Consider the following 57671-nt stretch of genomic DNA (forward strand, 5'->3'; position numbering starts at 1 on the left):
GGTCAAAAGATAAAAGGCAGAACCCGGTGACACCTTCGGCTTCCCGTCCGTTCCGGCCGGGTCGTCAGCCACACTCCGCCAGACGACGAAAATACTGTCGTCAGTCTCCGCCGAACCCCACGAGTGGGTTTCGGGCTACGCTAGTGCCTGATGTCTACGTCAAGGTCAACCCCCGCAGCTGGCCACAGGCCAGCGCATTCACTGCGGGCGGTAGAGCTGCCCGCGCTGAGGTCGCCCCGTCGTTCCGCCGTGTCGGGTGTGTTCATTCTCATGTCATCTCTGGTGTGCCATCTCGTGTTCCTTCCCGGGCGGAGGGCGTGTCGTAGCACCGCCGGGTTCTCACACAAGGGGTAAATACACGCCGCCAAAAACTTTTTGCATAAGGCGGCAAAAACTTTGTGTCTGCGCCCCTTGTCCTCGCCCTTCCGTCGTTGCTCCTTTGCCCTCTGCCGCCAGGGAACTCAACGAGAGATGGATTAACCACCAGATAAGAGGAAAAGCAGAATGAACACACAGAACGTCAACGTCAAAACCGCCACCCAAGAATCTAACGAAAGATGGGTTAAAGACCTGACTGTCTTAATGGCAGAGAGTGAGAAAGGCTCAGATGTGGAAAACCACGAAGTGTATGAGTTTAACTCCCTGAAAGCACTGAAAGACTTCCGCAAAGCATTCCCTGAAAAAATGAAATCAACATACAGCTACATCATCAGCGCCGGAACGAAGCCGTCTGGAGAGCATATCTGTTTGTTGTCTGCTGCCCACTGTAAACAATTTATCAAACAAGCGGAGGCGGCTGGTTTTGATTTTTAACCTCACTGGCGACAGACGAAAAATGCCGTGAAGCAAAACTGAATATATCCAGAGTGGCAACATGGTGTTGTCACTCCTTAACCAGAAGGAAAAGACGATGTACAGCAACCTGAACCAATCATTAAACGCGCTAGATATGCAAGCCACCGCCGAAGCAGAGCGAGCGTATTGGCTGAGCCGCGAGAAAACAGCCGTGAGAGCACCGACGGAAATTGATGTTCACGCATTTCATGATGCGCTGGGCGTGATGTATCCGATGAACTGGCGCAGCAGTGAAAACGGTGAATGTGAAACCTTCATGCTGGCGGAAATGGTGTGCGGGAATGTGACCGAGATTTATGCGCGGATCGGGATCAGTTATTACCGGATGCGCGATTACAGCAACCTTGACCACGCTGAGATTCTGGCTCGCGTTAAGGAGGTAACAGAGTCCCAGAAATGAAAAAAGCAGACTTTCGTCTGCTCCCTCATGCCAGTTTAGCCCGTCGAAAAGTTGAACTGGCTTTCAATAAACAACATGGAGTTCACGCCATGAATATTGAGTTATCAATCATTGCACCCTCTGCGCTGTATGTAAAGCAGTTATCCGCGCAAGGTGAGCCGCAGAAAAAACAGGTTCGAATTCTGCGCGGTGATATTGCCGCCGCTGATATTGACCCGGAAATGCGCGCATTAGGCAGACATATCGCCCGGTGCCGTCATAAAGGCCAGTCAGTAAGAGTACCTGCGATGTCCTGTAGCGACTGGGGACACGTTCTGCGGGCGTTAGAGCTTAAACGGGCGTTAGCCTGATAAAACAGGCCGTCCCTTCGGGGGCGGCTTTTTTCTTTAAGGTTCTCCGTAGCGGTTCTGTATATCCGGGCTGACACTGAAGCTGGTCTGCCAGTGCGCCGAAAACATCTCGCGTGCCTGGGGCACTGAAAAAAACAGGTCGCGCTGACGCGCAACCTGTCTTCTCTCTCCGCGTGGTCATGATTCATCACTGGAAAGTTGTTTGTCTTCTCTGAATGGTCTGTCAGGTATTCATCATCGATGTTGTGTTAATGCCTGGTTTGCTCTGTTCTCTCTACGGTCAAAAGATAAAAGGCTGAACCCGGTGACCCCTTCGGCTCCCCGTCCGTTCCGGCCGGGTCGTCAGCCACACTCCGCCAGACGACGAAAATACCGTCGTCAGTCTCCGCCGAACCCCACGAGTGGGTTTCGGGCTACGCTAGTGCCTGATGTCTACGTCAAGGTCAACCCCCGCAGCTGGCCGCAGGCCAGCGCATTCACTGCGGGCGGTAGAGCTGCCCGCGCTGAGGACGCCCCGTCGTTCCGCCGTGTCGGGTGTGTTCATTCTCATGCGATTCCTGATGTGCCATCTCGTGTTCCTTCCCCGGCGGAGGGCGTGTCGTAGCACCGCCGGGTTCTCACACAAGGGGTAAATACACGCCGCCAAAGAATCTAACGAAAGATGGGTTAAAAACCTGTCCATTTTAATGGCTGAGATGGAGAAGGGATCTGATGGCGAAAACAACGAAGTGTATGAGTTTAGCTCCCTGATGGCGCTGAAAGATTTCCGCAGAGCATTCCCTGAAAAAATGAAATCAACATACAGCTACATCATCAGCGCCGGAACGAAGCCGTCTGGAGAGCATATCTGTTTGCTGTCTGCTGCCCACTGTAAACAATTTATCAAACAAGCGGAGGCGGCTGGTTTTGATTTTTAACCTCACTGGTGACAGACGAAAAATGCCGTGAAGCAAAACTGAATATATCCAGAGTGGCAATATGGTGTTGTCACTTCTTCGGTGGCCTTTTTTCTTTCTGACTCCCCGCAGCGGTTCTGTATATCGCGGCTGATAAGGTCAACCCCGCAGCTCGCGATATAACTGCCAGTACTAAGAACGTGAAAAAAACAGCGATATTTGTGTGTTTTATGCCTCTCAGATCATTCCATTAACAAAATAAACCATTTTAATTAACTCGCTTCATGGGTTAAGTCATATTTTTTTAATTATTTTTTTGTTTTATTTTTGCCTGGTGTTTTTGTGTCGAGAGTTGTCTTTTTTAAGGAGTGCAATGGCTGTGAAAAGCAGAGCCAGCAAGCTACCTGGCTTCTATTCCGCCTTCAGTGTCTTATGCTTTAAGCTTCTCTGGCAGGCTGCATCACTTTATAAAATGATGAAATAATCACCAGGGTATTAAAATAAACAATCAATTCGATAAGGCGTGAATACTGTCTTCTGAGTCCCATTCTTTTTGTTTCAGTACCATCATGCTTACGATATCAGTTCACCTTTTATCCCGGTTAAAAATATCCGGTACATTAAAAGACTGGAATGCCTATGAATGGTATCTGGCGACGGATTATAGCGTGCATATTATAACGCATCGTGACTCCATTGATTCACTACACCTGCTCTGAATAGTTTGAGTTATTGTGCATAATCTCCTTTTGAGAGGGATTAACAGCAATGTATAAAAGGGATTTAAAACATCTGATTTAAACATCTCGATACCATAATGAAAGTTAATATCACTCGAATCTGAATATGACCGGGTAAACGTGAATTCATCGCTGTTTGAAGGGGCGTGCGGGTATATGACGGAGATATAAATATCTGCTTCCAATGAAAAACAGAAATAACTCTCTCTTGTTTTTACAGAACGTCAGTATGGTAGGTTATGTTGTCTGTAAAAAATAAGCATCCTGATACCCTTGGGATTGATAGATGTGCTGTATCAGAGTTATTTAATCTCAACGGAGACAATTATATTAAACTTTATATTATGTATAGTAAGATATCTCCTATGTGATTCCATACAGGGTTATGATGAATTTTCTTTTGATTTTCTCTTTATGTGCTTTTCATGAAAACAAACACTTTACAATTTGCCAACAAAAAAGATCGGTATAACGTCATGCGGTTTATTATTCAAATATAACGGGTTCCATTTTGTGTCTGGTTCATCTTTAAATTTGAAATTGAAGAAATGTTTTACTTACTGAGATTCTGCTTTTTTTTCTTCTCCTCTTTTATTGCCTTGTATGTGGCTTCTATTTTTTCTGCATACAGAAATCTTCGGTTTGCCTGTTTTTCAGATAAACGAAATCCTGCGTTATAGGCTCCCACTGATTGCCAGCTCACTCCCCATTTGTGAAATGCCTGAGATAATATAAACGCGCCAGTATAAATGTTCATGCATGCATCCTGCGTCAGGTGTTCCTTTGAAATACCGAGGCTCTGTAGCGTAGAGAAATGCTGCGAGTTGATCTGCATTAAACCGACATCAATGCTGTTGTCTGTGTTTTTACCTACGGCAGATTGTTTGAAACGAGATTCATTCCAGGATATAGCCCGCAGTAAATCAGAATCGATTTGGTAGTCTCTGCCCGCTAAATCAAAACAGTCTTGAGCATAAGTAATATTAGAAAATACCGAATATAGAAATATTCCTACGAAAATTCTCATTTTTTCCCCTTGGGATGATTAACGGGAATACTTTAATCCACTCCAGACCCAGGTACAACTAATATGCACTCCTCACCACCAAAATCACCACACCCCACGCAAAATTAAAATTTTGCAGATTTGTATTATTTGACAGTAAGTTATGTGAAATATAATGTGTTTTCAATTTTTGGTAAACCTCGATCAGACTCTAATCCAACTCGCCAGCGAGTCGGGTTAGAGTCGTCGGCGAGTTGGATTAGAGTCAATCTAATAATATTAGTAAGTTAACTAGACTCGCCTCGCGAGGCGAGTCTAGTTTATTTTTAAAATAACTCTAGAGGCGAGTATAGAGTCGACTCGCGTGGGACTCGCGTGATAGGATTTATTAATTAGAGTTTTTAATGTTAACTAAAAAATAAGGTATTCCTTATGGCAAGAATCCAAACGTATGTCAGTAATGATGTGGTTGAGAAAATAGAAGGCATCGTCGTAAAAAGAAGGGCGGAGGGTGCAAATGAAAAGGATGTTTGTTTTTCAAATGTTGTATCGATGCTGCTTGAATTAGGATTGCGAGTCTATGAGGCTCAGCATGAAAGTAAGGATACAGGTTTTGATCAGATGGCTTTTAATATGGCGTTGTTTGAGCGTGTAGTTAAAACACAGTTCACCGTCAACAAAGTTATGGGTATCGGATGTTTAAGCCCACATGTCAATGATATACCGAAATGGGAATGGCAAAATCTGGTGAAAACTATTAAGGAAGATGTCAGAGAGGTGATGGTTAGTACTTTTCCTAATTTGGAAGATGAAGACGGATAATAAGAAAAATCTTCGGGCTTGTAGTCCGGTGTGACTAAAGTTTTTGGGGTGATGACTGCGATTTTTTATTCTATTCTTCGGTAATATTCAGAATAAAGGGCTGGGGTTATATAATGACATTATAAATATAGGGGGTTATAATTTGTTTGTTCGTAAAATATAGAGAAGTATTGGTGCAGAGAGAATTCACCTCTCTCTACACCAACTATCCATAGACACCTTCAAGGAGGCACCTATGTGTGCATTGGATCGTAGTAGCGATATCTGCATGAGTCAATCGTTAAGGACTCTGATTTGTCATGTAGATGCATTATATGGTCACTCACCTGTTGCCGTCTGCGTAAGAAGTCAGCACAACACCCTCCTTTTTTCAAACATCACTTTCCAACAGTTAAATGAGCACTTTAAAACAGCCAGCGATAAGAATACTTTTCTCAGCTCTTATGAGGGTATTGTTTATATACTTCTACAGATGGAGCTTGATTGCATTGCGTTGGGTGAAGGATGTATTATCAATAAAATATTTCCTTATGGAAATGATAATTTTCAGATTAGCATAGAGTGTATTAAAACTGACTCCGATGAGTTCTGTGTCTTTTGGAAATTGAATCGCATCATCAATATCCCTCTGGAAAGCAGAAAGAAACAAGATCTTAGTTCAGATGATGTTGAGTTAATTGACAAGGTTCTTTTAGGAATGAGTGACCTTAATTTACTTCCTTTATCTTTTTATGTGCTTGGATTTGGTCAGTCAGATATATCCAGCTTTCTTGGGGTCAGTGAAAATATTGTTAAAAAAAGAATAGAACGAGCTAAAGTTAAAATATCTAAAGATTATCCTTCTTTTGAAGTATTTATATTGGACTGTTACAAGACAAGAAAGATATATTTCTTTGTGGAAAGTGCTTACGAATATATCATGTTGCAAAAGTGTTAAATTGGTAGGGGCGGTTTAGCCCCTTTTCTACACCTTTTTTTTATGCAAAGATTATTTGGTGTTTTTTTATAAGGGAATTGTATGGAGAAAGTGCGTTCCCGTCCGGGGAATAAAATTACCGTTTCTATTTATTTGGATAAAGAGACTCATGAGAAGTTGATCAGTTCAAAAAATAGAAGCGGGAGAAACAAATCAAAGGAAATTGTGGTGCGTCTTCAGGATCATCTTAAGAAATTTCCTAACTATTATATGACCCCTCAGTACGAGTAAGGAGGTTTTAACCCAAGAGTCGTGCGCTTAAATAATAATTAACTCGCTAACAATATTTTATTAAAGGAAATAAACATGAATACTGTTTTAAGTGTTCCGGGTACTGCTGTGTCTGAAGAAGCTAAACCGTCTTTTATCTCTCGCGTGTTCAGTAAAACAAAAGCGTTAAAAGTGGCTAAAGCGGTATTACCGGTTGCTGCCCTGGCGTCATTCTTTCCTGATGTTGCGATGGCCACCACAACTGCAACGGATTTAATGAAGTCCGGTGACACCACCGTTAAAGGCACCTTTGGTAAAGGCTCCAGTGTCGTTAAATGGGTTGTTCTGGCGGAAGTCGTCGCGGGTTCAATCATGTATATGATGACCAAGAACGTGAAATTCCTTTTCGGTTTCGCGATTGTTTCCACCTTTATCACCATCGGTATGTCCGTGGCGGGATATTGACAGGAAATAGGTGATGACGGGAGACGAATTAAAAAAATACCGTTTCCCGGAAACACTGACTAATCAGTCCCGCTGGTTTGGCTTACACCTCGATGAACTTATCCCGGCTGTTATTTGTATTGCCTGGGGTTTCTGGTCCAGCAAGTTCATATTTGGAATGGCTGCAGCGGTACTGGTTTTCTGGGGTATCAAGAAACTTAAAAAGGGACGAGGGAGCTCATGGATACGAGATCTTATTTACTGGTATCTGCCCACCTCCCTTCTTAAAGGTTTCTTTCACGATGTTCCGGACTCTTGTTTCCGGCAGTGGATTAAATAAAGCAACGGGGAATGACTTATGGAACATGGCGCCAGACTCAGTACAACGCGAATTATTGCGCTGGGATATATCTGTCTGGGAACCGTCCTGGCTCTCAGTCTGACGACGAATATTATTCAGGCAATTAATAACTATCGTCTTCAGACCGAACAAAAAGTGGCTGTCACGCCGATGCTGTATAGCGCCCCCTTTGCTGTATCGCAGAATCAATCCGATGCCTCTTATATTGAACAAATGGGCCTGAGTTTTATTGCACTGCGTCTGAATGTCACCCCTGAAACGGTGGAGGCGCAGCATGAACAATTACTCCGTTATGTATTACCCGCGTCCCAAAATAACCTGAAGGTTCAGCTGGCTGAGGAAGCCAAACGCATAAAAGACAATAACGTCAACGCCAGTTTTTATATGACGTCTGTTCGTGCCTTTCCGGCCGAGGGGCGTGTCGATATTCGCGGTGAGCTGAAAACCTGGATAGGGGATTCCAAACCCTACTCGGAAATTAAACATTATGTCCTGCAATTAAATCGCGTTGACGGAATTAGCTGGCTGGCACGATTTGGAGAAATAAATAATGAAAATAATTAGGCCGTTATTTATTTCAGGCTGTCTCTTTTTTGTTGCCCCAGCTATATCGGCAACAACGGGTACGCTGGCCCCGACCATTGTCCCTTTGGTCAACGGCGGGCAGGCCAATATCGCCATCAGCAACACCGATCCGAATCTCTTCACCGTGCCGGGTGACCGCATCACGGCCATTAACAGTCTGGACGGCGGGCTGACCAATCAGGAGCAGACGGACAGTGGTGGTGCCATTCTGGCTACGGTCAGTAAAAAGCCCTTCACCTTTATTGTGGAAACCGAGCGGGGACTGAATTTTTCTATCCGTGCGGTGCCGCGCGAAGGGGGCGGCCGGACCATTCAGCTGGTCAGTGAACTGGCTGGCACCCCGAGTCCGGCGAAAGCCTGGGAGGAGTCCAGCCCGTATGAAAGCGTCCTGGTTTCCCTGAATAAGGCCGTCCGGCAGAACCGTGTCCCGGATGAGTATCAGCCTGTCCCGGTTACCTCTGAAACCTTGCGCGTCTCTGGTGGTCTGCGCGCCAGCGCGGAGAAGGTCTGGACAGGACACCATTTAAAAGTAGTGCGTTACCGGTTGGACAATCTGTCCGCCTCATCACAGATGATACGCGAGAGTGATTTCTGGCAACCGGGAACCCGCGCCATCATGCTCAGTAACCCGGCAGGCCCCTTGATTGGCGGTGGCAGCATGCAGGTCTGGGTCACCACGTCAGAGACAGGAGGGGCTCGCTGATGGCGAATTTCAACACACTGATTAAACGTAAACAGTACCTCTGGCTGACACTTATCCTGGTGGGCGGCACGGCGGCGGTGGCAGGCGGTATGTACCTGTCTGACCTGGATTTGAGTTCCGATGATGAGGAGACGTCTGTCCAGGGTGAACCCGCGCCGGATATGACGGGCGTGGTCGACAGCCAGTTCAACAGCAAGGTCGAGCAGCATGCCACCACGGAGATGCAGGTGACAGCGGCGGATTTGAACAAGCGGTTTTCCTCCCTGCAGGGCGAGGTCGATTTACTCAGCAAGGCGCGTAACGCTGACCAGATAAATATCGAAAGACTGACCAATGAGAATGCGGCTATGCAGGAGCAGCTGAAGGTGCTGGGCGTGAAACCTGCCGTTACTGGCGGAGAGCCTGCTCCCGCACCGCCATCGCCTGCACCGGGACCGGAAGGGGAGCCGCAGCCTGCCGATTACTCGCCGTATTCAGGCCGAGGCGTGCCTCCACCCACGGCATTTTATCCGGGTAATGGCGCCACGCCGCCACCCCAGGTGAACTACCAGTCGATACCGGTTCCGAACCAAATCCAGCGTAAAACCTTCAGCTATAACAAGGGAACCAAAACCCGGGAACTGCCCTATATCCCGTCAGGCAGTTTCGCCAAAAGTCTGCTGATTGAAGGGGCTGATGCCAATGCGTCTGTCACCGGCAATGAATCCACGTCCCCGATGCAGGTTCGTCTGATTGGCCAGCTGGAAATGCCCAATAACAAGACCTATGACCTGACAGGTTGTTTTGTCGGGCTGGAGGTCTGGGGGGATGTCTCAAGTGAACGAGGGATAGCCCGTACCCGCAATATCAGCTGTATCAAAGGCAATAAAATCATCGACCAGCCCATTAACGGCCATGTCTCCTTTATGGGCAAAAACGGCGTCAAAGGTGAGGTGGTGATGCGAAATGGAAAAATTCTCGGATGGGCCTGGGGTGCTGGTTTTGTGAACGGTATTGGCCAGGGAGTGGAGCGTGCCTCCCAACCATCTGTGGGTCTGGGTGCCACGGCGATGGTCGGTGCCGGTGATGTGCTGAAGATGGGGATTGGTGGCGGTGCATCCGAGGCAGCACAGACGCTCGGGGAGTATTACATCAAACGTGCCGAGCAGTATCACCCCATCATCCCGATTGGGGCAGGGAATGAAGTCACCGTGGTGTTTCAGGATGGCTTCCAGCTTAAAACGATTGAAGAGCTTGATGCCGAGCAGAACGGTCAGGAGCAGGCACAGAATCAGACGCCTTCCCGGACAGACTCGCATGCCCGGCAGTCAGGCGGCGGAATGAACGGATTTGATACCGATGAGATGCTGAAGAAACTCGGTGATTTAGATCCGCGCAATTTCTCTCCAGGCGCAGGCGATAGCAATAACAACGGATAGCGTTTTCCGGGTCACCCCGACATAACCCATAACATACAGGACACACCATGAAGGAATTAATGCTGTTAATTCCTCTGGGCGGCGCTTTGCTCTTAACCGGGTGCGCAGGCACAGAGACAGAATTCGAATGTAATGCCACGACATCGGATACGTGTATGACGATGCAGCAGGCGAATGAGAAAGCCAAATCACTGGAGGAAAGCGCCTCAGTAAAGCTGGTTGCGGCCGGGTTGCCCGTGCTGGCTGAAGGAAACTTCAGAACGGTGTCTGCGGTATCACTCCCGTTGCCGCCTCAATCAACGATTTCAGGTGGAAAGTCACCCGCCGTTCAGCCGCCAGGCCTGCTAAGTGCCCGGACGACTTCCGTCAATACGACGCCGGTCAGCACGACGATATCCCCGTCACCCGTGACGCTGCCCGGAAACTATCCCCGTCCGCTAAGGAAAGGCGATAAGACGGCCGCGTTATGGATAGCACCGTATATCGATGCCGGAGACGTTTATCACCAGCCCTCAACGGTCTTGTTTGTTGTCAGTCCATCGGCCTGGGGTCAGCCCCGTATTAATTAATCTCGGATGTGATTAATCACGCCCTCAACCCTGTCTATCACTGTGTTTAAAACGAGTGCCCTGTGCGTGAAAAGGGATGGGCGGTAGCGTATTTAAGGAGGCGTTAAGATGATAATTAACGTACTGCTACAAAGAAATGGGTTGAGCACATTTTAACAAACGAATAAAGGTGGAGAATGACTACTGCTTATATGGATGGTCAGGATTTGGGATGGCTTTTGTGCCTGTTTTTTATTTTATTTTGTGCAGGTACTGTCATTGCCCTGGCCATGTTTGTTATCCCGCAAAGATATAACCTGTTTTTTTACAGGGGTAATATATTTATTATCAGTACGCTTATCGCTATTACCGGAATTGGCAGTCTCGCCGTTTTTCGTTTACATACCTTCACTCCAGATGAACTGGAAATCGGCAGGCACTGGGGAAATGACTGCATGCTGATGGAGGTCAATATTCCAACGGGCATCTTCTCAGATGCTGTCAATAAACTGGATTGTGCAGGTGTCATTATCAATGTGCCGACACAGACATTTAATCTCTATACCGCGCAGTGGAAAATGTATCAGGACAAAAATAAATAAATCAGGTGCCTGAAAACAATGTAATTCAATCGACGGGTTTTATTTTTCCTCTCTTATTAAGGACGTCCCATGAGTAATAACCTTATGGATTCCGTCACTCAGGCGGTGAATTCGCTGATGTCTGCGTTTAAACTGCCCGACGAATCCGCAAAAGCCAACGACATGCTGGGAAGTATGAATTTCCCCCAGTTCAGCGGGGTGCTTCCTTATAAGGACTATGACTCTGCGACCGGGCTGTTTATTAATACGAAAACCGTGGGGTTCATCTTTGAAGCCCGGCCGCTGCCGGGCGCCAACAAAGACATGGTCGCCTCACTTGAAAATCTGATAAGAACCAAACTGCCCCGCAATGTACCAGTGACCGTCAATCTGATCTCCAGCAAACTGGTCGGGGACGATATTGAGTACGGGCTGCGGGAATTCAGCTGGAGCGGTAAGCAGGCCCAGAAGTTCAATGACATCACACGGGCCTATTATCTGCGGGCGGCAGAGACACAGTTTTCACTGCCGCCGGGGATGGATTTGCCCCTGACCCTGCGTAATTATCGCGTGTTTATCTCCTGTTGTGTGCCGAGAAAGAAAAGCTCAAAGGCGCAAATCATTGAATTAGAGAACCAAATCAAAATTATCCGGGCCTCGCTTCAGGGGGCGTATATCCCGACGCGGCTTATGAACGATCAGGACCTGGTCGATTTGGTGCGCGAGCTGGTCAATCCTGACCCGGAAGAGATGTACCGCAAGCCGTATAAAATGGACCCGTATCAGGATCTGAATTATCAGTGTGTGGAAGACACCTTTGATATGCAGGTGACGGCGAATCACCTGAAAATTGGTCTGCTTAACCGGCAGGGGAAGGAGAAGGTCACCCGGGTAACGAACTACCATCTCGCGCGTGATCCGGAAATCGCGTTTCTCTGGAGCAGCGCAGATAACTACGCCAACCTGCTCAGCCCGGAACTCTCCATCTCCTGCCCGTTTGTTATCACCCTGACGCTGATGGTCGAGGATCAGGTCAGAACCCAGACGGAAGCGAATCTGAAGTATCTGGATCTGGAGAAAAAGAGTAAGACCTCCTACGCGAAGTATTTTCCCTCCGTGGAAAAAGAGGTGCAGGAGTGGGGCGATATTCGCCAGCGGTTAGCCACAAATCAGTCCTCCCTGGTCTCCTATTTTTTCAATATCACGGCCTATACCGCTGACAATGCCGAGGCTGCGCTTGCCACGGAGCAGCAAATCTTAAACAGCTACCGTAAGGGCGGTTTTGAGCTGATCCCTGCCCGCTATCACCACCTGAGAAACTATCTGGCCATGCTGCCGTTTAAGTCCGGTGAGGGGCTGTTCAAAGAGCTTCAGGCCGCCGGGGTCGTCAAGCGCGCTGAAAGCTTTAATGTCGCCAATCTGTTGCCGGTTGTGGCCGATACCCCACTGGCTCCGGCAGGCCTACTGGCCCCCACGTACCGTAACCAGCTGGCCTTTATTGACCTGTTTTATGAAGGCATGAATAACACCAACTTCAATGTGGCTGTATGCGGTACTTCCGGTGCAGGAAAAACAGGGGCGATACAGCCACTGATCCGCAGTGTGCTGGATTCGGGTGGATTTGCCTGGATCTTCGACATGGGGGACGGGTATAAGTCGCTCTGCGAGAACATGGGCGGGGTGTACCTGAACGGGGACTCGCTGAAATTCAACCCGTTCGCCAATATCCTCGATGACGCTAATTTTGACCTGTCTGCCGAGCGTATCCGTGACCAGATGTCCGTGATGGCCAGCCCGAACGGCAACCTGGATGAGGTGCATGAAGGCCTGCTGTTGCAGGCGGTGCAGTCGGCCTGGCTGAGTAAGCGTAACAAGGCGCGTATTGATGACGTGGTCGATTTTCTTAAAACTGCGAAAGGCAGCGAGGAATACGCCGAGTCACCGACTATCCGCAGCCGCCTGGATGAGATGATTATCCTGCTTGACCAGTACACGGCAGACGGGATTTACGGCCAGTACTTTAATTCTGATGAGCCTTCCCTGCACGATGATGCCCGGATGGTGGTGCTGGAGCTGGGCGGGCTGGAGTCGCGTCCTTCCCTGCTGGTTGCCGTGATGTTCTCCCTCATCATCTATATCGAAAACCGGATGTACCAGTCCCCCCGCAGCCTGAAAAAACTGAACGTCATTGATGAGGGCTGGCGGCTGCTGGACTTCAAAAATGAGAAGGTCGGCACCTTTATTGAGAAGGGATACCGCACCGCACGTCGACATCTCGGAGCGTACATCACCATCACCCAGAACATCGTTGATTTTGATTCTCCTACCGCATCCAGTGCCGCACGGGCCGCATGGGGGAACTCCTCTTACAAAATTATCCTCAAGCAGTCTGCGAAGGAGTTTGCCAAATATAACCAGCTGTACCCGGATCAGTTTACTCCGATGCAGCGGGACATGATTAACAGTTTTGGCGCTGCGAAAGACCAGTGGTTCTCCTCCTTTATGCTCCAGGTGGAGGCACACACCTCCTGGCACCGCCTGTTTGTCGATCCGCTGAGTCGTGCCATGTACTCCTCAAGCGGGGCCGATTTTGAGTACATCAAAGGCCGGAAAGAGCAGGGTATTGATATTCACGACGCGGTGTATGAGCTGGCCTGCCGGAATTTTACTGAAGAGATGCAAGAATTGGAAACCCGCATAACCCGCGATAACGTAAGGAGTCCTGCCTGATGGAAAAGCATACCTCACAACAGACCCCATCAAGGTCTTTCACACTTCGCCAGAGTCTGATTATTACGGGCCTTGTTGTTACTGTTCTGGCTGCCAGTGCAGGCATCACGCGATTGATGCTGGCACAGCATTCTCCCCAGGTGGTGGCCTTTGATATGAAAAAGACGCTGGACAGTTTTATGGAGAGCGTCAGCCAGAAAGCCTTGTCGGAAGCCCAGTCCAAAGCGTTGTCTGAGCGGTTTAACACCGCGCTCGAGCAAAGCCTGACGGACTATCAGCAACAGCATCATGTGCTGATCCTAGTCTCTCCCGCCGTGGTGCAGGGTGCGCCCGATGTGACCCTGAAAATCCAGACAGAGATAGCCCGCCGGATGAAAGGGGAGCCGAATTGAGGGGGTTGCGGCGTTATATCCTCATCGGCTGTCTGATATCCCCGGTTGTCTCTGCCGCTGACTTTGGTACCTGGGGCGATTTATGGCCGATACAGGAGCGTGACATGCTGGAGCTCATCACCCGGCGTCTTCAGGGGCTGGAGAAATCCGGGCAGATGGGTCAGCTGATGAGCGAGTTTAAAGAGCGGGTGACGGAGAACAGCCAGCGCCCTCCACCGGTGGAAGGGATTCGGCGGGCGGAGAAGTACGAACAGCGCTGGTTCGATCCGAGTATCCAGCTTGCCGAGGACATCAGGGACAACGAAGGCCGGGTTTTTGCCCGAAAGGGCCAGATACTCAATCCCCTGAAAACAGTGCCCTTTATGCAGACGCTGTATTTTATTGACGGGGATGATCCTGAACAGGTGGCCTGGATGAAACGTCAGGTGCCTGAAACGCTGATGAGCAAAATTATCCTCATCAAAGGCAGTGTGCCGGATACCTCAGCGGCGCTGGACAGCCGGATTTATTTTGACCAGAACGGCGTGCTCTCTGAGCGGTTTGGTCTGACGACGGTACCGGCACGCATTACCCCCGCGCCCTCCGGTGAACGACTGAATATCGAAATCTTTCCGCCCCGCCTTTAGCGTCAGGGAGATATAACCCATGAAAGCTGCGTTTTTGTTCTTTACCTGCATCGTGCTGTCGACCTTCAGTAGCCGTGCGGCCGCCGATCCTGCCTGTGAGGGGCGATTTGTAAACCCCATCACCGACGTGTGCTGGCGCTGCATCTTCCCGCTGTCGCTCGGCAGTGTGCAGGTCGGTAAAGGTGACCTGCCTGATACCGCCAACCCTGGCAGCCCGCTGCAGTTCTGTCCGGCACCGCCCCCGCTGTTTATTCGCCCGGGTCTGGCTATCGGGTACTGGGAGCCAATGGCCATGACGGACGTCACTCGCTCTCCGGGATGCATGGTCAATCTGGGGGGATTTAATGTCAACCTCGGCAAGACCGGAATGGGGACGGCAAAAAAGGATTCTAAAGATGTGAACGGGGCCTTCTACCATGTTCACTGGTACAAATATCCCCTGACGTACTGGCTGAATATCATCACCTCAGTGGGGTGTTTAGAGGGCGGGGATATGGATATCGCTTATCTGTCAGAAATCGACCCGACCTGGACGGACAGCAGTCTGACCACGCTGCTCAATCCAGAAGCCGTCCTGTTTGCCAATCCCATTGCACAGGGTGCCTGTGCCGCCGATGCGATAGCCAGTGCCGTGCATATGCCGCTGGATGTCCTGTTCTGGTGTGCCGGTTCACAAGGCTCGATGTACCCCTTTAACGGCTGGGTCAGCAATGAATCCAGTCCACTGCAGTCATCGCTTCTGGTGAGTGAACGGATGGCATTCAAGCTCCATCGTCAGGGCATGATTATGGAAAGTATCGGGAGAGACAAAGCGGTCTGCTACGAATACCCGTCCCCGATTATACCGAAAGAGCGCTGGCGCTATCAGATGGTCAATATGCACCCGGACAGCAGTCAGTGCCACCCGATGGGCCGCAGCGTGATGGCCTGGGAAACAGGGCGTAACCCGCCGAATACGCGCAAGAATTACGGCTATCTGATGTGGAGGAAAAGAAACTGTGTATTCCTTTAGAAAAACAATCCCCTTAACGATCTCGCTTGTCCTGTTTTCTCTGTCCGTCAACGCTCAGTCCCGAACATTGCAGGAAGAGCAGCAGTGGTTAAAACAACAGGAGAATTTCAGTGAGTCGCTCAGGCAGCAGGATTTCTCAGGCATGGAGCGGGATTTATTATCCCAAATAAAAAACAATCCCTTATCCGCTACCGATAACGATTTTATTGCCGAGATTAAAGAGAAAAACAGGCGGAAAGAGCGCGAGGGAAATCAAGACCGGCTGCTCTACTTTGTGTCCTTCTCGATACCCGAAGACACCTTATCGAACATGCTGAACGATGCCCGTCGACACCAGGCTGAACCGGTGATGAGGGGGTTAATTAATGATGATATGAAGTTTACCGCCGCCGCCATTCTTAACCTGGTGAATAAAGGCAGCACGGACGGTGTGCAAATCGATCCCACTCTGTTTACAGACTACAGCATCAAAGCCGTTCCTGCCCTGGTGGTGACCTGTGAGAGAGGGTTCGATGTGATTTACGGGAACTTAAAAATCCGTCAGGCACTGGAGAAAATAGAGAAGGAGGGCGATTGTCGTGAAGAAGCTAAAAAAATCATCCGTCATTAGCGTTCTGTCGGTGGCCTTCATGCTCCTGATTGCTTTTCTTATTACCCACTCGAAAGACACCCGTGCAGAGACTGCGAATAATTACCAGGAAAGCGCTGACTATGCGCGGCAGATCCAGGGTTCAGGGATGAATACTTTAAAGAATTTTAAGGGGGACGATATTATACCGAATTATAATCCGAACCCTGACGCCACGCAGTATTACGGCGGGGTCACCTCAAGCGGCGACAGTTCATTTAAAACCGATGCCAGCACGGAATGGAATAAAAATGATGTGGCATCCTCTATAACGGAATCATTTTCAAACAGACCCGCAGATATTATCTCACCCGATGCCCCTTTCATTCAGGCCGGGAAGGATGTTGAGAGCCGGGCAGATGAAATCACCGGTGATACCGGTGCGCAGTGTTCCGCCCAGGTGGTTAACCGAAGTGAATTTAAAAACCACACCTGTGAACGTGATGTTCAGGTCGAGAGTTTTTGTACCCGGGAAGCCACGCTGAAAGACAATGCCCGGGTCGAGAAAATCAAAAAAACCGTCAAGAAAACGGTGACGCTGGTCTACAACAGGGACAAGAGACAGTGGGTCGCGTCATTTAATATTGCAGAAGACGGTCATATTGTCCGCGTGGCGGTGGACAGCGATACTATTGTTATTGACCCGACCTATCAGTGTGCAAGAGAACCGGACACGAGTTGTAAAAATGCGGTGGCACAGACGATTAAGGTGTTTGATAAAACCTTTCCCGTCACGGTTGTGACCTATCCGAGCATTTATGACAAATGTATCGGCGGGAAAAATGAACACTGTACAACCGTGCATCAGTCAGGAAAGGGGAAGATACACGAACAGGCGGATGTTGATATTGATGTCACCCGGGGCCAAACCATCACGGTATCAAAAGCCATTAATTACGCCTTTGGAAGCATAGAGAGTCAGTCAGCGGTCACGGTTTCCTATGAGATAGAGGAAGAGGTCATCGCCAATAATCCGGAAGTTGTCTGGGTAGAAAATTGTCCTTTTAATAAAGAGGAAGGCACGAAAATAGCCAGTGAATGTACGAGCCCGGGCGGCACGAAAAGCATCATCGTGGACGGCAAGGCATTCTCCTTCACCGAACCCTGCTGGGGTTACAAGGATACCTGGATTTTGCAACCGGCGGACTCGGGAAGCTGCTCCAGTTTGATGAACGACAAGAGCTGCACGCTGTCCAGTCGTCAGTGTGCGTTCTTTGATGAAGACAGCGCCGCCTGCTTACATGAATATGCCACGTTCTCGTGTGAAACCCGGACGTCAGGCAAGCAGATGATATGTGGGGGAGAGGTCTTTTGCCTGGACGGTGAATGTGAAATGACCGAGACGCATTCTAATAATGGTTTTGGTCATGCGGTCTCTGAGCTGGCCGCATTAGCCGCCGCCGGAAAGGATGTCGCAGAGATTGATAATGTTGACGTCAGGGCGTTCACGGGCGTGCCCCGGTACTGCAAGAAGTTCGCTGTCGGGTTCAGTAACTGCTGCGCAGACAGCGGCTGGGGAAATAACATGGGGCTGGCCAGCTGCAGCAGCGATGAGAAAGCGCTGGGCAAAGCAAAAGAGAAAAAGCTGATTATCAGTATCGGTGAGTTCTGTTCTAAAAAAGTGCTGGGCGTGTGCCTCGAGAAAAAACGCAGCTACTGCCAGTTTGACTCAAAGCTGGCGCAAATTGTTCAGCAACAGGGCCGGGATGGCCAGCTGCATATCGGATTTGGCGGGGCGAAAAGTCCGGACTGCCGCGGTATCAGCGTTGATGAGCTTCAGGCGATCGATTTTGACCGGCTGGACTTCACGCCTTTTATGGAAGACCTGATGAACAATCAAAATCTTCCGGGTAACGAGGAACTGGCCGACAAAGCCGCACAGCGAATTAAAGCGCTGTTAATACAATCAGCCAAATAATTTTCAATATAGCTATTTATCTTACAGCGAATAATAGCGGTGAGTCATTGATATATTTCACCTGAGAATGGGGTGAATGAATTGGGTTTGCTTTTCCAGAAGTTTTATTTTTATTGATATTGTGGACAGGGTTTGGTTTGTGTTGTATATATTTATTTCAGTTTTTAATTAATGGTCGTGAGAAATAAAATGTAATGCCTGCTCCATCCTGTCTTGAAAAGAAAGCTGTATATTAAATAATAATAGCTTTATGAAATCGGCAACGAATTCACCCGATCCTGTTCGTCTGGTCGTTATGGCCTATTTAACCAATTTCGATGGAGCGTGTATGAAGGTGATTTTTAACAATAATAAGGTCGTTGATTTTGTTCTGCGATTGCTGCTGGTTATCGTGATTATTTCGCCGGTTATTTACTACACGTGGGATGGCATCATTGGAACCACCGTCAGTGATTATATCGCGAGTGTTATTTTTATTCTTGTCACGGGCTTTATATGGATGATGAGTTATCTGTTTTTTTCTGTCCTGTCGGGGAACGGTGGAAAAATAACGAAGGAGTGAGGAATGGAGGAGAAGAATACAGCCAGACTCGTCATGTTATTTGTTGCGGTATTTGTCACGTTCCTGGTCAGCATCATGTCTTACAGCCTGTGGCGGGATAAACAAATCAATGCGTTCCTTGCCACCAACAGCGCCTGGGGCGTCCAGTGTGACAGAAATTCCCGGACGGCCTGGGTTATCAGGGACGGCGAACGCGTGACCCTGACGGTGGATAATCTGACGCTGTACTGCAGCGGTTACCGGTTTGTCGCCCGTGACGAGAGCGGAAAGGAGATACGCCGCCTCGATAAGAACATGGCCTACCAGAGCCTGTTACGCCCGCCGCTTTAATTCAGAAAAACAGGTAGCCGCTATGCGAAAAATACATGCCGTCCTCCTGGCGGGGTGCCTTTGCTGCACCCAGATACCGGCCTTTGCAAAGGATGCAGGCTGGCAGTGGTACAACGAAAAACGTCCCGTTCGTGAACCGGAAAAAAAGCCAGCATCTGCGCCATCCCCGGCCCCGATGGACATTATGGATAAGCTTTCAGCACTGCAAGGTGCCACGAAACGCTCGATGTATGAGGCCATTCTGTACCCCTCTTCAGAGAACTTCGTGAAGTATTTCCGCCTGCAGAACTACTGGACGCAGCAGGCGGGTCTGTTCTCGATGAGTGCGAAGCGCGCCATGCTGGAAAACCCGGAGCTCGATTACAACCTGCAATACAGCCACTACAACGGCACAGTGAAGAATCAGCTGGCTGCCGATTATGCCGAACAACGCCAGGCCATCTCGACCCTGGCACAGCACTACGGGGTGATGTTCTTCTACCGGGGCAGTGACGCCATCGACAGCCAGTTCGTCCAGGTGATAAAAAACTTCCGGGAAACCTACGGACTGAGCGTGATACCCGTGTCGGTTGATGGCGTTATCAACCCGTTGCTGCCTGACAGCCGGACAGACCAGGGGCAGGCCGCACAGCTGGGTGTGAAGTTTTTCCCTGCCATGATGCTGGTTAACCCGACAAGTGGTCAGGTAAAACCCCTGAGTTACGGATTTATCAGCCAGGATGACCTGGCAAAACAATTCCTTTATGTCTCCAGTGATTTTAAACCTAATTTTTAAGAGTCCAGGATTGTTTATCAGTCATGGTCACTGTTTTTCTTTCATTAATTCTGTTCATTCCGGGAGTAGGAACGATGAGCATATTGGGTATGGTTTTTTCTATTTTAATATTCTATTCCTTTGCTTTTATTAAGTGGCAGTCAACGCGGCGTGTCTCTTTTTTAATTATGATTGCTGTTTCAATTGTCATGGGATGTGCCATTGCCTATCTCATTTATAATGATGCGCCATTCTGGGTCGTCAGCGAACGCAGCGTATACGACGCTGCGTTAATAGGATTTGGCTCCTCCTCTTTTATCTGCATTTTATTGTACGGCTTTAATTTAATGGTCAATTCCATAGCCGTAAGTGCTGTAAAAACAAAATAATAATTTTTACTGGGAAGTTTGACTGTTTATATGAACGCAATTCAGCGGTAAAGATTTATAGCCTGATTGATGAGGTTATTATTTTTTTCCGGAAAAGGATGAATATACATGAGAAAAATTCGTTTTCCCGATTTAGATATTACCGGGATGTGGGTGCTGGCGGTGGGCGTGTTTTTCCACCTGATAGCCCGGTTGGTCAGGCAGCATCCTGACCTGGCGGTGCAGGCTGGAGAAATTATCGGGCTGGGCATGGTGATTTTTGGCGGCTACCGCATCATCAACGCCCTGATTGCAGAAGCTGAACGACAGGAGAAAGACCGTGAAAAACAGCCTGAAGAACATCACTAAAGCCGGTATCGCTGTCACGGGCTTACTCCTGGCCATGTCAGGGATGGTTCGGGGCGGCACGCTCGATGACGTGAAGTCGCTCTGGAACCCTCAGGGCATTTCCGGAACGCCATCAGTCTCCTCCACAGATACGGTTCCCCGGGCAGTGGAACCTGTCCCGCAGCCCCGCTGGTTTAAGCTGAGTAACGGTAAGCAGGTGAATTTACGCGACTGGAAAGTGGTGCTGTTTATGCAGGCGCAGTGCCCCTACTGCCAAAAATTTGATCCGGTGCTGAAGCAGCTGTCCGCGCAGTTCGGGTTCTCTGTTTTCCCCTACACCCTCGACGGGCAGGGTGATGAGGCGTATCCGGATGCGCTGACGGTGCCCCCCGAGGTGATGCAGACCTTTTTCCCGAATATCCCGGTGGCCACGCCCACCACGTTTCTGGTCAACGTGCATACCCTGGCGGCCTATCCCCTTTTACAGGGTGCCACGGATGCACCGGGCTTCATGGCCAGGGTGGACACGGTTTTTCAGATGATGGAGGCACCGACACATGGGCAGTATTAAAAAAGCCGTACTGATGAGTGTTTTTCTCCTGAACACAGCCTTTCCCGCTGTGGCCGATGTGAACAGTGACATGAACCACTTCTTCAACAATCTGGGCTTTGCCTCCAATACCAGCAAGCCCCAGGTCTGGCAGGGACAGGCTGCGGGCTACGTCTCTGGTGGTTCACTGTATGCCAGAACCCAGGTGAAAACAGTCCAGATGGTCAGTATGACCCTGCCGGACATCAATGCGGGCTGCGGCGGTATTGATGCGTACCTGGGCTCGTTCTCATTCATTAACAGCGAACAGTTACAGCGTTTCGCAAAACAAATTATGTCCAATTCGCAGGGCTATTTTTTTGACCTCGCTTTGCAGACCACCGTACCTGAAATCAAGACCGCAAAAGACTTCCTGCAAAAGATGGCATCCGACGTCAACAGCATGAACCTCAGCTCCTGTCAGGCGGCGCAGGGCATTGTCGGCGGCCTCTTTCCCCGTACCCAGGTGGCACAGCAGAAGGTCTGCCAGGACATTGCCGGTGAGAGCAACATTTTCTCAGACTGGGCAGCTTCCCGACAAGGGTGCTCAGTAGGCGGGCAGATGAACAACGTGCAGGACAAGGCCAGCGACAAGGACAAGGAGCGCGTGATGAAGAACATCAATATCATGTGGAGTGCGTTGTCGAAAAATCAGTTCTTTAAAGACAATAAGGAGCTGAAGGAGTTTGTGATGACGCTGACCGGCACCATTATTTTTGGCGAGAACAGTGAAATTACCCCCTTATCTGCCCGGACAACGGATCAGGACATTATCAAAGCGCTGATGGAGGGCGGAACGGCCAAAATTTACCACTGTAATGATGCGGATAAATGTCTCAAGGTGGTGGCCGATGCATCCGTGACTATCGCCGCCAACAAGGCGCTGAAAAACCAGATTTCCGCGTTACTGAGCAGTATTCAGAGCAAGGCTGTGGCCGATGAAAAACTGACAGAGCAGGAAAGGGGGTTTATCAGCAGTACCACTATTCCGGTCTTCAAATACATTGTTGACCCCCAAATGCTCGGAATGACCGACTCTCTTATCTATCAGCTGACGGACTACATCGGCTACGACATTCTGCTGCAGTACATCCAGGAGCTGGTTCAGCAGGCCAGAGTGATGGTCGCGACCGGAAACTACCCGCAATCCACGATGGATATCATCCTCGCGAATCTCAATCAGGCGAGCGTACAGATTGCTGATTTTCAGGCACGTGTGCAGGTGCAGTACGACGCCCTGCTGATAGTTGACCGGCAGATGAGCTACATGCGTCAGCAGGTGTCTGCCCGCATGATGACCCGTTACCAGGATAATTACCATTTTGGAGGAAGTCTCTGATGCTGGAAATCTATGTGACTGCCGGAGGAGACTGGCTGCGGGGGTGCTTTAATGCCATCGCCGCCTTTATGCAAACCGGGACCTGGCGCTCCATTGAGGCCATGTGCATTGCCTTTTCGGTGCTGATTGTCGCTGTTAGCTGGATACGCACACACAATGTGATGAACCTTATCGGCTGGGTCTTCTCCCTGACCCTGGTCTCGATGCTGGTCGCAGTCCGTACCCCTGTCCAGATAATCGACTACAGCAATGTGGCCCAGGTGTATAAAGTCGATAATGTCCCGGTGGGACTGGCCATTCCGTTCTCCCTGACCACGCGCATCGGCAATGCCCTGGTGCAGAGCTATGAGATGATTTTTTCTCTGCCCGACAGTGTGACCTACAGTAAAACGGGGATGCTGTTTGGCGGCAATCTGGTCGCGAAAAGTACGGATTTTATCTCGCAGAATCCGGAGATCACGACCCTGTTCTCCGACTACGTGCAGAACTGCGTTATGGGCGATATTTTTCTCAATCATAAGTACACGTTTGAGGAACTGCTGAACTCACCCGATCCTTATACGATTATTTTCTCGCGCCCCAGTCCGCTGCGGGGCGTGTTCGATAAGAATAAGTTCAAAACCTGCCAGGAAGCCTCCGTTGAGCTGAAGAAAGCCCTGGCGCTGGATTCACAGACCGGGGGGAAAACCTGGAGCTACTATGTACGTCAGCTGTTTGGCGGGAAACCGAACCCTGATCTGCTGTTCAGCCAGATGATCGGTGACAGCTATAACTATTTTTATCAGTCCAGTCAGAGTGCGGGTCAGATTATTCGCCAGAACGTCACGATGAATGCCCTGCGGGGTGGTATTCAAAGCTATGCCGCACGCAGTGGGGACACGTCCAGCCTGGTGAATATCGCCAACACCTCCTCGCTGGAGAAACAGCGTCTGGCACAGGCCACGATGGGGCATCAGGCCATGCGCTCCCTGCCGATGATGCAGACGGTTATTCTGGGGATCATGATTGGCATGTTCCCGATTATGGTGATGGCCGCAATGTTCAATATGATGACCCTGCAGGTCGTGAAAGGATATGTCTTTGCCCTGATATGGTTGCAGTCGTGGCCGCTGCTGTTTGCCATTCTGAACAGTGCGATGGCGTACTATGCGAAACAAAACGGCGTCCCGGTGGTGTTGTCCGAACTCTCGCAGGTGCAGCTGAAGAACTCGGACATTGCGACAACAGCGGGCTATATCGCCATGATGATCCCACCCCTCAGTTGGGCCATCGTGAAAAGCATGGGGGCGGGGTTCTCCAGCGCCTACAGCCACTTTGCGTCTTCCGGACTCAGCTCCACCTCACAGGCCTCCTCCGGTGTGGTGGACGGAAATTACACCTACGCCAATATGCAGATGGAGAATGTCAGCGGTTACAGCTGGGGAACCAACAGTACGACCAGTTTTGGCCAGAAGACCAGCCAGCTGGCGAACGGGGGAATGGTGACGGAGGCTCAGGATGGTACGAAAATCTCGACGGCGAACTTGTCCAAACTGCCGACTGATATCAATTTTACCCGACAGATAGCCAGCGCACAGCAGGAGATGGCCAGAGAGGCGGATGTCCAGGCGCAAAGTGCACTTCAGGGCTATAACGAAAGCGTGGCAAGCGGTTGGACCAGCCTTAAACAATTTGCCTCCAATAAGGGAAATAGCGCCTCAGTGGTGAGCGGCGCCGACAATACTGAATCGTCACAACGATCGGCTGCCATGAGTCAGATGTGGAATTCTGTTGAAACTTATGCCCAGTCAAATAATCTCTCTAGAGAACAAGCTTTTAACGAAATGATGGATAAAGCCTCCCGGGGTGATGTTTCAGGAGAGGTGTATGGGAGTGTTAAAACTAAAGGGGGGCTTGAAGTTTTCGGAACGGGCGCAACCGTAGAAGCTGGGGGTAAACTGGCGATAAGAGGAACGAAAAGTTCTGGCTCCCAAGAGAGTACAAATGAATCAGGCCGTAATGCTAAGAATAATAATCATGATTTAAGTGCACAGGCATTAAAAGATTTCAAAAAATCATCTGATTATCTTACAAGCAATAAAACATCAACATCAGGGAGTATCACGGACAATAACGCCCATTCGGGACTGGATCAGTTCTCGGCATCTCTCACTAGTGCTAAAACCAGCTATGGGCAGTATACCGATAGCAGGACTCGGAGCCATGAACTCAGTCAGATGGCTTCACGTACAGAAAGTGTGAGTGGGGAGGTCAGAGAGAATATGTCACAGCAGTTTGCCAACTTTGTGCGGCAACAATCACCCCATGATGCGGATGAGCTCCTTACCAATGGCAGTTCGCCAGCAATTGCAGAAAAACGTGAGGCGCTGGCGCGTGAATTTGTGAAAACCCAGATACAGCCGAAAGTGGATGGAGCGTATCAGTCCGGGCAGGAACAGATTGGTCAGGGTATGCAGGGTATTTCGCCTGTTGGCGATCGTAGTTCGGTGGTTACTGATTACGGAAATAATGCTGGTCATATAGATACCATGACCCGTGATGCGAAAATTAAGGATAATGTGGAACAGAATGTCGATGTGATGATGGAGAAAAATAAACAAAGTCATCAGGAAGCCCGAAGAAATATAAATCAGCAAGGTACAGTGGTGCAAAATGATCATGAAAACCTGGAAATTTCTCATAAATCAGAAGAAAAGAAAATTGAAACTGAATATAATAAGAGAAACGAGGCGCAGAAGTTAATTCCTGGTGCTGATACGCGAGATGAGTTAACAAAAAAAGCGCTTGAATATCAGGAGAAAAATAAAAAATAAGGGTGGTTTCTGGGAGGTGGTAAAATGAAACTGATATTTACATTGTTTATGGTATACCTGTCATTTACGTTATATGATTATCCACTTGTGGTTAGCCTTTTCTTTATGTCTGTTTCAGCTATATGGCTAGGTGTGTTTAGTTATATTATTTGTCAGGTTCAGAAAGAACATAATACTCCTCCCCTGAATAAGGATGGGGGGTGGGAGTATTTGCTTATCTTCTTTATATTATCTGTAGTTAATCCTGTGCTTTGTCTTGCTTATGTTCTGTTACATCAACCTTATTCCCTCAGTAAGCAACTGAATTTGTTTTCTGGACAGAAATTGAAATTTATCAGGAAGGGCAATAACGTCACGCGTTCAAGAATACATTACTCATCATTTGATTCTGAGGGTATTCAATTGCAATCAACATTGAATAACTCTATTCAAGATGGTTTTTTATTTCATTCCTCTGAGAATACTTCTTTCTTTGATGCTTATCAAAGTGATGACGTTCACGCAGTGAATACTGAATGCTGTTTTGATGTGGATGTTTATTCTCATCAAGATTTTGGTTCAAATGACCATCATTTTGATATTAACCCGGCAAGCGGTTTGCCAATGAGTGGAAGTGTTGATGTTTGTGGAAATCCCTATGGAACAAATGATTATAATAGTTATTAAATGGATAACTGTTAATGTCTCAGGTGTGGTTTAGCATATGAATGGAGTATTTTAATGAAAATTAATCATGTTTTGCTTGGTTTTTTTTTGGTTTTTTTCTTCTTACGTGTTAGTGCGAGTGATGATTATTATAATGAAATTAAAAAAGATGCAGCAGCAGGTAACGCCCATTCCCAATTTAAATTAGGCAGAATGTACATGATTCTATCCGGTGATTATGATAAAGCCGCTATTTGGATAGGGAAATCAGCACGTCAAGGATATCCTGAAGCTCAGGCAGATATGGGTAGTTTATATTATTACGGACAAGGTGTTAAAAAAAATATTAAAAAAGCAGAAGAATGGTTCATCAAAGCATCTAACAATGGTAATCCGAGAGCACAAAATGATTTGGCAATGATATATAAAATCTCAGGTTCAAAATCAAACTCTTTTGATTGTGACAAAATACTGAGTCTTTTGAATAAATCAGCAGAAAAGGATTATGATCTAGCATATTTGAATATGGGGGATTTGTATTCAGAGGGGAACTGTTTGAATCGCAACATGAGCAAGGCTGTGGATTGGTGGGAGAAAGCAGCGACTAAAGGAAATGCTCAAGCTGAATTCAATTTATATATTTCTTATAATAATGGAGAGGGTGTGTACGAGAACCAGTATACAGCAGGTGTATATTTGAGGAAATCTTGTGATCATGGTTATACAAAAGCTTGTGATATCATTAATCATTAGAACTTTTACTATGGTTCTATGTTTGGAAATCTAAGCGTAGAACTAATTAGCTATGATTGGTTTTTGATTGTCATTATCTTATTTAATAGTACATGTTGATTCCGGTTTTTTACTGTTTTTTAATTTAAATGCACGTTTTGCTTTTAAATGATTGTCATTGTTATTTATAAAAACGGTGAGCAGGTGTGCAATTTATTTGTGCACCTGTGAGGCGTTGCCGTCTTCAGACGGAATTCTGTCACGCTTTTATTCAAGGTCAAACACGATGAGTTTTAACGCCAAAGATATGACGCAGGGTGGTCAGATCGCAAATATGCGTTTTCGTATGTTTGGACAGATTGCCAATATTATTTTTTATGTGCTTTTTATTTTATTCTGGGTCTTAAACGGCCTGATATTAATGTACCGCCTCAGCTGGCAGACGTTCGTTAATGGCTTAGTCTATTGGTGGTGTACAACCCTGGCACCCATGCGGGACGTTATTCGCTCTCAGCCGGTCTACACCATCAAGTACTACGGTCAATCCCTGGAATACACGTCAGAACAGATCCTCTCCGACAAATATATTATCTGGTGTGGCGAGCAGCTGTGGACCGGGTTTCTTTTTGCCGCCATTGTCTCGCTTGTCGTCTGTATTGTGACGTTCTTTGTCGCGAGCTGGGTGCTGGGCCGTCAGGGAAAACAGCAGAGTGAGGATGAAAACACCGGAGGCCGACAGCTCTCCGAGAACCCGAAAGAGGTTGCCCGCCAGATGAGGCAGGACGGCATGGCCTCGGATATCAAAATTGGTGACCTGCCGATTTTGAAATACTCAGAAATTCAGAACTTCTGTCTGCATGGCACGGTCGGCTCCGGGAAGTCAGAGGTAATTCGTCGTCTGCTGAACTACGTGCGCACCCGGGGGGACATGGCCATTATCTATGACCGTTCCTGCGAGTTCGTCAAAAGCTACTACGATCCGGCGCTGGACAAAATTCTTAACCCGCTGGACTCGCGCTGTGCGGCCTGGGATTTGTGGAAGGAATGTCTGACGCTGCCCGATTTTGACAACGTGTCGAACACCCTCATCCCGATGGGGACCAAGGAAGACCCGTTCTGGCAGGGATCGGGCCGTACCATTTTTGCTGAAGGCGCGTATCTGATGCGCGACGATAAAGACCGCAGTTACCAGAAGCTGGTTGATACCATGCTCTCCATCAAAATCGACAAACTGCGTGCGTATCTGCAGAGCACGCCTGCAGCCAATCTGGTCGAGGAAAAAATCGAGAAAACAGCGATATCCATCCGTGCTGTACTGACCAACTACGTCAAGGCCATCCGTTATCTGCAGGGCATTGAAAAGAACGGCGAGCCGTTCACCATTCGCGACTGGATGCGTGGGGTACGTGAAGACAAGCCGAATGGCTGGCTGTTTATCTCCTCCAATGCCGGTACGCACGCCTCCCTGAAGCCGGTTATCTCGATGTGGCTGAGTATTGCCATCCGGGGCTTGCTCGACATGGGGGAAAGCCGTGACCGCCGTGTGTGGATTTTTGCCGACGAACTCCCCACGCTGCACAAGTTGCCGGATTTGGTCGAGATTCTGCCGGAGGCCCGTAAGTTCGGGGGCTGTTATGTGTTCGGCATTCAGTCCTATGCCCAGATGGAAGATATCTACGGTGTGAAGCCAGCTGCCACGCTGTTCGACGTGATGAACACCCGGGCTTTCTTCCGTTCACCGAGTAAGGAGATTGCCGAGTTTGCTACCGGGGAAATCGGTGAGAAACAAATTCTCAAAGCCAATGAGCAGTATTCCTACGGGGCCGACCCGGTACGTGATGGTGTGTCGACCGGGAAAGAACAGAAGCGTGAAACGCTGGTCAGTTACTCCGATATTCAGATGCTGCCGGACTTGTCCTGCTATGTCACGTTGCCGGGCCCCTATCCGGCGGTGAAGATGGCGCTGAAATACCAGCCCCGGCCTAAAGTGGCGGAAGGCTTTATTCAGCGCAGTCTTAATAAACGCGCAGATGCGAGGCTTGACGCCTTACTGGCCGCCAGGGAAGAAGAAGGGCGTCATGCTCAGGCGTTGTTTGCACCGGAGGCGTTGATGCCGGAGTCAGACCCGGCGCAAAACAGTCTCCGCCCTGAGACTGAACACCCCATGCCCGCCGCAGGAATACCACCGGCTCCGGAGGTGAAACCTGTACAGGCACCGGTTACTCCTGACGTTCAGGTCACAACAATACCCGCTGTTCGAACCCCAACGCCGATGACGACACCAACGCCAGTGTCTGTGTCAGGCGGGACGGCTGCGTCGTCAGGGGGAACAGAGGCAGAGATTGAACCGCAGGTGACAGAGGCTGATGCAGACGGCTTGCCGCCGGGGGTGAATGACACGGGCGAAATCGACGATATGCAGACCTATGAGGCCTATCTGGCAGAGTCGCATACGCAGCGCGATATGCAACGCCGTGAAGAGGTCAATATCAATCATTCCCGCCAGGATGAACGGGGTGATGCCGAGGTCGGGGAGATATTCTGATGATGACGATAGGCTCCGCAAGGAGCGGTGATTATTACACCGATAAAGATAATTACTACGTGATAGGCAGCATGGATGAACGCTGGCAGGGAAAAGGCGCGGAGGCTCTGGGGCTGGACGGAAAGGTGGACAAAGACGTTTTCACTGACCTGATGAAAGGAAAACTGCCGGATGGCAGCGACCTGACCCGTATGGAAAACGGCGTCAATAAGCACCGGGCTGGATATGACCTGACGTTCTCTGCCCCGAAAAGTGTCTCCATACTGGCGATGCTGGGCGGGGATAAGCGTCTGATTGAGGCCCATAATCAGGCCGTCACCGAAACCGTCAGACAGGTGGAAACCCTCGCCGTGACCCGGGTCATGACGGAGGGAGTGAAAGAAACCGTTATGACCGGCAATCTGATTGTGGCGAAATTCAATCACGATACCAACCGCAATCAGGAGCCACTGATACATACGCATGCGGTTGTGCTCAATGCGACACAGAACGGGGATAAATGGCAGTCTCTCGGCACCGATACCGTGGGCAAAAACGGCTTCATTGAGAACGTGTACGCCAACCAGATTGCGTTTGGCAAAATGTACCGCGAAGCGCTGAAACCGCTGGTTGAAAAACTCGGATATGAAACCGAGGTGGTCGGAAAACACGGGATGTGGGAGATGAAAGGCGTCCCGGTCGAAGCGTTTTCCACTCGTACTCAGGAGGTCAGAGAAGCGGCAGGGCCTGATGCTTCTTTGAAATCCAGGGACATGGCCGCCCTCGATACCCGTAAATCCAAGGTAGTCATCGACCCGGCCGAGAAAATGGTGGAGTGGATGGGCTCGCTGAAGGAAACCGGATTTGATATCCGGGATTACCGTGAAGCTGCCGATACCCGAGCCACAGAGACAGCCGCTATGCCTGCCCGTGCGGTGGCGGCAGGTACCGTCAATATCGACGATGTGGTGATGAAGTCCGTGGCTGGACTCAGCGACAGCAAAATGCAGTTCACGTATGCGGACGTGCTGGCCCGGACGGTCAGTCAGCTGGAGGCGAAGCCGGGGGTGTTTGACCTTGCGCGAGCCGGTATCGATACGGCCATCGAGCGGGAGCAGCTTATCCCGCTCGACCGGGAAAAGGGGCTGTTCACCTCGGCTATCCACGTTCTCGATGAGCTCTCGGTGAAAGCCCTGAGTCAGGAAATTCAGCGCCAGAACAGTGTATCCGTCCGGCCTGATGCCTCCGTTGTGCGGCAGGCGCCCTTCAGTGATGCGGTCAGCGTGCTGGCGCAGGACAAGCCGATGATGGGGATTGTCTCCGGCCAGGGCGGGGCGGCAGGCCAGCGTGACCGGGTGGCCGAGCTGACCCTGATGGCGCGGGAGCAGGGACGGGATGTGATGATTGTCGCCCCCGATAATCGCTCCCGTGATTTTCTTGCCGGTGACAGCCGCCTGTCCGGTGAAACCGTGACCGGGAAAAAAGCCCTTCATGACGGCACCGCCTTTATTCCCGGCGGCACTCTTATCGTCGACCAGGCGGAGAAACTCAGCCTGAAGGAAACCATTTCTCTGCTGGATGGCGCCATGCGAAATAACGTGCAGGTGCTGCTCTCGGACAGCGGAAAGCGCAGCGGCACCGGGAGTGCGCTGACAGTGCTGAAGGACAGCGGGGTGAACACCTATCACTGGCAGGGCGGGCAGCAGACCACGGTAGATATTATCAGCGATCCGGACAAGGATGCGCGGTATCGCCGCCTGGCACAGGAATTTGCCGTCAGCGTGCGGGACGGGCAGGACAGCGTGGCGCAAGTTGCCGGAACGCGTGAACAGCCCGTCCTGAGCGGGATGATACGTGAGTCACTTAAACAGGAGGGGGTGCTGGGCACGCAGGACATGACGGTCGCCACCCTGACCCCGGTCTGGCTGGACAGTAAAAGCCGCGGCGTCCGGGACTCGTACAAGGAAGGGATGGTAATGGAGAGATGGGACCCGGAGACAAAACAGCATGACCGCTATGTGATTGACCGGGTCACGGCGATGAGCAACACGTTAACCCTGAAAGACAGAGAAGGGAGCAGCCTGCAGCTGAAAATCCGGGCAGTGGACAGCCAGTGGTCCCTGTATCGTCCCGGCTCTCTGCCTGTGGCAGAGGGGGAACGTCTGTCTGTCATGGGAAAAATTCCCGACACGCGTCTGAAAGGCGGGGAAGGCGTGACGGTTCTGAAGGCGGAGGACGGTTTGCTGACGGTTCAGCGTCCCGGGCAGAAGGCTGTGCAGACCCTGACGGTGGGCGACAATGTGTTCGACGGCATTAAAATCGGGCATGGCTGGGTGGAGAGTCCCGGCCGGTCGGTGAGCGAGACGGCGACGGTGTATGCCTCCATGACACAGCGCGAAATGGATAACGCCACCCTGAACCAGCTGGCACAGAGCGGAAGCCATATCCGGCTGTACTCCGCACAGGACACAGCCCGGACCACGGAGAAACTGGACAGGCACAGCGCGTTCAGCGTGGTGTCCGGGCAGCTGAAGGCGCGCTCCGGGGAAACTGACCTCGATGCGGCCATCGCCCGGCAAAAAGCCGGGCTGCATACTCCGGCAGAGCAGGCCATTCATCTGTCCATTCCCCTGCTGGAAGGCAACAGTCTGACCTTCACCCGTCCCCAACTGGTGGCCACGGCGCAGGAAATCGGTGACGGAAAAATCCCGATGGCGGATATCGCCCGGACCCTCCAGGCACAAATCAACGCCGGACAGCTGCTGAATGTCGCGGTCGCTGAGGGACACGGTAATGACCTGCTGATTTCCCGCCAGTCCTGGGATGCGGAGAAAAGTATCCTGACGCGGGTGCTGGAAGGAAAAGATGCCGTGAACCCGCTGATGGCGCGTGTTCCCGGCAGCCTGATGGAAGACCTGACCTCCGGCCAGCGTGCGGCAACCCGGATGATACTGCAGACCCCCGACCGCTTCACCCTGGTGCAGGGGTATGCCGGGGTGGGGAAAACCACCCAGTTCCGGGCGGTGATGGGGGCCGTCAGCCTGATACCGGAGGCGTCCCGTCCGAAGGTCATCGGTCTCGGGCCGACGCACCGTGCTGTGGGGGAAATGCAGGAGGCAGGGGTGGATGCACGAACCACTGCCTCATTTTTGCATGACACGCAGCTGCTGCAGCGTAACGGTCAGACGCCGGATTTCAGCAACACGCTGTTTCTGCTGGATGAGAGTTCGATGGTGGGGCTGACGGATACCGCAAAGGCGGTCTCCCTGATAGCGGCCGGTGGCGGGCGGGCGGTGTTCAGCGGGGATACTGACCAGCTGCAGGCCATTGCCCCGGGTCAGCCGTTCAGGCTGATGCAGCAGCGCAGCGCGGCAGATATGGCCATCATGAAGGAAATCGTGCGTCAGACACCGGGATTGCGACCGGCTGTCTACAGCCTGATTGACCGGGACGTGAAAAGTGCCCTGGCAACCATTGAGACCGTCACGCCGGAACAGGTGCCGCGTCAACCGGGGGCATGGGTGCCTGACAACTCTGTTGTGGAGTTCACGCCACAAAAAGAGAAAGAAATAGAGAAGGCGATAACGGAGGCGATGAACAGCGGGCAGTATGTGCCGGATGGTCAGCCGTCCACGCTGTACGGGTCACTGGTGAAGGATTACACCGGGCGAACCCCGGCCGCGCAGGCCCAGACGCTCATCATCACACACCTGAATGATGACCGCCGGGCGCTGAACGGCCTGATCCATGATGCGCGCCGGGAAAACGGCGAGGTCGGAAAAGAAGAGGTATCTCTGCCTGTCCTGGTGACGGCGAATATTCGTGACGGTGAACTGCGCAAACTGTCGACCTGGGCGGAACACCAGGGCGCGGTGGCTCTGGTGGACAACACCTACCACCGTATTGACAGCGTGGACAAGGAGAGCCAGCTCATCACGCTGCAGGACGGGGAAGGAAAAATGCGGTTTATCTCGCCCCGGGAGGCGTCGGCAGAGGGCGTCACCCTCTACCGACAGGACAGCATCACTGTCTCTGCGGGGGACCGCATGCGTTTCAGCAAGAGTGATCCGGAGCGCGGCTATGTGGCCAACAGTGTCTGGACGGTGAGTGCTGTCAGGGGTGACAGTGTCACCCTGTCGGACGGGAAAACGTCCCGGACGGTGAATCCGAAAGCACAGGAGGCGCAAAGGCATATCGACCTGGCCTACGCCATTACCGCCCACGGGGCACAGGGTGCCAGTGAAACCTATGCGATAGCGCTCGAAGGGGTCGCCGGAGGACGGGAACGGATGGCCAGTTTTGAATCGGCCTATGTGGGTCTGTCGCGCATGAAACAGCATGTCCAGGTATACACCGACAGCCGGGAAGGCTGGCTCAAGGCTATCCAGTCCTCCCCGTCGAAGGCGTCGGCGCACGATATCCTTGAACCTCTAAACGATCGTGCGTTAAAAAACGCCACGCAGCTGTACAGCCGGGCACGGGGGCTGGACGAGACGGCTGCGGGCAGGGCCGCCCTGCGGCAGTCCGGTATGGCAGGCGGCGTGTCATCGGGAAAATTCATTGCGCCAGGAAAAAAATATCCGCTGCCACATGTCGCCCTGCCTGCCTTTGATAAGAATGGCAGGAAGGCCGGGATTTGGCTCAGCCCGCTGACCGACCATGACGGTCGCATGACTTCGCTCAGCGGTGAGGGGCGCATCATGGGGAACGAGGCGGCACAATTTGTGGCGCTGCAGAACAGCCGCAACGGCGAGAGCCTGCTGGCTGGCGATATGACGGAAGGTGTCCGGATGGCGAGGAACAATCCGGATACGGGGGTGGTGGTCAGCCTGACCGGGGATGAACGTCCGTGGAATCCGGGTGCCATCACCGGGGGGCGCATCTGGGCAGATCCGACATCAGTTACCCCGCCTGTTCAATTGGTCAATAATATACCGCTCCCGGCAGAAGTGCTGGCGCAGCAAACCGCAGAGGCTGTACAGAAGCGTGAAATAGAGAAACAGGCCGAACAGACTGCCCGGGAAATAACCGGAGAAACCCGGACGTCTGAAGATCGGGTGAAGGCCGTTGTCGGGGACGTTATTCAGGGGCTTGAACGTGATAGTCCGGGCTCCGAGAAAATGGCGGTGCCCGACGACCCGCAGAGTCGACGGCAGGAGACTGCGGTACAACAGGTGGCTTCTGAGAATCTTCAGCAGGATCGCTTGCAGCAAATGGAGCGGGAGATGGTGCGCGATATACAGCGAGAGAAAACACTGAGCGGCGACTGACGCGCCTGTGGCTTGTCTGCCCCGGCTGTCCCCCTGATTTAAATCGGGAGGACAGCCGGGGCCTGATCAAAAGGAAACAACGATGATAACTGTTCCGCTTCACCTCAGCCATGCCAACCGCTGGCTTCAGGCACTGCTGACCTGGACTCCCGGTCAGACGGATATGATAAAAACGGTGGCACTGCTGCTGATGGTGGCTGACCATACCGGGCTGATGCTGGCCGGAAACAATGAGATCCTGCGCCTGCTGGGTCGGGGGTGTTTTCCGCTGTTTGGCCTGGTCTGGGGTATGAACCTGGCCCGGCATGCAGAGATCAGGCAGTCACAGCTCAACAGCCTGTGGTGCTGGGCGGGGGTGGCGCAGGTCTCCTTTATGCTTATTGGTTACCCGTGGTACGAGGGCAATATACTGTTTGCCTTTGCGGTGACGGGGCAGGCGCTGCGGGCGTTCAGTCGCGGGACGCCGCTCCATTGTCTGGCCGGTATTGTCCTGCTGGCTGCCTGGATACCCCTGTCGTCTGCAAGCTACGGTGTCGCCGGTGTGGGCATGCTGATTGCCAGTTGGGCCGTGTGTCGGGCGAAGACCCCGACGGAACGGTGCGGATATGCGGCAGGGTGGGCGGCGATGGTGCTGCTGATGAATCTGAATGCCGTGAGTGAGTCGGTTGCGGGTCTGGCCATTGCCTTACTGGCTCTTCTGGTCTGCTCCTCGAGCGGGCAGCATCTGCGGCGTTTCTGGCCGGGACACTTCTTTGTGGTGTTCTATGCTGCCCATCTGGCCGTACTGGGCATTGTCGCGTCAATGTAAGTCAGCACAGTAAAAGGTATAATCCCCTTCTGTCCGAAGATAAACGCAGGAATGTTATGTCAGAAGATAATCGTCCCGTCCTGACGCTGAAACGCAAAACGCCCGCTGCCGCCAGCGCCCCGGAGCCGGAGAATGTCAGTCAGCCGGTGATGTCCCGGCGAAAAAAAGTGGTGACCGTGGTGGAGCCTCCGGCCTGGAAGGTGAAGAAGGCAAAGCTGGAGCAGGCAAAGCGTGAGGAGGATGCGAAAGCGGCTGCAGACAAGGCTGCCCGTCGTTTGTCTTCACGCCGCGTGAAAGCCGTCAAGCCGCCCCCGCCACCGCGATATCTGAAACTTATCTCGCCTGAGCTGGCCATCCGGACACTGAGGGCGTTCTGGCCACAGCTGTTTGAAGGGGACAGACCTCATCTGCTGGCGCTGGGTACCCGGGACGATCTGTTTGCCGATATCGAACGACAGGCTTTTCCGCTCTCGCACAAGCAGGTCATAAAATGCCTGAAGAGTCTGACCCGGTCAGAGTGTTATCTGTCGCAGATGCAGGCCGGCGCCTCGCGGTATGACCTGAACGGCAACGTGGTGGCGACGGTCACGCAAGAAGAAGAACGCTACGCCAAAGAGCGAATAGTGCAGGAGCGTCTGCGGGCTGAACGTATACAGCGGCACCTTAAGGACAACACATCGCTTTAAACCGTCATTTTCGGGGGACGAAAGTCCCCGTCCTGACCGGGTTATTCATCCTTTTCTCGTAAATGTCCCAACGATACACCTGAGTTATTTGTTCACTGAAGCGTGTCCGTGGCTAATATTGTTCTTCCCGAAGAAGGGTGTTGTGCTGCGGGTATTTATGAAAGCGGGTGTAATTAAATACGATTAGATAAGGAAAATGAAAGATGAGAGAACGTGATATAAGCGATGAAACCTCATTACATGGGAATACGCAGGAAATAAGGGATATTGACCGCATCATCCGGCTGCTGATGAGCCTCGGTACGCTGCACTCCAGGGATGACGTTATACGTTATCTTAAACGGTATGACGGATTTGATATTATCGGCGTAACGGATAGCGGAATGACGATTTGTGCATCGGATAAGAAAGATGACCGGATAACGCTGACGGGATATTTTTATTCCTCGTCTTTCACATTGTCCGGGTGATGATTAAAACAATATTTAAATCGCCTGTTCCTGGCACGGTATTTATTGTACCTCAGCGGGATACGTAATTGATTCAATACAGACTGCACACCTTGCCGCAATATTACCCAGATGTAATTTCCCGGTGGTCATGCGGAGTATTCATTCTCTCTTTCAAAAGGACGACTCTGTGGGAAATATTCTGATTGCAGCAGGAAGCATCGTTATTGCCGCCAGTCTGCTGTATATCCTGGCAATGATGGCCGGAAAGCGAACACCCCGGCAGATATCTCCGATGCTGCAGGCGTTAAAAGCGGCCGGGATTAAGGCCACCGAGACAGAACAGCGTTTGTGTTCGCAGCGTGCCTGGGTGGGAAATGACTCGTTACTGACAAGCCGCGAGCAACAATTCTATCGTGCGCTCCTGAACAGCATAGACAGGCAGCGATGGCTGCTGTGTCCGCAAGTCAGGGTGGCAGATATTGTAACGCTGGCACCTCACATCAAACCTGGCTCAAAAATCTGGTGGCAGCTGTTTCGTATGGTATCGCAATGGCACTGCGACATTGTTGTCGTGGATGCATCGACATTTGCCATTGTGGCCGCAGTTGAACTGGATGATGCCTCGCATCTGAAAAAATCGCGTATACGCCGCGATATTTTGCTGGAGGAAGTACTCAGGCAGGCGGGTATTCCGTTGTTGCGGGACCGAAGCGCCGAGAAACTGGTCAATACCGTGAAGCATTTTTTATTATCGCGGGGAGAAGAGTCCGACACGATACCCTCAAATATAGTCATACTGAGAGAACAACAGGCAACTCCATAGCTATATGACTCACATTTTTAAATGTAGGTTAATAATGTTCCTAAACGTTCTGAATATGACGAATGATGTTCTTTGTATTAAGAATTGTCTTGCACTTTGATTTTAACGTTTGAAAGATTCAGTCAGGAAATAAGGGGGATTGAGTGTCACCTGAGAATTTTCTGTATGTAGTATCAAATTAATTCAATCTATACGAACAAAAGAGTGTCTCTCTATTTTGTTGGTATATCGCTTCGTTATATGAATGTTATTTTTTCTCTGATTACTGATTCTTAAATAACATATTTGACTTATGAGTGGCGCTTTTACAGATAACTGTGCGCCAACACAGTTTGCGTAAATAAGTTAGTCGCTGATTTCATAAATCTGTAGTATCCTCCGAAAAGATACGTGTTTTATCTTTGAGGGAGCAGAGATGCCGCAGCAAGAAAAAACAGAGGCTTCCTCACCAAAAAAAATGCGCACCCGTAGCAAAGCGCCTCCTATGTCCGATTCTGAGAAGCAAATGGCGGCCGTTGCAAGAAAACGGATTGCGCATAAAGAAATAAAGGTTTTTGTTCGTAACCCTTTAAAAGATCTGATGGTAGAGCTCTGTCACGCAGAGGGGATCACGCAGGCTCAGTTTATTGAGCGATTACTCGAAGATGCGTTGAAGGCTCAGGGTTTACTAAAGTAAAGACTTTACTTTGATTTAAAGCGTGCTAGATTACCGAAAGACTAAAATTTGTGGCTGGCCACGCCGCAAGGTGGCAGGGAACTGGTTCTGATGAGGTATCTACCCGGAACCAGAAAAGCAAAAAACCCCGAAAATCTTCGCTAAGTTTGGCGACTGAGAAGATTAACGGGGCCCAACACAAAACTGTATAGAAGCTGTTGCTCTATGCAGGGAGTATAGTTACATGCTCAGAAAAGTTCAATACCTTCTGTGTGCATTACTCCTTCCGCGCAACATAAGTGTGGGAAGGCGTGACTGACACTCAGACACTGCTCTCTCACTACCGCCAAGTCAAAAATCCTCATCCGGAATTTACGCCGCGTGAGGGGAAAAAGACTCTGCCGTTCTGCCGTAAGCTGATGACGAAAGTCGAGGGCTTCACCTCCCGTTTTGACTTCTCCGTTCATGTGGCGTTTGTACGTTCACTGGGCCAGCGTCACCGTATGCCGCCGCTTTTGCGCCGTCGTGCTATCGATGCCTTGCTTCAGGGAATGTGCTTTCATTATGACCCCCTGGCTAATCGTGTTCAGCGCTCTATCACTAATCTTGCTATCGAGTGCGGGCTGGCCACGGAGTCGAAAAACGGTAATCTCTCCATCACCCGTGCCACGCGGGCGCTAAAGTTTATGGCGGAGCTGGGTCTCATCACCTACCAGACGGAATATGACCCGCAGATTGGCTGCAACATCCCGACCGATATCACGTTCACACCGGCACTGTTCTCCGCGATTGATGTCTCTGATGTTGCAGTCCTGGCCGCTCGCCGCAGCCGCGTCGAGTGGGAAAATCAGCAGCGCAAAAAGCAGAGTCTGGAGCCGCTTGGTATCGATGAACTGATAGCCAAATCCTGGCGTTTTGTGCGCGAGCGATTCCGCAGCTACCAGTCCGAACGTAAGGCACACGGCCAGAAGCGCGCTCGCGCCCGGCGTGATAAAGACCGGTTCCGACAGGACATCGTCACTCTGGTGAAGCAGCAGTTGACGCGAGAATGCGCCAGCGGACGTTTTACCGGGGGGCTCGATGCTATGAAGCGCGAACTTCAGCGACGCGTAAAAGAGCGGATGCTGCTGTCGCGCAGCCATAACTACACACGACTGAATATCGTACCTACTTAGCCCTTCATTTTCTGAAAATCTGGTTGGCGCCGGAGGATTTCGCACGCCTGTCATCCGGGAACGTAGATTTCAGACCCGGAGTCCAGGACTATTCTGACAACCTTTTCATATCCTGATGGCTTTTCTGGCCAGAACCACAGCCGCAGCCGCTTCTCTTCTCTGTAGATTTAAGTTACCCACAGTTAACTGCAAGGGAACTTTCCATAAGGCTACAACCGTTATGCAAATAAGCCGCCAGGCGATAAGTTTTTAAGGTGCGTGGTTTCTTTTAAACAGCGAGTAGGTACTTCTTTTAAAGACCTTCTGTTTTATTCATATAAAAAGAAAACCTGTTCGCCGCCTGCCCTGTGGACAGACGCATATAATGCCCGCCCTTGCAGCGAACCCAGGTTCGCGCCGGTTCGGTAACCCCATTGAAGTACCTCCCATCGCAAGCGACGGGCCCCATATCCGAACTAATTAGTTACAGCATTCAAAAATACCCCAGCCCTCTATCCGTGCACAGCGGTAACACCTGTGGTCACCCGACCTCACTAAAGAGCCGCCCCGCCCCGGGCCTCTGGCCCGGAACTGTGTGGCTATATAATGAGTGTTGTAACTAATGGGTTTGTGTTGCTGTGAGAGGTGATGATGGAGGATTTGAGTACACGCTCGTAAGCAGCCCTTACGGCCTGCTAACGCGGAGATACGCCCCGACTACGGCTACGCCTTGTCGTGACCACTCCGATTGCGTAAAGAGGCTGTTGTGACGCTTTTAGGGGGTTGGCTTTAGCAGGGCGGAGGGGTGGATAGGTAAAATCTATCAGAATGGAACCGGCTTCGCCGGGCGACGGCGCCCATTAACGAAAGCGGAATATTCAGCACCGGCTGGCGCCTTTATAGAGGTCAACTACGCTTTTGGTGCAGAATACGTATTCCGGATGTCTGGAAAACTGGATAGCATCAATAAATATATGTAATCCATATATTTATTCTATATTACAATTGGTTAGCACATTTTATGTTACCTGAAATTAGTCCCCATTACATTAATCATAACTGTCTGTTTTTCTTCATTACGTTTAACAAAACAGAACCCAAAAATATTTATACTTTTTTTCTCATTCTATTGACTAACGTCTAGGCCTTATGTGGTATGGGTTTACAGAAACAAGCAATTCCGGACACGATTTTTTCGTTAAAATCAATACTTGTCCTAAACCGATTACTATTTACAATACATATTGACAGCAATAAAGGCAGGTATGACGCGGGCTAGCTCGTGACGCCTTATCTGTCCAGGGCTAAATTCAGACATTAAAAAGCCCAGATTGTGAGTCTGGGCTTTTTGAAACAAGTAAACGAGTTCGCACCTCGTTTACTCAGCCGTAAGTATTCGGCAACTGAAATTAGCTTAACTAAATACGCAGTTTTGTTCAACGCAAATGCGGCGTGTTTTCCTTAGTTCTTGGTTGTGCGAGAACTAGCCTGTCACTAAATTCGCGCCGTAAGTATTCGGCAACTGGTTTACTAAAACTGCAATAGGAAACTGTTGGGTAATTGCAGCGAGGCGCGAAGATAACCAAAAGGGTAGCGATCATGTTTCTTTTGCTTTTGAAACTTGTTCACCCAGTAGCAGTCATCATTATGACTCTGCTGGAGTACTGGAACGACCGGTAAAACTAGCGCCGAAGGACGTCTTTTAAGGCGTCCTTTTTCATTAACTTCGGTGTTACTGGTTTTTGAATGCTAATTTTTCGCATTGCAGACTCATATAAACTTTATTTTATCAATCCATGCTTTGATTCGCCATTGAATTATTCGAAAACTGATATTTAACCTTATATTCTGATGTTGTTAAATATTGCTAATATTAACATTCGTGATAAAATACAATTTAGCATTTTAATTTGGCGAAAATATGATTATATCGACCATATATACTATTCATTAATTTTGTAATGAGGGTGTTTAAATGAATAAGGTTTTATTATATCTCAGTAAGTCTGAATGTGATAAAATTGGCTGTGAATCGCTAAATCTCATTTCATTGGTGGTGTCCAGATATAGAAATATAAACCCGTCTTTTATTCAAGAGAGAAAATCGAAAAGTTCAACTATCGGTTTTTTATTACTATTCCCTCTCATCATATCAATGACATTAGTTTATTTTGCTAGTTTAGTATTCGATGTGCATGAAATGCCTTTTTATCTAGTTTCGTTTTTCATTCTCGTAGGGACCTGTAAATTTGCTATCGATTTATATAAAAAAGATAGATCAGGCAGACTGGGATGGTTCAATACAGATAAAATGTCTAAAGGAGACTATCTGTCGCTTTCTAAAAATGAATGTATAAAAGAATGGATGGAAGAAACCAGTAAAAAATGCGATTCCATTACTTACACCATGATTAATAATCATAGATATCTGATAGCAGAAAGAGAAATCATTAAGGATGATATGAAGTTTAATAAGAGTGTTTTTAAAACATCCTGATCTGTGCATTGGGATATTGCAATGCCATGACCCGGAATCCAGTCTTGCACTGATATCTTTCCCGCAGTTGGATGAATTACATCCGTGCACTGAACCTCGGGCGCTATCCTGGACATGAAACATTAACTATTGCTTAGGTTGCAGTGATGCTGCATCCACGGCTCACTTATCTGCGGTCACGTCACTATTATAACTTCTGATGACTATCGCGCAGCACGGGCATGCCGCCACCAGTATCAGTGTTTTAATGAGTTGTGTAAATTTATTCCACAGAATCATGCAGTCAGGAAGACTGCGTGATTAATTGGACTGTTTAATTCAATATGTGGTTTTTTATATTAATATATAAAAAAATTTCATGGATTTATTACTATCCCTGATCGCACACATACCAGCCAAGTGGTTTTTCCCATCTAATTACGCCATCAACATCATTAATTACTGTTTTTTTATTACCATGATATTCAAATCGTATCAGAATTTTACTTGGCGATTTATTTTCAATAAACCCTGAGTAGAAAATTTTATCTTTAGAATAGACTACTGAAGATTGATCTAGTTTACATATCCTCGTGCCAATATTAGATTTTAATACTTTTTTTGGCTCACCATTCCTATAAAATGCATCCTCTAAAGCCTTTTTCTCTCTACCTTCTCTTAACTCTGCCACCGTTTTCGCTCCATAGATGGCTGAAGTAACTCCTCTCCACTTATCCTCTTTCCCCTTAACTTTCTCAATAATATCGATTGCGTCAGCCGTTCTCACAGAACGAGAATACGTCATAACAAAAAGAATATCATTTTCTGAAGCACACCAGTTTGTAACCCTTCCCCAATGATTATTGGACCCTTCTTCCCAAACACCTCCCAAATCTTTGCATATTCTTGGCATATAATACTTCACTTGATTTAAACAGCTTTCACCTACTATGTGATAGTCGATGTAATCTTTGTACAACTCTTTTTCAGCATAAAAGGCTGTGTTTTTCGAAATGTCGCACCCATTTTTCATAAGATATGTATTTAATAAAAAAGAACTAGAATATTTATAGTTGTTTATATCATCTGAACTTTTATGCTTTTCTGCATTATTACTTTTATCAGCATCTACAACTGCACATCCAGTCAACAAAAGAATAAAAACAATTCCCATTTTCATCGTTCCACACTCCCTACTAATTTATCATTATCGGCAGGCGTAAATCCTTTGCCAATTTTAGTATTGATTTGCTCCAGTAAACGTTCATGACCAGATTGCATATTTTAATCCTCAAAACAGAAAATCTGTTGTCTTCATTTTATCCAGTCTTCCAGCATCAGACTCTGCACCCGCTCAAACTCTCTCGTATTATTCGTCACTAGGATAGCACCGGCGGCGAAGGCATGTCCGGCAATCTCGGTGTCGTTCGGACCAATGGGTGTCCCGGCTGCAGCGAGCGCCGCCTTTATCTCTGTGGTGGCATCCACGGCAGCCCGATCCCAGGACAGCACTGCATCGAGGCGGTCGCAGAACATCTCAACCAGCTGTCGGTGGCGGGGAGAGGCTTTCTTGCCGATGACCCGAAGCGCATCTCTGCGTAGGTGATGGCAGAGACCAACGCAGTACAGTCTGCTCCAGCCGCCTGATGACGGCTTCCGGCTGCTCACGCATGATGAAGAAACGGATATTGGTGTCGAGCATATCGGTTTTGTTCACAGGATAAATCGCCCCTCGTCGCTGACAACATCCTCGCACTCCGCCATAAAATCAGTGTCGGCCTTTTTGGGGGCCGCTTTCTTTGATTCGATAGTGCCCTGGATAAATATTCCATATGAGATCACTCTCATTCAGAGCATTCAAAAATTAACCTTCTCTATACAAGGACACCACTATGAAAGCTCCTTTTAGGACTCATAAGGCTACCAAAATGGTTGCATTGCGTTCCCTTTTAGGGTACATTACTTGCATGTAAAATAATTAAGAGGTCTTTGATGATCGGTAGTTTTAGGGATGGAGACAACGGGACACTCGGGATTTTTTACTTTGATAATGTGCGAAACAGGGATATCCCAGCCAGTATTGAAAACTCGTTACGACGAAAACTTTCTATCATAGAGGCAGCTACAACGGAAAAGTCACTTTTCGCTCCGCGCAGCAACAATTATGAAAGACTGGCGGGTAATTTGAAAGGATGGTCAAGCATTCGAGTGTCAATCCAGTGGAGGCTGATTTTCCGCTGGCGCGATGGACATGCATACGATCTTTACTTGGACCCACATAAATACTGAGGAGGCTAAAATGGATACCAGATCTGCAGAACCAACCACTGTCGGTGAAATGCTTTCCGAAGAATTTCTGAAACCAATGGGTATTACCCAGGAGCAGCTTGGCCGGGTAATGGGACTGTCGCGTAAAGTTGTCGGGCAGATCGTTAACAATACCCGTCGTATCAGCGTGGCAGAAGCAGCTACACTGGCCGCTTTGTTTGAAACTGATGAGGATTTTTGGATAAATACCCAGGCAGCGCATGACCGCTGGGAAAGCCGTCAAATCTTGGCCACAGGTATTATACAGCCAATTAATGAAAGACTGGCATTAATGGGGGCATAACCCTCTGCAAGAAATGCCGCCTCAACAGGCGGCATTAGATCTGTTTTTTCCCCAAATAGAGTGACTTTGATATCTTGTAGAAGGAGCCACTATTCGCTTCTCTCAACTTCTGTAGTTTTGCAAACTCGTATCACTGTCATTTTGGATACGCCTGCCAGGCGAGCTGTTTCACGTAAAGACTTTCCATGAGCCAGACGTAAAGTGCGTATCAGTTCATGCTTCTGGGCATCAGCAACTCTGCCACGATATCTGCCCTCCCCTTTTGCCTTGTTTATTCCTTCAACCTGACGACGTCGCCGGTCTTCATAATCTTTTCGAGCAATAGCGGCAAGCATATCTAGCATCATGCCATTTACGGCCTTCAGCATGCTTCTGGTGAAGTTATCGTTTACGGAACTGGATAATGCCAGGAAGCTGGTCGGTAGATCAAGACTGACTATGGCCAACTGCTTATCGGTAATTTGTTTTCTGAGTATCTCCCAACCGGCGTCATCCAAACGAGTAAGTCTGTCGACCTGTTCAATCAAAATTACGTCACCTGGTTCTGCATCTTCTAAAAGTCTGACCAGCTCAGGTCGGTTCATTGTCGTACCTGAGACATTATCAATATAGGGGTTTGAGGGCCAATGGAACGGAAACGTACGTTAAGAATGTAATTTATTGATATTCATGAAAAATAGAAAAAGGACCGTTAATTGATCCTTTTGTTTTGCTATTTGAATTTCGATAAAAATTAACAACGAGAATGCAATAGCTCGGCTATCTCATGAGCAATTTCATCGATTGTATGAGTTGCCGTACTACGAGCAACTTTGTCTGCTAATGATGGGCTAAAATCGATAACTTCTTGTTTTGTAATATTATGCCATATGGGAAGCAATATTTGCTCACCAGAAATAGCACGAGTGACGATTCCATCAAGTTCATAATTTGTCCAACCTTTGCTTATAAACGCCGGAGACAAAACTACTAACCCAACACGACTGTTTGCTAAACCTTTGTCTATTTTTTGTCTAAGGCTGTCACCAATTCTTAACGTCATTTCGTCATACCATACGTTAAGGCCGTGACTGATTAATGAGTTTGCCAGAGAGCGAACAAAATCATCTTTATCCTCTGAGGCATGCGAAATAAATACGTCATGTATCTCGTCGCTCTGTGCTGTTGACGGTGGTCTGTTATCTCTTACCAGACTAGGAACTTCGCTTAACGGCCTATCCTGAATTTCAGGAAGAGCCCCTGGAAGAACGCGAACAGAAGCCCTAGTACTCCCCCTTAATCCCTGCATATCTACAGCAATATGCCAATGGCCTGATGAAGGGATCTGTAACCTTATGGGGGAGCGCTTTGCTAACCCACCAATGTAGGAATGTCGTCGGCCATTCTTATAACTACTGAAGTTAGAACTATCCATTAGTCTAACATTTGCACCACTGGTGAGGGTGATTTCAACAATCTCCCCTCTTTTTCTTTGACCAAGATCATTATGGATGAATTGCATGTAAGTCTGCTCTCTTCATTTGAATTGGAAGAATGTAGCCACTTCCTTGATTATACTGTATCCGGTGGTTGAGAGTATCTCCTAGTGTGAAAGAATAAATTATAAGACTTTCACTCGGTATGGATGAAGATGTAAAATCCGTAAACCAGAGAATAAATGAGGAAAAGGCGTGGCTAAGCACAAAGTTTTCATCAGTTACCACCATGCTAATGACCAATGGTACAAAAATGAACTTGAAAAAATGAATGATGTTTTTGATATTTTTGTGAATCGCTCGGTATCACTTGGAGACATTGATGATGAGGAAGAACCTCAAAAGATCAGAGAAATAATAAGGGATGAATATTTACGTGATACATCCGTTCTTATTTTACTTGTTGGGACTGAGACTAAAAACAGAAAGCATGTTGATTGGGAATTATATTCATCCATGAGGGATAGTCCCAAAAACGGTAAATCAGGTGTTTTTGTTATAAATCTTCCTTCAACAGGAACAAACTACATTAGGGCCAGTCATGGTGAAAATGAAAAAAATGAATTTCACCCTAATATAACGGAGTGGATAACAATCAATGACAGAACAACATATAAAGAAAGATATCCATATATGCCAGAAAGGATTATAGATAACTTGATGAGTGAAAAGTCATATATATCAATAGTTAACTGGGATCAGATACACAACAATCCAGAAAACCTTAGAAAAATGATTGAGTTAACATTTCAAGATAAAGATAAGTGCGAATACGTTTTTTCTACCCCAATGAGAATGCGTAATGGCTAGCAGAAACAGTAAAGGGGAGTATAATACTCCCCTTTACTTGTTACCAATCCCATTTGGTGGTGTTCACGTTAAATGTTTGTTGAACCCGTGATGAGAAAAAATCATTTACTACTTTAAAATCGTTACATATTTTACTATGGTTGTAGTATTGTTTTTGTATTTTATTTATAGGCGTTAGGTGAACTTTTAATGGTGTATTAGTTATAATGTCAATAACTTCATCCTTATCTGATATATATTTATACCATCTTTTATAATTATTTTGATTTTTAGTTAAAAACTTATTCAACACCATTAGCATATCATTGCTAATATTATATAATTCATTATCTTTTTTTGGATTCAATATTTTCATTTCATCTCTAATAAATTGATATGTCTGATAATATGATGAGATGACTTCATCGAATGCGTCTACATTTTTCTTCAACTTAAAGATGGCTCTTTTTGTATCCAAGTGATTTTTTATACTTTTGCGATATAACGTACCACTTTCATTGAACAGAACATTAACACCGCCTAAACTTAGTTTCTCTACTTTAAATGAGTATTTTTTTAAAAGATACAATGCTACAATTAGCCATATAAAAATAGACATTAATAGTATATATATAATACCAGTTACTAATGGTTTGTTTTTATTAAATACGGTGTAAATTGAAGGTACATATGATGAAAGATCCACTGTACACATTACAGCAATTACCGCAATGAAAGCTATTGTCCAAATTATAACAAAGGTTCTCACAATTCCACCTTGCCAGTTTTAAGATAATTAATCATTGATTAGTGAACGTTCTGAATTGATAATTTTATATACGGTTGAACGCGCAATACCCATATGCTTAGCTATTTCAGTTGCTCCAGTTCCTTTATCATGCATAACTTTTATTTTATTCCTGTCTATCTTCCGTTTTCTGCCAAATTTAATTCCTTTAGACTTGGCCTCGAGTCTTCCTTCATTTGTTCGTTCAAGGATGCGAGTACGTTCCGCTTGTGCCACTGCTGATAGAATGGTGACGATCATCTTCCCCATTTCACCATCGGTACTGATCCCATCATCAATGAATCGGACTGCCACACCCAAGGCATCGAATTCTTTTATTAGTTGAATCATATCGGCAGTGTCACGGCCAAGACGATCTAGCTTCTTCACCAGAATGACGTCTCCATCTTCCACCTTCATGCGCAACAGCTCAAGTCCTTCTCGGGCAGTTGAACTTCCCGATGCCTTGTCCGTAAAAATACGGTTGGCTTTTACCCCTGCGTTCTTAAGTGCCCCAACTTGAATATCTAGGGACTGCTGACTGGTTGAGACCCGTGCGTAACCAAAAAGTCGCATAAAAATGTACCTTAAATCGAATATCAGACGCCTTGCGTCTATTATGGCAAAAATACGATTTAATAGACAGTCCATGCCTACCGTTTTATGTTGTCTGATAATTTATAATATTTCGTACAGTTACGGAATTGTTAAAAATGTTCTTCAAGCAAGGAGGCTGACATGCCCGTTGATTTTCTGACCAGTGAGCAGGAGCAGAATTATGGACGCTATGCGGCTGAACCCAACGACGTCCAGCTGGCCCGTTATTTTCATCTTGATGAGCGGGATCTTGCTTTCATCAATCAGAGGCGCGGGAAGCATAACCGGCTGGGTATAGCGCTTCAGCTCACTACAGCCCGTTTCCTGGGAACCTTTTTAACAGATTTAACCGAGGTTCTGCCGGGCATTCAGCAGTTTGTCGCTGCACAGCTTAATATCCGACGTCCGGAAGTCCTCTCTCGTTATGCAGAACGGGATACCACCCTCAGGGAGCATACCGCGTTAATTAAGGAATATTACGGCTATAATGAATTTGGCGATTTCCCTTGGTCTTTCCGCCTGAAGCGCCTGCTGTACACCCGGGCATGGCTCAGTAATGAGCGTCCAGGTTTAATGTTTGATTTCGCCACCGCGTGGCTGCTTCAGAATAAGGTACTGCTGCCCGGTGCAACCACACTTGTACGTCTCGTCAGTGAAATTCGCGAACGGGCAAATCAGCGGCTGTGGAAAAAGTTGGCCGCGCTGCCGGACAGCTGGCAGACCGCTCGAGTGACGGAGCTTTTGGAAATTCCGGAAGGTCAGCGGATATCGCCACTGGAACATTTGAAAAAAGGTCCGGTTACTGTCAGCGGACCGGCGTTTACTGAAGCGCTGGAGCGATATACCCGGCTGCGAAACCTTGAGTTTTCCCGACTGAATTTTACCGGTCTGCCCGCGATACAGCTGCGTAATCTGGCGCGTTATGCAGGCATGGCGTCGGTAAAATATATAGCGCGAATGCCACAGCAGAGAAAGCTTGCCATACTCACTGCATTCGTTAAAGCGCAGGAAATAACAGCGCTGGATGAGGCTGTTGACGTGCTCGATATGCTGATCCTGGACATTACCCGCGAGGCTAAGAAAACCGGGCAGAAAATACGACTCAGGACGCTGAAAGATCTTGATCGGGCTGCGTTGTTACTGGCGCGGGCATGTTCGCTGTTGCTGGATGATAATGCCAATGATCCAGACCTGAGGTGGGCCATCTTCAGCTGCGTACCGAAAAGCAGGTTGGCAGAATCCGTCAGCAAGGTTAATGAACTTGCCCGCCCTCAGAACAATAATTTCCATGACGAAATGGTGGAGCAGTACGGCCGGGTTAAGCGTTTTCTTCCAGCGGTATTGCGGGATCTGCATTTCCGCGCTGCGCCAGCAGGAGAACATACTCTGGCCGCGATTCATTATCTGATCGAACTGAACAGCTCGAAAAAGCGCATACTCGATGATGCGCCTGAACATATCATCACCGGCCCCTGGAAACGCCTCGTGTACGATACGGAAGGCCGGATACAACGCGCCGGTTACTCGTTGTGTTTGCTTGAACGCCTTCAGGATGCACTGCGCCGCCGGGACATCTGGCTCGAAAACAGCGATCGCTGGGGTGATCCCCGAGAGAAGCTGTTGCAGGGTGAAGAGTGGCAGGCTCAGCGTATCCCTGTTTGTCGGGCGCAGGGACATCCCACCGATGGGCATAAAGGCGTGCAGCAACTGGCCGTTCAGCTGGATGAAATCTGGAAAGCCGTCGCATCCCGATTTGAAGGGAATGCGGAAGTACATGTCTGTAATGACGGTAAATATCCTTCCCTGACTATCAGTAGTCTGGAGAAACTGGAGGAGCCTCCGTCGTTGCTTTGCCTCAACAGTCGGGTCAGACAGTTGCTTCCTCCGGTTGATTTGACGGAATTACTGCTTGAAATAGACGCCAGAACAGGATTTACACGGGAATTTATGCATGTCAGTGAGTCCGGAGCGCGGGCGCAGGACCTGGACGTCAGCCTATGTGCGGTTCTGATGGCTGAAGCCTGCAATATCGGACTGGAACCGCTGATAAAGCACAATATACCGGCACTGACCCGCCACCGGCTCAGTTGGGTGAAACAGAATTATCTACGGGCAGAAACACTGGTCAGTGCGAATGCCCGCCTGGTTGATTTTCAGTCTACGTTGGAGCTTGCCAGTCACTGGGGCGGTGGCGAAGTGGCGTCAGCCGACGGCATGCGCTTTGTCACACCGGTAAAAACCGTCAATTCCGGGCCTAACAGAAAATATTTTGGCTCCGGACGTGGTATCACCTGGTACAACTTCGTCTCTGATCAGTACTCTGGGTTTCACGGCATTGTGGTACCCGGTACATTGCGGGATTCCATTTTTGTGTTGGAAGGACTTCTGGAGCAGCAGACAGGGCTGAATCCGGTTGAGATCATGACAGACACTGCAGGTACCAGCGATATTATTTTTGGCCTGTTCTGGCTGCTGGGATATCAGTTTTCGCCCCGGCTTGTCGATGCCGGCGAAGCGGTATTCTGGCGAGTGGATAAATCGGCAAACTACGGTGCACTGGATGCGCTGGCGCGGGGATGTGCAGATCTGTCGAAGGCGGAGAATCAGTGGGATGAGATGATGCGAACCGCCGGTTCGCTAAAGCTGGGCACCATCCATGCTTCAGAACTCATTCGCTCTTTGCTCAAAAGCTCGCGCCCATCAGGACTGGCACAGGCGATCATGGAAGTGGGGCGCGTCAACAAGACGCTGTACCTTCTCAATTATATTGATGATGAAGATTATCGTCGGCGGATCCTGACGCAGCTCAACCGGGGAGAAGGCCGCCATGCCGTGGCGCGGGCAATCTGCTACGGACAACGCGGTGAGATCAGAAAGCGCTATCGTGAAGGACAGGAAGATCAACTAGGTGCACTGGGCCTGGTGACCAATGCTGTCGTACTGTGGAACACACTTTATATGCAAGAAGCACTGAGTTGGATGCGCAGTCATGGGGAAGAAACCGGGGATGAAGATATCGCCCGGTTATCCCCACTGATGCATGGGCATATCAATATGCTGGGGCATTATACGTTCACGCTACCGGAGGATATTCTGAAGGGAGAAATGAGAACATTAAATTTCAATTTAAACAACGAATTATCTCCTTAACGTACGTTTTCGTTCCATTGGCCCTCAAACCCCATTTCCGGATAAGTGTTAATGGATTCGTGGTCACCATTGTGGGCATAGAGCTGGTTACGCATTCTCATGACTTCATCATGAATATCGCCCAGTTCATCCGGGACCTTTCTTCGTTCAATCTTGTACGTGCCCTTGCTCTCGGTGAATAGTCGCCCATAGGTCACGATAAAAGCTGTGGTTCTGGATGAGTTTTCTAGGAGCCACTCGGTGGTAGCCTCAAACTCAACTTTGCCTAGTTGCTGATGGTCATACGCCAGCTGCCCAGCGGTCTGCATAGCTTTAAACAGACCATGGATCTTGCGTAGAGTTCTATCAGCCCTTTGCAGCTTCTCATGTGCCGTTTCTTGCATAGTGTGGAAAAATTCAACGAACTCAGGAGGCAATTTGTCTTGCGAGATGGTGATAATCCCCTCATTAAGCAATACGTTTTCCATCCGACGGCCCTCTCTATAATTGTTTGTGCGATTTGCTCGGCGCGGACCATGGCTATCAGTATGCGGTCGCGCTCCCATTCTAAAGCCTTGAAGGTATTTCTCCACCAGTACCAGCAGACATTCAAAGTTGTCACTCTTCTCTGCAACTGCGCGGCTGGTATGAAGTGACCACAACATTTGGTGTGCTTCCAGAATCACAAAGTTCCGCTCCTGGCAGAAAGCAGAATTCAACGTACTGGCTGTAAGAGTTAATCACAACGGATGGTGGGATCATGCCACAGTGGTATGTTCAGTGAACTTATTATCAGATGATGGACTATGTTAAGGAAAGGGAATTCATTGACACCATGAGCCAGTATTTTTAGTATTGTGTTATTAGTTAACACAGGAGGCGTTATGGCCAGAACGACAAGCGTGACAATTGGTGAGCAACTTGATTCGTTTATCAGTCGATTAATAGAAAGTGGTCGCTACGGCTCTACGAGTGAAGTGATGCGCTCTGCTCTGCGATTACTGGAACAACAGGAAGCAAACGATGAGGTTGTACGCCGGGCAGTTATTGTCGGGCTGGAAAGCGGAGAAAGCTCTCTGTCATTGCGGGAAATAGCTGCACAAAGAAAAAACAAACATCGTGTATAAACTCACCGAACACGCAGCAGACGACTTCGCCGGAATTTATGACTATACGCTCTTAACATTTGGTGAAACTCAGGCAGATCTCTATACAGACGCACTTGAGGAATTTCTTAAAACACTGGCAGGAATGCCTGATATGGGAGGGGAATATCAGGCCATTTCCGGCGTGATGCGTATTGAATTTCAGCTACATACCATTTTTTATACTATTCGTGATGCAGATATTTTGATAGCTCGTATTTTGCATCAACAGATGAACCATAAACGACATTTACCGTAAATCAGAACATGTATCGATACTTTCCTGGTCAGTATCGGCCTTACGCGGTGTGTGAAGCACAAGCGTAAGTAAATTAACGTGTAATATTTTCCTTTTCCCAGCGGGAAGCGCTACCATTGTTAACTAATTATGCTATTGATATTAAATATAGTTACCGATGTTGAACCCTAATTCTAGCTGAACTGTAAGAATTAATTTAGTAATGGTTCTGGCATAAGATTGTTACCATGGTTAGGAAATCTTATAGAGTGCATTTTCCGTCTATGTATCAACATGTTACTCTTGAGTATAGATGACTCCAATAAGCTCCATTCTTCGAAAGCTCAAACAATCGCGTTTTAAATCAAATTTCAATCAGAAAATAGATTTATTTATCATTAGATGATATTTAACTAAAAAATATCATTCTCATATAAAAAATAGAGCAATATGATCTAATATTAGATTCGTTGCATATACGACTATATTAGATTCATTAATAAAAACCATATAAAACAATGGGTTTTTAACCCTGTAACTTCTGGGAGAAAGAAATGGCTCTAGTACAAAGATCTACCTTGGAAGAACTTTCAACCAATGCGAGCTCAGATTTTTTTGGTCAAAGGTTTACTGCTGGAGATGAAGTTCCACACTCAGGAATTTATAAATGTACAAGATGTAATCGTGAAGTTACTGTTAATGCGCACCCTAAAGATAATACGTTTCCACCTCACTATCCGGGAAGCACATGTTCATCACCAAACTGGAAACCTTATGTGATATCTGACACAAAAGCAGAATGGTAGCCATACAAACCAGCCGTTTTAATTAACGGCTGTTACATCTAGTCTTTACTATTTATACCATTATAGTGGTATATTAGAATAAAACTGTTCCTGACATTATTAACACTAAAAAAAAATAACAATACCCATGCCAATAATATGAAGGTTGAAAATGGAATTAAATATTACTTCAAAGTCCAATCCATTTGGTGATACAACAGCAGAAAATGATAGAAAAATGCTGAGTAATGCATTTATTGAGACTGCTGATTTTAGAACGTTAATTGAAACAGATGATCGAACAGTCGTTGTCGGCAGACGCGGAACTGGTAAAAGTGCTTTATTCATTCAGCTTAATGAGCATTGGAAGAAAGACAAGAAAATATTAATCCTTAGATTTTCACCAGATGACACGCAAATCATTGGTTTCAGATCTATGTTGAAACCATTCACAGGATCGTTTAATTTAGCCAGAGCAGCAACAAGATTATTATGGCGATATGCTATGTTAATGGAGATAGCTTCATATATTTCTTCGCACTATAAATTATCATCTCAAATTACAACGGAAACTTTATTAAATGAACACCTAAAGAAATGGAATTCTATTCAAGGTGATATATTAAGGAAGTGTAGGCTTGTAGCAAAGGAGTATTTGGATGAAAAAAAACCAGAAGAATCAATCGGTGATCTTCCATTCAATTTAAATATATCTGATATAGAAAATAAAATAGTTTCTCTTCTTGAAAGGTCAGACAGGAAAGTTGTCATATTGATGGATAAACTTGATGAGGCATATGAACCTGATAATATAGGAATAGGGATTATTGCTGGTCTTGCATATGCTTCTATTGAATTAAATCAAAAAGCAAAAAACATACGGCCGATTATTTTCCTAAGAGATAATATATTTAGGTCGTTATCAAAGGAAGATCCTGATTACTCTAGAAATATAGAGGGCCAGGTCATAAGGCTACATTGGGATTGGGCACAACTTCTGATGTTATCAGCAAAAAGGATGAAAGTTGCATTCGGTCTAGATATTGAGAAAGATCAACGAGTTTGGGATAGATGTACTGCTGATGATCTTAAAGGAAGAAATGGCTTTAAGCGATGTTTGCAATTTACGCTTTACCGCCCTAGAGATTTACTGTCATTATTAAATGAAGCTTTTTTCTCTGCATTCAGAGAAAACAGAGAAACAATTATCAGTTCCGACCTTGAATACGCCGCTAAGTCTATTTCTATGGCGAGGCTTGAAGATCTATGGAAAGAATATCAAAAGATATTCCCTTCAATACAAGTTATAACAAGCGCATTTCGTAGCATTGAACCAGAGTTAACAGTTTATACATGCTTAAAAAAAATAGAATCATCTTTCGAAATAATTGAAGAAAATGAAGACCCAAAAGTAACATCTGAAATCCAGCTATTGAAATCAAGTGGAATCCTGCAAAGTTTGTATAGCGTAGGTTTTGTTGGCATACGCGATAAAAACACCTCATCATATTCATTCTGTCACGATGGTAGAACGCCAGATAAAGGCTTCGAAAGTAATGAAAAACTATTAATTCATCCATGTTACTGGCTTGGACTCAATCTAAATCGTAATGCGCTTGCTCCAGAGGAGGCCGAAGAAATAAATGACGAATATGATATCAATGTTGTTTCAGAAAACTCAACTATTAGGAATAAAACAATAGGCCAAATAACTACTCATTTAGATCAGATTCCGACAGGAAATGAAGGAGCAAGCGAATTTGAGCAATGGTGCGTAGATGCTCTTAGAATAGTTTTTGCATCTCACCTTACAGATATAAAACCTCATCCGAATGGTAACGCGGTTCAGAGAAGAGATATTATTGGTACCAATGGTGGAAAGTCTGACTTTTGGAAAAGGGTTTTAACTGATTATAAAACAAGACAAGTTGTTTTTGATGCTAAAAACTTTGAAGAATTAGGCCCATCTGAATACAGACAATTACAATCATATTTAACAGGACCATATGGGAAATTAGGTTTTATAATTAATAGAGAGGAGAGTGAATTATTGAAATCAGGAAGAGATTTAGATTGGACAAAGGAAATGTACCAATCTCATAATTCGTTAATAATAAAGCTACCAGCAAAATATATTTCAAAGCTTTTACAGAAATTAAGAAACCCCGAGAAACATGACGCTATAGATAGCCAAATGGGAAAGCTTTTAACGCTATATGAGACATCATATATGGCAATTAAAAGTACTCAAAGGAAAAGAAGAAAATAGCATCAACTACCATAAACTAAAAGATTCATAAAGCGTCTTTTAGTTTGTTTTTCTACAAAAAAATGATAATAAATCAGTTGGTTAGTTTTACACGCAGCCGATTTGGTCACTGGCTATGTCTTAAGTAAAAGATCCTGCTTATTACTTACTTTCGTTGCAAAGGTGGATTATCATCATTATATTTATTCCTTCCAGACGAGCTGTTTCACATAAATACTTTCCATGTTTCATGCGTAGAATATGTATCAATTTTGTTTCTTATCAGATGTGGATACTCATATAAAAATGGGTAACTTAGAATATTTCTAGATCCAGTGTCAGGTCTCGTTGCGACTAATATGTTGTTCCATAAAATCAACCATAGCTCCCTCGTGAGCATCAATATGGCGTATATAACGCATAACTGTTTCCGGTTTTTTCCAGGTACCTTCCTGCATGATCTGAGCTATGCTGTATTTATTCATTGCCATATCAACTGCCGCGCCAACACGTGTACTGTGCCCCGACCACATTCTATAGCGGTTTTTGTTTGATGGAACTTCTTTTCCAGGACCGGCTTCGATCCACGCTCGGACAAAAATATCTTCCAGTGCCCGGGTAGATAATGGCTTATCAGTTAAGATCATAACTCGATTTGTTCGATGTATCGGCCCGAAGATAAACGCATCAGGCTCATTAATTAGCCCGGAAACTTCTAGCCATTCTGTTAGTCGCTGGGATGAAAGCGTACCCAGGGCCTTGATAAGACCTCCGGTCATCACAATGGTTTTCGTCCATGCGACATCCAGTAAAATACGTCCGTCAGCAGTGCGGTTTATTTCACGAACGCGCAAACGACCTATCTCACTGATACGTAATAAAGTCGCATAAGCCACATGCAGAAAAGCAAGATCACGCGTCTGCTGTAAGCGCTCCGATTTTGACCAGCATGTATCGAGTGCGAGAAGATCACCAATACGAAAGGGTATTGCCTGGCCTGCGCGTTCACCACTGATGACAGCGGTACGATTAATTCTTTTTACTGCCCGAAAAACGAGGGGAGAAACGTTGGGCGATGTAATCCCTGCGTTACGGTGTAACATTGAAATCAGGGAGGCATGAGTACTGATGGTTGATGAAGCCCGACCGGAAACCTGTAACCATAATAAATAGTCACGCAAATCAGCCGGTGACATAGGTAAAAAACGGCGCCCATTTTTTTCCGCCCAGGCCCCACAGATCCGCATCACGCTGAGGAGCTGATTCCAGGTGTTTTCAGAGAAGGCCTCTTTATCCTGGACAAATTCTCGCAGACGATCGGCGATATCACTTTCACTGGTGACAGTAAGAAATGTTGATGATGATAATTTATCCATGCCGTATACTTTTCAACCTTGTATTGGGTTGGTGTTGCTACGTGAATTCTGCAGTACAACTGCCCTGTTTTTTTCTCAGAATTCACGTAGCGACGCCTGATTTCTGTACAGATGATGTACCCGCTGCGCCGACTGATCATCAGCATAGCAGGATCCTGCGCTGGATCCTATCTTCATATAATAGGAGTTATATGAAGTTAGGCGTGAATGATTAACAGCAAAGGGCATCGTTGAGGCTGTTCATGTGTAAGAATGCCAGAGGAAAAAGCCTCAGTGATTAGATAGTGTCACAGATAATACCGTGACATTTCACTCTGATAGAATCATAATTAAAAAACGAGATAGTTTAAATCATAAAGCAAGTATGTACTCTATCAGGAATTAGTTTTCCGAGTATTTCCGGGGAGTTATTGTTTGTTATTTAAACTATTTTTATTGATACTTACATACTGTTTAATAAATAGATAATTAACATTTCGTTTGATTGGCAGAGAACAGTGTTGAGGCTAATTATCTTTTTCTGTGGGGAGTGATAACCACTATGATAACTTCTTATTCAGAAAGGAGACTAAACATGAATATGAACTCACTTGTTTTGATAATCATAGCCATTATATCGTTAGGAATATCTTTATATTCCATAGTTAGCTACATTATTGAGCAGCGAGGAAAGAAATTCAAATCACATCATTAATTCATTTGATTATTAAAAAATAATAACGTGCTAGCTTTAAAACACAAGATATTAAGCAAATCATATAGTCAAATTAATGCGTAGCCAATCACTAGTTTAGATGTAAATAACATAAAAATATATATTTGGGATGTAATCACGTGTCAATATAATAAACCCCTATATAAAAATTAAAAAAGAAATAATATTGACCAATTACATAGTGAGTGTTATTCCGAAACTTTCATTATAAATTGGCTTGTAATTATCAAAGAGAATTAGATTTTAA

At 47.7% G+C, this 57671-nt stretch carries 57 protein-coding genes and 3 pseudogenes; 50 read left to right on the forward strand and 10 right to left on the reverse strand.

The annotated features are described in order from the left end of the window. The 6 genes from M2387_RS23875 to M2387_RS23900 form a co-directional block, all read left to right on the forward strand. The coding region (locus M2387_RS23875) for a hypothetical protein (RefSeq protein WP_259053103.1) at positions 1 to 326 on the forward strand (326 nt) is incomplete at its 5' end. Between the two features lie 178 nt (positions 327 to 504). After that, positions 505 to 813, forward strand: a complete 309-nt coding sequence (locus tag M2387_RS23880; protein WP_259053105.1) for a hypothetical protein — start codon at positions 505 to 507, stop codon at positions 811 to 813. A gap of 97 nt (positions 814 to 910) precedes the next feature. Next, positions 911 to 1255 (forward strand): hypothetical protein, encoded by a 345-nt coding sequence (locus M2387_RS23885; RefSeq protein ID WP_259053107.1) that lies wholly within the window; start codon positions 911 to 913, stop codon positions 1253 to 1255. Next, positions 1252 to 1605, forward strand: coding sequence for a hypothetical protein (locus tag M2387_RS23890; protein WP_409040360.1), 354 nt, complete (start codon positions 1252 to 1254; stop codon positions 1603 to 1605). Before M2387_RS23885 ends, M2387_RS23890 begins: the two co-directional genes overlap by 4 nt. 202 nt (positions 1606 to 1807) lie before the next feature. Continuing rightward, positions 1808 to 2209: a hypothetical protein gene (locus M2387_RS23895; protein ID WP_259053109.1), complete on the forward strand. Its 402-nt coding sequence runs from the start codon at positions 1808 to 1810 to the stop codon at positions 2207 to 2209. Positions 2210 to 2291: 82 nt separating this feature from the next. After that, on the forward strand, positions 2292 to 2522 hold the full coding sequence (locus M2387_RS23900; protein ID WP_259053111.1) for a hypothetical protein: 231 nt from the start codon (positions 2292 to 2294) through the stop codon (positions 2520 to 2522). A gap of 1272 nt (positions 2523 to 3794) precedes the next feature. Here M2387_RS23900 and M2387_RS23905 read toward each other — a convergent pair. Further along, positions 3795 to 4268: a transglycosylase SLT domain-containing protein gene (locus tag M2387_RS23905; RefSeq protein ID WP_259053113.1), complete on the reverse strand. Its 474-nt coding sequence runs from the start codon at positions 4266 to 4268 to the stop codon at positions 3795 to 3797. Between the two features lie 411 nt (positions 4269 to 4679). Here M2387_RS23905 and traM point away from each other — a divergent pair, with 411 nt between their 5' ends. From traM to M2387_RS24085, 36 genes are all read left to right on the forward strand, one after another. Further along, a complete protein-coding gene (gene traM / locus M2387_RS23910) occupies positions 4680 to 5069 on the forward strand; it encodes a conjugal transfer relaxosome DNA-binding protein TraM (RefSeq protein ID WP_259053114.1) in 390 nt (129 codons plus the stop codon). Between the two features lie 235 nt (positions 5070 to 5304). Next, the gene (locus M2387_RS23915; protein ID WP_259053115.1) at positions 5305 to 6006 is read left to right on the forward strand and encodes a hypothetical protein; all 702 of its coding nucleotides are present in this window, start codon (positions 5305 to 5307) and stop codon (positions 6004 to 6006) included. An 81-nt stretch (positions 6007 to 6087) separates the two neighbouring features. Continuing rightward, on the forward strand, positions 6088 to 6276 hold the full coding sequence (locus M2387_RS23920; protein WP_259053116.1) for a TraY domain-containing protein: 189 nt from the start codon (positions 6088 to 6090) through the stop codon (positions 6274 to 6276). 75 nt (positions 6277 to 6351) lie between these two features. After that, the gene (gene traA / locus M2387_RS23925; protein WP_259053117.1) at positions 6352 to 6720 is read left to right on the forward strand and encodes a type IV conjugative transfer system pilin TraA; all 369 of its coding nucleotides are present in this window, start codon (positions 6352 to 6354) and stop codon (positions 6718 to 6720) included. 13 nt (positions 6721 to 6733) lie between these two features. Beyond that, positions 6734 to 7039 carry a type IV conjugative transfer system protein TraL gene (gene traL, locus M2387_RS23930; protein WP_259053118.1) on the forward strand — a complete coding sequence of 102 codons (306 nt, stop codon included), beginning with the start codon at positions 6734 to 6736 and terminating at the stop codon, positions 7037 to 7039. Positions 7040 to 7057: 18 nt separating this feature from the next. Next, complete coding sequence (gene traE / locus M2387_RS23935; protein ID WP_259053119.1) at positions 7058 to 7624, forward strand: type IV conjugative transfer system protein TraE; 567 nt, start codon at positions 7058 to 7060, stop codon at positions 7622 to 7624. After that, positions 7611 to 8348 (forward strand): type-F conjugative transfer system secretin TraK, encoded by a 738-nt coding sequence (gene traK / locus M2387_RS23940; protein ID WP_259053120.1) that lies wholly within the window; start codon positions 7611 to 7613, stop codon positions 8346 to 8348. Before traE ends, traK begins: the two co-directional genes overlap by 14 nt. Further along, on the forward strand, positions 8348 to 9766 hold the full coding sequence (gene traB / locus M2387_RS23945; RefSeq protein WP_259053121.1) for an F-type conjugal transfer pilus assembly protein TraB: 1419 nt from the start codon (positions 8348 to 8350) through the stop codon (positions 9764 to 9766). Before traK ends, traB begins: the two co-directional genes overlap by 1 nt. A gap of 47 nt (positions 9767 to 9813) precedes the next feature. Then, positions 9814 to 10335, forward strand: coding sequence for a type IV conjugative transfer system lipoprotein TraV (gene traV / locus M2387_RS23950; RefSeq protein ID WP_259053122.1), 522 nt, complete (start codon positions 9814 to 9816; stop codon positions 10333 to 10335). A 176-nt stretch (positions 10336 to 10511) separates the two neighbouring features. After that, positions 10512 to 10916, forward strand: a complete 405-nt coding sequence (locus M2387_RS23955; protein WP_259053123.1) for a hypothetical protein — start codon at positions 10512 to 10514, stop codon at positions 10914 to 10916. A gap of 69 nt (positions 10917 to 10985) precedes the next feature. Next, the gene (traC, locus tag M2387_RS23960) at positions 10986 to 13625 is read left to right on the forward strand and encodes a type IV secretion system protein TraC (RefSeq protein WP_259053124.1); all 2640 of its coding nucleotides are present in this window, start codon (positions 10986 to 10988) and stop codon (positions 13623 to 13625) included. Next, on the forward strand, positions 13625 to 14017 hold the full coding sequence (trbI, locus tag M2387_RS23965) for a type-F conjugative transfer system protein TrbI (RefSeq protein ID WP_259053125.1): 393 nt from the start codon (positions 13625 to 13627) through the stop codon (positions 14015 to 14017). The genes traC and trbI overlap by 1 nt, the downstream gene beginning before the upstream one ends. Continuing rightward, positions 14014 to 14643, forward strand: a complete 630-nt coding sequence (traW, locus tag M2387_RS23970; protein WP_259053126.1) for a type-F conjugative transfer system protein TraW — start codon at positions 14014 to 14016, stop codon at positions 14641 to 14643. The genes trbI and traW overlap by 4 nt, the downstream gene beginning before the upstream one ends. Before the next feature lie 19 nt (positions 14644 to 14662). Beyond that, positions 14663 to 15655 carry a conjugal transfer pilus assembly protein TraU gene (traU, locus tag M2387_RS23975; protein ID WP_259053127.1) on the forward strand — a complete coding sequence of 331 codons (993 nt, stop codon included), beginning with the start codon at positions 14663 to 14665 and terminating at the stop codon, positions 15653 to 15655. Then, a complete protein-coding gene (gene trbC / locus M2387_RS23980) occupies positions 15642 to 16265 on the forward strand; it encodes a type-F conjugative transfer system pilin assembly protein TrbC (RefSeq protein WP_259053128.1) in 624 nt (207 codons plus the stop codon). The genes traU and trbC overlap by 14 nt, the downstream gene beginning before the upstream one ends. A gap of 19 nt (positions 16266 to 16284) precedes the next feature. Further along, positions 16285 to 18201, forward strand: a complete 1917-nt coding sequence (gene traN, locus M2387_RS23985; RefSeq protein ID WP_259053215.1) for a type-F conjugative transfer system mating-pair stabilization protein TraN — start codon at positions 16285 to 16287, stop codon at positions 18199 to 18201. A 328-nt stretch (positions 18202 to 18529) separates the two neighbouring features. After that, the gene (gene trbE / locus M2387_RS23990) at positions 18530 to 18763 is read left to right on the forward strand and encodes a conjugal transfer protein TrbE (RefSeq protein ID WP_259053129.1); all 234 of its coding nucleotides are present in this window, start codon (positions 18530 to 18532) and stop codon (positions 18761 to 18763) included. Between the two features lie 3 nt (positions 18764 to 18766). Next, entirely contained in the window at positions 18767 to 19093 is a 327-nt protein-coding gene (locus M2387_RS23995) for a hypothetical protein (RefSeq protein ID WP_259053131.1), read from the forward strand. A 22-nt stretch (positions 19094 to 19115) separates the two neighbouring features. Further along, positions 19116 to 19868 (forward strand): type-F conjugative transfer system pilin assembly protein TraF, encoded by a 753-nt coding sequence (traF, locus tag M2387_RS24000; RefSeq protein ID WP_259053133.1) that lies wholly within the window; start codon positions 19116 to 19118, stop codon positions 19866 to 19868. A 23-nt stretch (positions 19869 to 19891) separates the two neighbouring features. Continuing rightward, on the forward strand, positions 19892 to 20236 hold the full coding sequence (locus M2387_RS24005; protein ID WP_259053135.1) for a hypothetical protein: 345 nt from the start codon (positions 19892 to 19894) through the stop codon (positions 20234 to 20236). A gap of 108 nt (positions 20237 to 20344) precedes the next feature. Further along, positions 20345 to 20584, forward strand: a complete 240-nt coding sequence (gene traQ, locus M2387_RS24010) for a type-F conjugative transfer system pilin chaperone TraQ (protein WP_259053136.1) — start codon at positions 20345 to 20347, stop codon at positions 20582 to 20584. Beyond that, positions 20556 to 21134, forward strand: coding sequence for a type-F conjugative transfer system pilin assembly thiol-disulfide isomerase TrbB (gene trbB / locus M2387_RS24015; RefSeq protein WP_259053137.1), 579 nt, complete (start codon positions 20556 to 20558; stop codon positions 21132 to 21134). Before traQ ends, trbB begins: the two co-directional genes overlap by 29 nt. After that, positions 21121 to 22491: a conjugal transfer pilus assembly protein TraH gene (gene traH / locus M2387_RS24020; protein WP_259053138.1), complete on the forward strand. Its 1371-nt coding sequence runs from the start codon at positions 21121 to 21123 to the stop codon at positions 22489 to 22491. Before trbB ends, traH begins: the two co-directional genes overlap by 14 nt. After that, positions 22491 to 25304, forward strand: a complete 2814-nt coding sequence (traG, locus tag M2387_RS24025) for a conjugal transfer mating-pair stabilization protein TraG (RefSeq protein ID WP_259053139.1) — start codon at positions 22491 to 22493, stop codon at positions 25302 to 25304. The genes traH and traG overlap by 1 nt, the downstream gene beginning before the upstream one ends. Before the next feature lie 24 nt (positions 25305 to 25328). Further along, positions 25329 to 25970 (forward strand): hypothetical protein, encoded by a 642-nt coding sequence (locus M2387_RS24030; protein ID WP_259053140.1) that lies wholly within the window; start codon positions 25329 to 25331, stop codon positions 25968 to 25970. A gap of 54 nt (positions 25971 to 26024) precedes the next feature. Beyond that, complete coding sequence (locus tag M2387_RS24035) at positions 26025 to 26702, forward strand: tetratricopeptide repeat protein (protein ID WP_259053141.1); 678 nt, start codon at positions 26025 to 26027, stop codon at positions 26700 to 26702. 265 nt (positions 26703 to 26967) lie between these two features. Next, positions 26968 to 29226, forward strand: a complete 2259-nt coding sequence (gene traD, locus M2387_RS24040; RefSeq protein ID WP_259053142.1) for a type IV conjugative transfer system coupling protein TraD — start codon at positions 26968 to 26970, stop codon at positions 29224 to 29226. Further along, positions 29226 to 34475, forward strand: a complete 5250-nt coding sequence (gene traI, locus M2387_RS24045) for a conjugative transfer relaxase/helicase TraI (protein WP_259053143.1) — start codon at positions 29226 to 29228, stop codon at positions 34473 to 34475. Before traD ends, traI begins: the two co-directional genes overlap by 1 nt. A gap of 82 nt (positions 34476 to 34557) precedes the next feature. Beyond that, positions 34558 to 35283, forward strand: a complete 726-nt coding sequence (traX, locus tag M2387_RS24050; protein WP_259053145.1) for a type-F conjugative transfer system pilin acetylase TraX — start codon at positions 34558 to 34560, stop codon at positions 35281 to 35283. A 56-nt stretch (positions 35284 to 35339) separates the two neighbouring features. After that, positions 35340 to 35969, forward strand: coding sequence for a fertility inhibition protein FinO (locus M2387_RS24055; RefSeq protein WP_259053147.1), 630 nt, complete (start codon positions 35340 to 35342; stop codon positions 35967 to 35969). Positions 35970 to 36172: 203 nt separating this feature from the next. Beyond that, complete coding sequence (locus M2387_RS24060) at positions 36173 to 36439, forward strand: hypothetical protein (RefSeq protein ID WP_259053149.1); 267 nt, start codon at positions 36173 to 36175, stop codon at positions 36437 to 36439. Positions 36440 to 36608: 169 nt separating this feature from the next. Continuing rightward, positions 36609 to 37244 (forward strand): DUF2726 domain-containing protein, encoded by a 636-nt coding sequence (locus M2387_RS24065; protein ID WP_259053151.1) that lies wholly within the window; start codon positions 36609 to 36611, stop codon positions 37242 to 37244. A 415-nt stretch (positions 37245 to 37659) separates the two neighbouring features. After that, entirely contained in the window at positions 37660 to 37920 is a 261-nt protein-coding gene (gene repA, locus M2387_RS24070) for a replication regulatory protein RepA (protein WP_259053152.1), read from the forward strand. A gap of 223 nt (positions 37921 to 38143) precedes the next feature. Next, on the forward strand, positions 38144 to 38218 hold the full coding sequence (gene tap, locus M2387_RS24075) for a RepA leader peptide Tap (RefSeq protein ID WP_259053216.1): 75 nt from the start codon (positions 38144 to 38146) through the stop codon (positions 38216 to 38218). Then, entirely contained in the window at positions 38211 to 39074 is an 864-nt protein-coding gene (repA, locus tag M2387_RS24080; protein WP_409040372.1) for an incFII family plasmid replication initiator RepA, read from the forward strand. The genes tap and repA (M2387_RS24080) overlap by 8 nt, the downstream gene beginning before the upstream one ends. A gap of 1954 nt (positions 39075 to 41028) precedes the next feature. Beyond that, a complete protein-coding gene (locus M2387_RS24085; protein WP_259053156.1) occupies positions 41029 to 41550 on the forward strand; it encodes a hypothetical protein in 522 nt (173 codons plus the stop codon). 370 nt (positions 41551 to 41920) lie between these two features. Here M2387_RS24085 and M2387_RS24090 read toward each other — a convergent pair whose 3' ends face one another. From M2387_RS24090 to M2387_RS24100, 3 genes and pseudogenes are all read right to left on the reverse strand, one after another. Continuing rightward, complete coding sequence (locus M2387_RS24090) at positions 41921 to 42709, reverse strand: hypothetical protein (protein WP_259053157.1); 789 nt, start codon at positions 42707 to 42709, stop codon at positions 41921 to 41923. A gap of 134 nt (positions 42710 to 42843) precedes the next feature. After that, positions 42844 to 43246 (reverse strand): annotated as a pseudogene (locus tag M2387_RS24095) (PIN domain-containing protein). After that, positions 43243 to 43332 (reverse strand): annotated as a pseudogene (locus tag M2387_RS24100) (type II toxin-antitoxin system VapB family antitoxin); the annotation flags it as partial. The pseudogenes M2387_RS24095 and M2387_RS24100, both read right to left, overlap by 4 nt. A gap of 189 nt (positions 43333 to 43521) precedes the next feature. Here M2387_RS24100 and M2387_RS24105 point away from each other — a divergent pair. Together M2387_RS24105 and M2387_RS24110 are read left to right on the forward strand one after the other, a co-directional pair. After that, positions 43522 to 43818, forward strand: coding sequence for a type II toxin-antitoxin system RelE/ParE family toxin (locus tag M2387_RS24105; RefSeq protein WP_259053158.1), 297 nt, complete (start codon positions 43522 to 43524; stop codon positions 43816 to 43818). A 10-nt stretch (positions 43819 to 43828) separates the two neighbouring features. After that, positions 43829 to 44140: a HigA family addiction module antitoxin gene (locus tag M2387_RS24110; RefSeq protein WP_259053159.1), complete on the forward strand. Its 312-nt coding sequence runs from the start codon at positions 43829 to 43831 to the stop codon at positions 44138 to 44140. Positions 44141 to 44229: 89 nt separating this feature from the next. Here M2387_RS24110 and M2387_RS24115 read toward each other — a convergent pair. Together M2387_RS24115 and M2387_RS24120 are read right to left on the reverse strand one after the other, a co-directional pair. Continuing rightward, positions 44230 to 44751 (reverse strand): annotated as a pseudogene (locus M2387_RS24115) (recombinase family protein); the annotation flags it as partial. 122 nt (positions 44752 to 44873) lie between these two features. After that, on the reverse strand, positions 44874 to 45641 hold the full coding sequence (locus M2387_RS24120) for a DUF1883 domain-containing protein (protein ID WP_259053160.1): 768 nt from the start codon (positions 45639 to 45641) through the stop codon (positions 44874 to 44876). Positions 45642 to 45810: 169 nt separating this feature from the next. Here M2387_RS24120 and M2387_RS24125 point away from each other — a divergent pair, with 169 nt between their 5' ends. Next, a complete protein-coding gene (locus M2387_RS24125; protein WP_259053161.1) occupies positions 45811 to 46425 on the forward strand; it encodes a TIR domain-containing protein in 615 nt (204 codons plus the stop codon). 40 nt (positions 46426 to 46465) lie between these two features. Here M2387_RS24125 and M2387_RS24130 read toward each other — a convergent pair whose 3' ends face one another. After that, on the reverse strand, positions 46466 to 47173 hold the full coding sequence (locus M2387_RS24130; protein WP_259053162.1) for a major royal jelly family protein: 708 nt from the start codon (positions 47171 to 47173) through the stop codon (positions 46466 to 46468). Between the two features lie 27 nt (positions 47174 to 47200). After that, positions 47201 to 47767, reverse strand: coding sequence for a recombinase family protein (locus tag M2387_RS24135; protein WP_259053163.1), 567 nt, complete (start codon positions 47765 to 47767; stop codon positions 47201 to 47203). Positions 47768 to 47929: 162 nt separating this feature from the next. Between M2387_RS24135 and M2387_RS24140 the strand changes: the two genes are divergently transcribed. Then, positions 47930 to 50938 carry a Tn3 family transposase gene (locus M2387_RS24140; protein ID WP_259053164.1) on the forward strand — a complete coding sequence of 1003 codons (3009 nt, stop codon included), beginning with the start codon at positions 47930 to 47932 and terminating at the stop codon, positions 50936 to 50938. On the opposite strand, the gene M2387_RS24145 is transcribed toward M2387_RS24140, so the two are convergent. After that, positions 50935 to 51603 (reverse strand): hypothetical protein, encoded by a 669-nt coding sequence (locus M2387_RS24145; protein WP_259053165.1) that lies wholly within the window; start codon positions 51601 to 51603, stop codon positions 50935 to 50937. The genes M2387_RS24140 and M2387_RS24145 overlap by 4 nt on opposite strands. 198 nt (positions 51604 to 51801) lie before the next feature. Between M2387_RS24145 and M2387_RS24150 the strand changes: the two genes are divergently transcribed. The 3 genes from M2387_RS24150 (at position 51802) to M2387_RS24160 (ending at position 55354) form a co-directional block, all read left to right on the forward strand. After that, a complete protein-coding gene (locus tag M2387_RS24150) occupies positions 51802 to 52044 on the forward strand; it encodes a type II toxin-antitoxin system ParD family antitoxin (protein ID WP_259053166.1) in 243 nt (80 codons plus the stop codon). After that, complete coding sequence (locus M2387_RS24155; RefSeq protein WP_259053168.1) at positions 52037 to 52321, forward strand: type II toxin-antitoxin system RelE/ParE family toxin; 285 nt, start codon at positions 52037 to 52039, stop codon at positions 52319 to 52321. The genes M2387_RS24150 and M2387_RS24155 overlap by 8 nt, the downstream gene beginning before the upstream one ends. Before the next feature lie 936 nt (positions 52322 to 53257). Then, positions 53258 to 55354, forward strand: coding sequence for a P-loop ATPase, Sll1717 family (locus tag M2387_RS24160; protein WP_259053169.1), 2097 nt, complete (start codon positions 53258 to 53260; stop codon positions 55352 to 55354). 317 nt (positions 55355 to 55671) lie between these two features. On the opposite strand, the gene M2387_RS24165 is transcribed toward M2387_RS24160, so the two are convergent. Further along, entirely contained in the window at positions 55672 to 56709 is a 1038-nt protein-coding gene (locus M2387_RS24165) for a tyrosine-type recombinase/integrase (RefSeq protein WP_259053170.1), read from the reverse strand. Between the two features lie 580 nt (positions 56710 to 57289). On the opposite strand from M2387_RS24165, the gene M2387_RS25975 reads away from it, so the two are divergent. Beyond that, entirely contained in the window at positions 57290 to 57403 is a 114-nt protein-coding gene (locus tag M2387_RS25975) for a small membrane protein (protein WP_409040396.1), read from the forward strand. The last annotated feature ends 268 nt before the right edge of the window (positions 57404 to 57671 follow it).

The sequence above is a fragment of the Klebsiella sp. BIGb0407 genome (assembly GCF_024807845.1).
Classification (GTDB): domain Bacteria; phylum Pseudomonadota; class Gammaproteobacteria; order Enterobacterales; family Enterobacteriaceae; genus JGM124.

Bases quoted from the DNA above. Each gene is read 5' to 3' on its own strand.
- M2387_RS23880 (WP_259053105.1), top strand. From the start codon at position 505: ATGAACACACAGAACGTCAACGTCAAAACCGCCACCCAAGAATCTAAC.
- M2387_RS23885 (WP_259053107.1), top strand. From the start codon at position 911: ATGTACAGCAACCTGAACCAATCATTAAACGCGCTAGATATGCAAGCC.
- M2387_RS23890 (WP_409040360.1), top strand. From the start codon at position 1,252: ATGAAAAAAGCAGACTTTCGTCTGCTCCCTCATGCCAGTTTAGCCCGT.
- M2387_RS23900 (WP_259053111.1), top strand. From the start codon at position 2,292: ATGGCTGAGATGGAGAAGGGATCTGATGGCGAAAACAACGAAGTGTAT.
- M2387_RS23905 (WP_259053113.1), bottom strand. From the start codon at position 4,268: ATGAGAATTTTCGTAGGAATATTTCTATATTCGGTATTTTCTAATATT.
- traM (WP_259053114.1), top strand. From the start codon at position 4,680: ATGGCAAGAATCCAAACGTATGTCAGTAATGATGTGGTTGAGAAAATA.
- M2387_RS23915 (WP_259053115.1), top strand. From the start codon at position 5,305: ATGTGTGCATTGGATCGTAGTAGCGATATCTGCATGAGTCAATCGTTA.
- M2387_RS23920 (WP_259053116.1), top strand. From the start codon at position 6,088: ATGGAGAAAGTGCGTTCCCGTCCGGGGAATAAAATTACCGTTTCTATT.
- traA (WP_259053117.1), top strand. From the start codon at position 6,352: ATGAATACTGTTTTAAGTGTTCCGGGTACTGCTGTGTCTGAAGAAGCT.
- traL (WP_259053118.1), top strand. From the start codon at position 6,734: ATGACGGGAGACGAATTAAAAAAATACCGTTTCCCGGAAACACTGACT.
- traE (WP_259053119.1), top strand. From the start codon at position 7,058: ATGGAACATGGCGCCAGACTCAGTACAACGCGAATTATTGCGCTGGGA.
- traK (WP_259053120.1), top strand. From the start codon at position 7,611: ATGAAAATAATTAGGCCGTTATTTATTTCAGGCTGTCTCTTTTTTGTT.
- traB (WP_259053121.1), top strand. From the start codon at position 8,348: ATGGCGAATTTCAACACACTGATTAAACGTAAACAGTACCTCTGGCTG.
- traV (WP_259053122.1), top strand. From the start codon at position 9,814: ATGAAGGAATTAATGCTGTTAATTCCTCTGGGCGGCGCTTTGCTCTTA.
- M2387_RS23955 (WP_259053123.1), top strand. From the start codon at position 10,512: ATGACTACTGCTTATATGGATGGTCAGGATTTGGGATGGCTTTTGTGC.
- traC (WP_259053124.1), top strand. From the start codon at position 10,986: ATGAGTAATAACCTTATGGATTCCGTCACTCAGGCGGTGAATTCGCTG.
- trbI (WP_259053125.1), top strand. From the start codon at position 13,625: ATGGAAAAGCATACCTCACAACAGACCCCATCAAGGTCTTTCACACTT.
- traU (WP_259053127.1), top strand. From the start codon at position 14,663: ATGAAAGCTGCGTTTTTGTTCTTTACCTGCATCGTGCTGTCGACCTTC.
- traN (WP_259053215.1), top strand. From the start codon at position 16,285: ATGCTCCTGATTGCTTTTCTTATTACCCACTCGAAAGACACCCGTGCA.
- trbE (WP_259053129.1), top strand. From the start codon at position 18,530: ATGAAGGTGATTTTTAACAATAATAAGGTCGTTGATTTTGTTCTGCGA.
- M2387_RS23995 (WP_259053131.1), top strand. From the start codon at position 18,767: ATGGAGGAGAAGAATACAGCCAGACTCGTCATGTTATTTGTTGCGGTA.
- traF (WP_259053133.1), top strand. From the start codon at position 19,116: ATGCGAAAAATACATGCCGTCCTCCTGGCGGGGTGCCTTTGCTGCACC.
- M2387_RS24005 (WP_259053135.1), top strand. From the start codon at position 19,892: ATGGTCACTGTTTTTCTTTCATTAATTCTGTTCATTCCGGGAGTAGGA.
- traQ (WP_259053136.1), top strand. From the start codon at position 20,345: ATGAGAAAAATTCGTTTTCCCGATTTAGATATTACCGGGATGTGGGTG.
- traH (WP_259053138.1), top strand. From the start codon at position 21,121: ATGGGCAGTATTAAAAAAGCCGTACTGATGAGTGTTTTTCTCCTGAAC.
- traG (WP_259053139.1), top strand. From the start codon at position 22,491: ATGCTGGAAATCTATGTGACTGCCGGAGGAGACTGGCTGCGGGGGTGC.
- M2387_RS24030 (WP_259053140.1), top strand. From the start codon at position 25,329: ATGAAACTGATATTTACATTGTTTATGGTATACCTGTCATTTACGTTA.
- M2387_RS24035 (WP_259053141.1), top strand. From the start codon at position 26,025: ATGAAAATTAATCATGTTTTGCTTGGTTTTTTTTTGGTTTTTTTCTTC.
- traD (WP_259053142.1), top strand. From the start codon at position 26,968: ATGAGTTTTAACGCCAAAGATATGACGCAGGGTGGTCAGATCGCAAAT.
- traI (WP_259053143.1), top strand. From the start codon at position 29,226: ATGATGACGATAGGCTCCGCAAGGAGCGGTGATTATTACACCGATAAA.
- traX (WP_259053145.1), top strand. From the start codon at position 34,558: ATGATAACTGTTCCGCTTCACCTCAGCCATGCCAACCGCTGGCTTCAG.
- M2387_RS24055 (WP_259053147.1), top strand. From the start codon at position 35,340: ATGTCAGAAGATAATCGTCCCGTCCTGACGCTGAAACGCAAAACGCCC.
- M2387_RS24060 (WP_259053149.1), top strand. From the start codon at position 36,173: ATGAGAGAACGTGATATAAGCGATGAAACCTCATTACATGGGAATACG.
- repA (WP_259053152.1), top strand. From the start codon at position 37,660: ATGCCGCAGCAAGAAAAAACAGAGGCTTCCTCACCAAAAAAAATGCGC.
- M2387_RS24085 (WP_259053156.1), top strand. From the start codon at position 41,029: ATGAATAAGGTTTTATTATATCTCAGTAAGTCTGAATGTGATAAAATT.
- M2387_RS24090 (WP_259053157.1), bottom strand. From the start codon at position 42,709: ATGAAAATGGGAATTGTTTTTATTCTTTTGTTGACTGGATGTGCAGTT.
- M2387_RS24105 (WP_259053158.1), top strand. From the start codon at position 43,522: ATGATCGGTAGTTTTAGGGATGGAGACAACGGGACACTCGGGATTTTT.
- M2387_RS24110 (WP_259053159.1), top strand. From the start codon at position 43,829: ATGGATACCAGATCTGCAGAACCAACCACTGTCGGTGAAATGCTTTCC.
- M2387_RS24120 (WP_259053160.1), bottom strand. From the start codon at position 45,641: ATGCAATTCATCCATAATGATCTTGGTCAAAGAAAAAGAGGGGAGATT.
- M2387_RS24135 (WP_259053163.1), bottom strand. From the start codon at position 47,767: ATGCGACTTTTTGGTTACGCACGGGTCTCAACCAGTCAGCAGTCCCTA.
- M2387_RS24140 (WP_259053164.1), top strand. From the start codon at position 47,930: ATGCCCGTTGATTTTCTGACCAGTGAGCAGGAGCAGAATTATGGACGC.
- M2387_RS24150 (WP_259053166.1), top strand. From the start codon at position 51,802: ATGGCCAGAACGACAAGCGTGACAATTGGTGAGCAACTTGATTCGTTT.
- M2387_RS24160 (WP_259053169.1), top strand. From the start codon at position 53,258: ATGGAATTAAATATTACTTCAAAGTCCAATCCATTTGGTGATACAACA.
- M2387_RS24165 (WP_259053170.1), bottom strand. From the start codon at position 56,709: ATGGATAAATTATCATCATCAACATTTCTTACTGTCACCAGTGAAAGT.
- M2387_RS25975 (WP_409040396.1), top strand. From the start codon at position 57,290: ATGAACTCACTTGTTTTGATAATCATAGCCATTATATCGTTAGGAATA.